Raw genomic sequence first — 56,203 nt, 5'->3', positions numbered from 1 at the left:
CCGAAGTGGCCCGCTGGAAGGCGCGGTTGCCGCGTGCCTTCGGGCCTTCGCCCGCGCAGCGCGCCTGGCGGATCGCGGGCGGGGCGGTGTTCCTCGCCTGGCTGGCCTGGGCGCTCTGGCTCTTCGACATCACGCCGCAGAGGCTGTGGAACGGGCTCTCCGGCCTCTTCACCATTATCCGGCTGATGATCCCGCCCTCCCCGGGCGAATTGTGGGGGGACATCCTGCGCGGCATCGCCGAGAGCGTGGCCATGGCCTTCCTTGGCACGGTGCTGGCCGCGGTCGTCGCCGTCCCGCTCGGATTCCTCGGCGCCCGCAACATCGTCACGTCCACCCTGCTGCGCTTCTCCCTGCGCCGCGTCTTCGATGGGCTTCGCGGCGTGGACCAGCTCATCTGGGCGCTGGCCTTCGTGCGCGCGGTCGGGCTCGGTCCGCTGGCGGGGGTGCTGGCGCTGTTCGTCTCGGACCTCGCCACCCTGTCCAAGCTCTATGCCGAGGCGATCGAGAACGCTGAGCGGCGCCAGGCGGAGGGCGTGGTGGCGGCCGGCGGGTCGCGGCTGATGGCGGTGCGCTTCGGCATCCTGCCCCAGGTGCTGCCGGTGATGCTGGCCCAGGCGCTGTATTTCTTCGAGAGCAACACCCGCTCCGCCTCCATTCTCGGCGTGGTCGGGGCGGGCGGGATCGGCCTGCAGATCGCCGAGCGCATCAAGGTGCGCCACTGGGACGAGGTGGCCTTCATCATCATCCTGATGGTGATCACCGTCGGCATCATCGACTGGATCGGCGGCAAGCTGCGGCGGCGCCTGATCGGCGGGCGGGGAATGGGCTGACTGTGCGTGGGCTGACTGGGCGGACAAGCCGCCTTCGCGAGAGATCAGGCTGGCTAGGGGACCTCGGTGGCAGGAACGCTCTTTAGCGCCCGCTCCACCGGGGCCGGAACGCGCCATCACTGAACGGTTCCGGGCGCGGGAACAGCTGGGCTGGCGGTCGTTGACTCCGCATGTCCGGCCCGCCTATCACCCGCGCCCTGCGCGGCGCCATCCGCCGCGCGAGATGGAGAGATCCATGTCGGAGATTGTGGTCGTCTTCTGACCCGCCGGCCCGTGGAACGGGCCGGGCACATCACCCGCCATCCGTGCGTCACGCTCCCGCATGCCGGCCCGTCATCGGGCCGTAGGATCATCACGTCATGCCGTTCTCCATCCTCGCGGGCCACAAGGCCGCGATCATCTTCATTCTCGTCTCCGCTGTCCTCGACATCATCGCGATGGGGATCGTCATCCCCGTCCTGCCGAAGCTGATCGAGGAATTCGCCGGGTCCAATGCCCGCGCCGGGGTGATCAACGGCGCCTTCGTCGCGCTCTGGGCGGCGATGCAGTTTCTTGCCTCGCCCGTCATCGGCTCCATCTCGGACCGCTACGGGCGGCGCCCGGTGCTGCTGCTCTCCACCGCGGGCCTGGCCATCGACTATGTGCTGATGGCCGTGGCGCCGAACCTGTGGTGGCTGGCCCTGGGGCGCATCCTGGCCGGCGTCACCTCGGCCAGCTTCACCACGATCTATGCCTACATGGCCGACATCACGGCACCGGAGAACCGTGCCAGGGCCTATGGGCTGATCGGCGCCGCCTTTTCCGGTGGCTTCGTCGCCGGGCCGCTGCTGGGCGGGGTGATGGGCGAGATCTCGCCGCGCGCACCCTTCTGGCTCGCCGCGGCGCTCAGCGGGCTGGCCTTCCTCTATGGCTGGCTCGTGCTGCCGGAATCCCTGCCGCCCGAGCGGCGCATGGGCTTTTCCTGGAAGCGCGCCAATCCCTTCGGTGCCTTCCGGATGCTCGCGCGCAGCCGGGATCTGGGGGTGCTGGCCGGGGTGAACTTCCTGCTGCACTTCGCGCACCACGTCTTCTCGGCGGTCTTCGTGCTCTATGCCGGGCAGCGCTATGGCTGGTCACTGTGGGAGGTGGGCATCCTCCTCTCCTTCGTGGGCGCGCTGGATGCAGCCGTGCAGGGGCTGCTCGTCGGGCGCGTGACGAAGCACTATGGCGACCGGCGCACCATGATCATCGGCCTCGTCTTCGGCGCGCTCGGCATCGCCGCGATGGGGCTGGCCCCCAATGGCTGGATCTTCGTGCTGGCGATGCTTCCCAACGCGCTCTGGGGCCTGGCCATGCCCACGCTGCAGGCGCTGATGACGGGGCTCGTCTCGGAGCGCGAACAGGGCCAGCTGCAGGGCGCGAATATGAGCGTCTCGAGCATCGCCGGCGTGGCCTCGCCGATCTTTTTCGGCAGCGTCTACGCGCTTTCGGTGGGTGAGGAGGCCGTCATCCCCTTCATCGGCACGGCCTTCCTGATCGCGGCGGCGGTGCTGATGGCCGGTGCCTTCCTTGGCGCCGCGCCGCTGGGCAGGCCGATACGCCAGGCACAAGTCCCGCCTGGCTGATACGCGATGGCCGGATGGCGGCGTTCCCCCTGAACGTCACCATCCGGCCATCAATCCGCGCGGCGAATGCCGCGCGACGCAAATGGTCAGGCCGCGTCCTCGCGCCGGTCGCGCGCCTTCACATAGGCCACCGAGGCGTGCTCGAGGCAGTAGGGCTTTCCGGCGAAGGCTTCCGCGGAGCAGAAGCGGAAATCCGGCGTGCCGGGCTCGCCGATCGGCCAGCAGCAGCTGCGCGCGGAACTGCGCTGGAAAGGCCGCACCTGCGCGGGCGGTGCCGCGGCGCGTGACGGCGCACGCGGCGGTACCGCGGTGGCCGCTGGCGCGGCTGTCGCCGCCGGGGCGGGTACAACCGCCGGCGCGGCAGGGCGCGGCGCGGGCGTGCTCACCACCGCCGGTGCGGCGGAGGGACGCGACGAGGCGGAGGCGGCCGCCTGCTCGCGCTGGATCGGGCTCGGGCGCGCCGGCAGGTGCAGGCGATGCGCCTTGCCCACCACGGCATTCTTCGAAATGCCCATGCGCCGGCCGATCTCGGCGGTGGAGTGTCCTTCCGCCCAGAGTGCCCTGAGTGTTTCGATCGCTTCCGCTGACCAGTCCATGCCCCTACCCCCGTCAACGTCGATACAAGATACGGTAGGTCAGCGGGTTGCCGTCCCACAAGATGCGGCGCACGAAAACTTGTGGACGGATATGTGGGCATGTCTGTGGACAGGATTCGTGCAGCGCGTCCGATCAGCCCCTTGATGCGCCGACTTCACACGGCGTCAGAAGAGTAATCCTTTCCTCAACATCCCGTGCACGCCCTTCTCGCCGTTCACGGTCTGCGTCACGCGGAAATCTACCGCGAGCGAGCAGAACTGGTAGGCATCCGCGGGCGAGAGATTCGTGCGCGATGCGATGAACGCGATCATCTCGCGCAGCGCCTGCTTCATGGCGAGGTCCAGATCCTCGTTCATCCCCATGGTGATGAAGTGCGTGGGCGTCTCCGCGCGCGGGAAGCGCAGGATCGGGTCGCGCGCCCCGCCGCCCTTCTCAACATGCAGGCCGAAGGTGCCGGTCAGGCTGGTCTCCAGCGCGTTGATGCACACCTCGCCATCGCCCTGGACGCCATGGCCGTCACCGGCCGAGAACATCGCGCCCGGCACATGCACGGGCAGCCATAGCGTGGTGCCTTCCACCAGTTCCTTGTTGTCCAGGTTACCGCCATGCGCCCGCGGCTCCTTGGTGGAGATGCGGCCCCATTCGGGTGGCGGCGCCACGCCCATCACGCCGAAGAAGGGCGCCAGATCCAGCTTGATGCCGCCGCCCATGGGCAGCACGCAGGTCTTGGCCGCCTGATCCACCGGGATATGAAGCATGCGGCGGAAGGGGAAATCCTCCGGCAGCGTGCCCATGAGCGGACGGAAGCCGCAGAAGCCCCAATCCGTGCCCAGCTCGATCCGTTCGATCTCCACCCGCAGCGCATCGCCCGGCTCCGCGCCGCGCACCTCCACCGGGCCGGTGATGATGTGCCCCGTCAGCCCCGCCGTGTTCGCCGCGGCGATGTCGCGCAAGGCCTGCGGCACCGTCATCCCGCTCTCCGGCCCCGGCACAGCATCGCCCATGCCCGAGACGCATTGCAGCACCACCCGCTCCCCGGCGGCGATGCTCGCCACGGGCGGAAAGCCAGCATCGAACTGGCCGATGCGCGTGGTCTGCGGCGTGGCGGGAACGAAATGCGGCTCGGTCATGCGCGAGTCTCCTCTGCCGCCAGTGTCGCGCGGGGAAGAGGGTTTGGCGAGGCGGGCGCTCAGCACCGCTCGAAGGACAGCACCCGCGAGCGATGCGAGACCAGCCGCAGCGTTCCATCCTCCTGCAGCCAGAGCAGCGGCCGCGCGCGCCAGGGCCCATGCCACCGCTCCGCCACGGCGCGGCCATGGGGCAGCGGAAGCAGCCTGCAGGACTCGCGCGGATGAATGCCGGGCAGCAGCGCCGTTCCATCCGCACGCACCTCCAGCGAAACACCGAAGGCCGCGTTCCGCCACCGGCCGTGCAGGGCGGGATCGAGCACCGTGTCGTCCGGCACCGGCAGCAGGTGCCGATGCACGCCGCCGATGCGGCCCTCGATGCCGCCGTCCGCCGCGAGCTGAAGCTCGGCCTCGAGATAGGCAGGCAGGGTGCGCGCGCCGCCCCGGGCGGCGAAGAGGCGGTCGGCGACGCCCATGAAGCTGAAGGTCTCGCCTTCCGCCTCGGCCCAGCCCTCGCCCTGCTCCTCGGCGTAGCGCCCGGGCGGCAGTCGTGCGGGCTGCGGCAGGGCGCGGCCCGTCATCGCTGACATGATCCGCAGGGCGAGCCAGAGCGGATCCGTATCCTCGCGGTTAGAGATCAGCGCGACGCCGCATTCGGACGTGGGCGCGAGCAGGAGATGAGTCTTGATGCCCGGCAGGGAGCCGCCATGCCCGACCAGCGCGAGCCCATCGAGTTCCTGGGTGGAGAGCCCGAGCCGGTAGAAGCTTTCCGCGCCATCGGGGAAGGGGCGTGGGGCAGAGAGCCGGTCGAGCATGCCGTGCATCGGCCCGCGCCCGGCAAGCAGTGCGGCGCCCCAGCGTGCCAGCGCCTCCGCGCTGCCGGCCAGCCCGCCCGAGGGGGAGAAATGCAGGCCGTAGCGACCGCGGCGCCAGCGGCCGCCATCCCGCCAGTAGGGCGTGGCGAGGCCAGGCACGGGCACCGCCTCATCCCCGGGGAAGGCCACCTCCTCCAGCCCCAGCGGCTCCAGCACCAGCCGGCGCAGCGCCTGGCCATATTCCTCGCCCCGCATGGCGGCGAAGGCCGCGGCTACCAGCCGCCAGCCCGTGTTGGAGTAGGCCATCTCGGCGCCCGGCATCCCGCCCGTGCCCGGCAGGCGCCGGCACAGGTCCAGGAGTTCCGTCTCGGACAGGCTGGCGGTGAAGGGCTGGCCCAGAAGCCAGAGCGTTTCCATCAGGTCCGGGATGGCGCCGGTCATGTCCAGCGCCTGCTCCAGCCGCACCGCCGCGATCCCGTCCGGCAGGCCCGGCACCAGCGTGCCGAGGGGCGAGGCGAGGTCGAACCCGGCCAGCACCGCCGTGGCCGCGCAGAAGGACTTGCTGATGGAGGCCCAGCGGCTGGGCGTGGCGGGGGTGAAGGGGATGCCGTGCTCCAGGCTGGCCAGGCCGCCCGCCGCCGCGCCCGCCGGCCCGCCCGGGCCGAACAGCACGATCGCCCCTCCGGGCCCGCCCTCCCTTGTCCATGAATCGGCGATGGCGGCAGCCTCGGCGGTGCCGCGGGCGAGATCGGCAGGGGTCATCCGGCAAGCCTAGGGCGGCACGCCGCGCCGGGGATAGGTGCCCTTTCCCCCATTCCCGCCGGTCATCGAGACCATAGCTGGTCGGCATTGGAGAGTTCGGCGGGCGGGGAGCATCTCTTGGCTACGGAAGCGGCGCGATGCGCCGCCGGACAGAGAGAACGGAGACCCCCCATGCGCAAGACCTTCGCCACGCTGAGCCTCGCCACCGCCCTGGTGCTGGGCCTGGCCGCCCCCTCCTTCGCCGACCAGGACCGCGTGCCGCAGGGCGCCACCGCCTCCGGTGCCTGGAGCCAGGCCGATGGCCGCACCCCCCTGGCCGGCAGCCAGGCCGGGGGTATCAACTTCGACATGACCCGCCAGGGCGCCTGACCAGCGTGCCTGACCAGCGTGCCTGACCAGCGTGCCTGACCGGGGCGGCTGAGGCCCCAAGCCCCCGAAGCCTCACTCCCCCAGCCCTGCCCCGGCAAGCCCGGCCGCCCCTCTCCCCCGGGGGTGGCCGGGTTGCACGCTTTCCGGCGACCATGCTCAGCTGGCGAGAGGCTGCTGAACCGGAACCGCTGTTCATGCGTTCCCCGGCTGAACCCGAGGAATAAATGACGGCCGTGGCCTCCTCTTCACAGTCCTGTTCCGTCTTCGTGCCCGTGCGGCCGGGGGGCGGAACGATGAATCGGGATCGGACGCTGCGTCCCCGCGCCTTCGGCTGCGAGGCCTCCTGACCGCCATGTCCGGAACCGATGAAACCAGGCGCAAGCCAGCGGAAGCCGAGGACGGCAACACCCGCGACAGCTTCCTGCGCCGCTTCTGGCGCCTAGCCCGCGGCTACTACACGGGCCCCGAGCGGCGCTCCGCCTGGATGCTGAGCGCGGGGGTGATCGCCCTGACCCTGGCCCAGATCGCCATCCAGGTGCGCTTCAACCTCTGGAACCGCGATTTCTTCAACGCGCTGGAGGCCCGGGACCGCGCCGCCTTCTTTGGCCAGATGGGCACCTTCCTGCTGCTGACCGCGGCCAGCATGTCGGTCGCGGTCTTCCAGCTCTATGTGCGGCAGCTCCTACAGCTGCGCTGGCGGCAATGGCTGGTCTTCCGCCTGCAGAACCGCTGGCTGGATGGCAGCCGCCACTACCAGATGAACTTCCTGCCCGACATCGCGGACAATCCGGACCAGCGGATCAGCGAGAACACGCGCTGGGCCACGGCCATGGCGGTGGACATGGCCGTCGGCCTCTTCCAGTCCGTGGTGATGCTGATCTCCTTCGTCGGCATCCTCTGGACGCTGTCCGGCCCGCTGATGGTCGCCTTCGGCAGCAACGAGTTCGAGATCCCGGGCTACATGGTCTTCGCGGCCCTGATCTACGCCATCGTCGGCTCCACGCTCACCTATCTGATCGGCCGGCCGATGGTGGACATCAACATCCGCCGCAACCAGGCCGAATCCGACCACCGCTTCGCCCTGATCCGCATCCGCGAGAACAGCGAGGGCGTGGCCCTGATCCGCGGCGAGACGGATGAGGACCGAGGGCTGCGCCGTTCCTTCGGACATGTGGTCAGCGTGATGAAGGACCTGATGCGGACGGAGCGGCGGCTGATGTGGCTCACCTCCGCCTATGGCATGGTCGCCGGCGTCTTCCCCATCCTGGTGGCCAGCCCACGCTACTTCTCCGGCGCCATCACCCTCGGCGTCCTGATGCAGATCGGCTCCGCCTTCGGCGAGGTGACGCGCGCCCTGAACTGGTTCGTGGACAACTTCCCCCGCCTGGCCGACTGGCGTTCCCATGTGGAGCGCGTGGCGGCGCTGGAGGACAGCCTCGACACCGCCGACCTGCTGGACCAGGAGAGCCGCATCAACGTCACCGAGGGCCCGCTGGAGGATGGGCGGGAGGTGCTGGCCTTCCAGAACCTCCAGATCGCCCAGGCCGATGGCAACATCCTGGTCGGCGAGGCGAATGCGGTGATCGAGGCCGGGGAGAAGGTGCTGATCGTGGGCGAGAGCGGCACCGGCAAGTCCACGCTCTTCCGCGCCATTTCCGGCGTCTGGCCCTGGGGTTCGGGAGAGGTGCGCGTGCCCCGGCGCGACCACATGATGTTCATGCCCCAGCGCCCCTACCTGCCGCTGGGATCGCTGCGTGGCGCCATCGCCTATCCCGCCGCGCCCCGGAAGTTCTCGGATTCCGCCATCATCGCCGCGCTGCAGCGCTGCGGCCTCGCGCATCTGACCGGCAGGCTCGACGAGGAGGAGCGCTGGGACCGCATCCTCTCCCTCGGCGAGCAGCAGCGCCTCGCCTTCGCCCGCCTGCTGCTGCACCGGCCGCGCTGGATCTTCATGGACGAGGCGACCGCCGCGCTCGACGAGGCGAACCAGGACGCGATGATGGGCCTGTTCCAGCAGGAACTCTCGGAAAGCGCCCTCATCTCCATCGGCCACCGCCCCGGGCTCGACCTGTTCCACGACCGCACTCTGCACCTCGTCCGCTCCCCGGATGGTGCGAAGCTGACCACGCCGCGGCGGACGGGCACGGTGGGCGTGCGGCGGCGCGGCGCCGGTGGTGCCAATGCCGCCGCCCGGGGGATCGCGCGGGTGTTGCGGGGAGGGCGGAAGGGGCGCTCCTGAGCCCCGCCCTCCGCGCCCCGGCGGCAGCGCCGCAGGCCAGGACACCGGACGGCGAGGGGCAGGGGGCGCCTCCGCCTGCGCGGGTGCCTAGCTCTTGGTCCGCAGCCGGAGGAGGCTGACGCAGGCTCCCAGCGCCGCCATGCCGCAGCCAAGGGTCAGCGCGGTTTTCGGCCCGGCCACGGGCATGCCGGCCATCCAGCCCAGCACCAGCCCCACCAGCGCCGCGCCGGTGGTCTGGCCCAGCAGGCGGGCGGTGCTGAGCAGGCCGCTGGCGCCGCCCGCGCGCTCGGGCGGGGCGGCGCCGACCATGGTGCGGTTGTTGGGCGTCTGGAACAGGCCGAAGCCGAAGCCGCCGAGGGCCATGCGCCACAGGATGTCCGCCACCGCCGGGTTGTCCGGCAGGGCGGCGAGAAGGCCAAGCCCCGCCGTCATCATGGCCAGCCCCACCCCGCCCAGCACCGCCGCCGGGATCCGGTCCATCAGCCGCCCGGAAAGGGGCGCCGCGGTGGCGGTGGCGAGGAACCAGGGCGTGGTCAGCAGCCCGGCGGTAAGGACGGAGAATCCGTATCCGCTCTGCAGCAGGAAGGGGAGCGAGGCGAAGGTGAGGCTCTGCGCCATGAAGGAGCAGAGCGAGGTGCAGATGGACAGGGCGAAGACCGGAATCCGCAGCAGGTCCACCGGCAGCAGGGGGCGCTTCACCCCGGCCTGGCGCCGGACCAGCAGGAAGCCCGCGAGCAGCCCGATGCCCACCTGCGGCAGCGCCGTCCAGGCCGCGCCGCCATGTGCCAGGGAATCCAGCCCCAGGATGAGGAGCCCGAAGGTGGTGGCGGAGAGAAGGGCGCTGACCACGTCGAAGCGGTGCCGGCCGCGCGGCGTCTCGGGCAGGTTCCGCAGCCCGATCGCGAAAGCGGCGATGCCGATGGGCACGTTCACCGCGAAGATCCAGGGCCAGTCCGCCACGCCGAGGATCAGCCCGGCCACGGTGGGGCCCGCCGCGGCGGCGGAGGAGACGACCATGGCGTTGAAGCCCAGCCCCTTCGCCAGGCCGGCGCGCGGCTGGATGAAGCGGATGAGGGCCGAGTTCACGCTCATCAGACCCGCCGCGCCGAAGCCCTGCATGGCGCGCCCGGCCACCAGCCCCTCGAAGCTCGTCGCCATGGCGCAGGCCAGGGAGGCCAGGGTGAAGAGCACCATCCCCGAGAGATAGACGCGCCGGTAGCCCACGATCTCCCCCAGCGCCGCCAGGGGCAGGAGGGAAACGGTGACGGCCAGCTGGTAGGCGTTGGTGGCCCAGATGGAGTTCGCCGGGGTGGTGTTCAGCGCCCGCGCGATGGTGGGCAGGGCCGCGCCACCGATGGTGCTGTCGATCACCGACATCATGATGCCGAGCGCGACGGCGGCGGTGGCCCAGTGGCGGCGGGGGAGGGGAAGGCCGTCCGGCGCGGCGTCGGGCGGGTTGGATGAGGCGGACAGGGGGGTGGCACTCCGCTTGGGCCGCCGGGCGGCTATCGCCCTTTCCTGCTCCCGATGCGCCGGCTTGGCTACACCCCACCCGCGCTTCAGCCCGGCGCCACCACGCCGCGGATGCCTCCGCTCACCCGCAGCAGATCCTGGGCCGTGGAGGCGAAGACATGGCGCGGGCTGCCGGCGGCGGCCCAGACCGCCTGGTGCGCGAAGAGCGCCTCGTCCACCACCACCACAGGCGCGGTGGCGTGGCCCAGCGGCGCCACGCCGCCGATGGCGAAGCCCGTCACCTGCCGCACCCAGGCGCCATCCGCCCGGTGGATGGAAAGGCCGGTCAGCGCCGCCAGCTTCGCCGGATCCACGGGATGGGCCCCGCTGGCCACCACCAGCACCGGGCGCTCCGCCCCGTCCGGCGCCACGCCGCGGAAGACCACGGATTTGGCGATCTGCCCGACTGTGCAGCCCACGGCGGCGGCGGCATCGGCCGCGCTGCGCGTGCCCTCGGGAAATTCCCGGATCTCGTCCGGGTGCCCGGCCTCCCGCAGCGCCGCCCGCACGCGCGCGACCGAACCGCCTTCCGCTTCGGCTTTTCCTGGTGCCCCTGCCATGACCATATCCCCCGCGTGACCGAGACCCAGATCCTGGCCCCGCCCGCCCCGCTGCCGAGCACGCAGGCCCCGGAGCCGCTCGCCCTCTACATCCACTGGCCCTTCTGCGCCGCCAAGTGCCCCTATTGCGACTTCAACTCCCATGTGCGCCCGGGGGTGGATGCCGCGCGCCACGGCCGCGCCCTGCTGGCGGAGCTGGAGCATGAGGCCGCCCGCGCCCGGAGCGGGGATGGCGGCCGCCGCGCGCTGGCCTCCATCTTCTTCGGCGGCGGCACCCCCTCCCTCATGCCGCCCGAGGCCGTGGCGGACCTGATCGGGCGCGCCAGGGCCCTGTTCGAGGCCGGGCCGGAGCTGGAGATCACGCTGGAGGCCAACCCGACCAGCGTGGAGGCCGGGAAGCTGCGGGAATTCCGCGCGGCGGGGGTGAACCGCCTCTCCCTCGGCGTACAGGCGCTGGACGCGGCCTCGCTGGGCTTCCTCGGGCGGAACCATTCGGCGAACGAGGCCGTGGCGGCGCTGGAACACGCCCGCGCCACCTTCCCGCGCCTCTCCTTCGACCTGATCTATGCCCGCCCCGGCCAGTCCGAGGCGGTGTGGCGGGAGGAGCTGCGCCGCGCCCTTTCCCTGGCGGCCGACCATCTCTCCCTCTACCAGCTCACGGTCGAGCCCGGCACGCGCTTCGCGACCGAACATGCCCGCGGCGCCTTCCGCCTGCCCGAGGGCGACGAGGCCGCCGCCCTCTATGCCGCCACGGCCGAGGAGGCCGCCCGCTTCGGCCTGCTGCCCTATGAGGTCAGCAACTATGCCAGGCCGGGGGCGGAGAGCCGCCACAACCTCGCCTACTGGCGCTATGCCGATTACCTCGGCATCGGTGCCGGGGCGCATCAGCGGCTGACCCTGGATGGCAGGATCCTGGCCACCCGCCGCCACCGCGCCCCCGAGATCTGGCTGGAGCGCGTGGAGCGCGACGGCCACGCCAGGGTCGAGGAGGAGCCACTTTCCCCGGTGGAGCGCGGCCGCGAGGCCATGCTGATGGGCCTGCGCCTGTCCGAAGGCGTCGATCCCGGCCGCATCGCCCGGCGCAGCGGGCTGGATTTCGACGCGGTGGTGGATCGCGCGATGCTCGATGCGCTGATGGAGGAGGGCTATCTGCGCTGGCTCCCCGATGGGCGGCTGCAGGCGACCATGGAAGGCCGCCTGCGCCTGGATGCGCTGCTGCCCGTGCTGCTCCGCTGACCGCCGGCGGCCGCAAGGGGCGGCGGAGGGCGGTGCGTAACGGAAGCTTAGGTAAACCGGCGGCATCGTGATGTCGGTCGCCCTCGCCGGCGGCGGATGTGCCGCCGGCGCTGCGACCTCTCGGAAGAGGGCAGACAGCACGATGCGCCGTTGGGCCGAAAATCTGAAAATCGGGGCGAAGATCGCGATCCCGGCGGGGCTGATGGCCGCGGTATCGGTGGGGCTCCTCGCCTATGCGCTGGCCGGCCTGCAGCAGGTCGCGGCCCTGAACACCGAACTGGTCCGGACCTACACGCCGCGTCTGGTGAGCGCGCTCGACATCAACACGGCGGTGAACCGGGCGGCGGTGCAGGAAAAGAACGCCATCCTCGAATCCGACCCCGCGGCCATACCCCAACGGGCCGAGCTGTTCCGCCGCACGACGCGCGAAGCCGCGGAGAGGCTGGACGCGATGCTCGCCATCGCGAAAGCGGAGCGCCGCCCGAGGGTGGAGGAAGCCCGGCGCGAACTGGATGCCTACTCGCAGGCGGCGGGCCAGGTCATCCGCCTGGCGGGGGAGGGCCGGCGGGAGGAGGCCAACGCCATCTCCTCGGGTGCGGCCCGCCAGGCCCGGCAGAAGATCGTCGATATCATGGTCGCCCTGGCCGAGACGAACCGGCGGGAGATGGCGGAGCAGGCGGCGATCTCGGCGGAGCAGCAGGCCGCGCTGAAGCGCGACCTGCTCATTGGCGGCGTGCTCGGCATCGGCCTGGCCGGGCTGATGCTGTTCTGGGCCGCGCGCTTCCAGATCAGCCGCCCGCTCTCCAGCATCACCCAGGACATGGGGCGGCTGGCCGCCGGCGACCTGGATCTGGAGGTGCAGGGCCAGGCGCGCCGTGACGAGGTGGGCGCGCTGGCCCGTGCGCTGGATGTCTTCAAGCGCAACGCCATCGAGGCGCGGCGCCTGGCCGCGGCCCAGGTGGAGGAGCAGGCGGCGAAGGAGCGGCGGGCGCAGCGGCTGGGCGTGCTGGTGCAGGGCTTCGAGGGAACGGTCCAGTCCCTGACCGGCCATCTCGCCTCGGCCTCCACCGAGCTGGAGGCGACCGCCCAGTCCATGTCCCAGATCGCGCGGCAGACCGATTCCCAGGCCGGCACCGTTTCCAGCGCCGCCAGTTCCAGCAGCAGCGGCGTGCAGACCGTGGCCACCGCCACGGAGCAGCTCTCCGCCTCGATCGGCGAGATCAGCCGCCAGGTCGCGCAGGCGACCGAGGTGACCAACCGCGCCGTGCAGAATGCCCGGGACACCGATCACACGGTGCGTGGCCTCGCGGCCTCCGCCACCAAGATCGGAGAGGTGGTGAACCTCATCACCAGCATCGCGGGCCAGACCAATCTGCTGGCGCTGAACGCCACCATCGAGGCCGCGCGGGCCGGTGATGCGGGCAAGGGCTTCGCCGTGGTGGCCAGCGAGGTGAAGAGCCTGGCCCAGGCGACGAGCAAGGCCACGGAGGAGATCAGCGCCCAGATCAACGGCATCCAGGCCTCCACCGCCGAGACGGTTCAGGCGATCCAGGCCATCACCACCATCATCGAGGATGTCAGCGCCATCACGGTCAGCATCGCCGCCGCCGTGGAGGAGCAGAGCGCGGCGACCGGGGAAATCGCCCGCGCCGTGCAGTCCACCGCCCAGGCCACGGAGGAGGTGACGCGCAACATCTCCGATGTCAGCCGCAATGCCGGCGAGACCGGCGCCGCCTCCACCCAGGTGCTGGCGGCCGCGGCGGAGCTTTCCCGGAGCTCGGAAAAGCTCTCGGCGGAGGTCGGCAACTTCCTCACCGAGGTGCGGGCCGCCTGAACGGCCCCTGGTCCAGTCCTGGAGGGGCCGGCCCGGGAAGGGCCGGCCCGGCGAGCCGGGCTCAGCGCCCCGGCTTGTGGACGCGCAGCGGGCCGAAGCTCTGCGCCACCGGCATCACCTGCAGCGTGTTGATGTTCACCCGCGCCGGGCGCGTGGCCACCCAGTGTACCGCATCCGCGATGTCCTCCGGCGTCAGCGGCTCCGCGCCATCATAGACCGAGGCGGCGCGGGACTCGTCGCCGTTGAAGCGCACCTTGCTGAACTCGGTGCCGCCCACCAGCCCGGGCTCGACATCCGTGACCCGCACCGGCGTGCCATAGAGGTCGGCGCGCAGGTTCAGGCTGAAGTGGCGGACGAAGGCCTTGGTCGCGCCATAGACATTGCCGCCCGGATAGGGCCACTCGCCCGCAGTGGAGCCGATATTCACGATATGCCCGCGCCCGCGCGCCACCATGCCCGGCAGCACCGCGCGCGTCAGGTACATCAGCCCCTTCACATTGGTGTCCACCATCGCATCCCAGTCATCCAGCTCCGCGCTCTGGGCCGGTGCCAGGCCGCGGGCGAGGCCGGCATTGTTCACCAGCACATCCACCTCGGCCCATTCGGCCGGCAGGCCTTCCACGGCGCGCGTCACCGCCTCGCGGTCCCGCACATCCAGCACCACGGGCAGCACCTTGTCGGCGCCCAGCTCATCCCGCAGCGCGTCCAGCCGCTCCGCGCGGCGCCCGGCGGCGATGATGCGCGCGCCGTCCTGCGCGAAGCGGCGCGAGATGGCGGCGCCGAAGCCCGCCGTTGCGCCCGTGACGAGAATGATCATGCCGAAGCCCCTTCGTTCAGGATGGACCAGAGACGCTGCGGCGTGGCCGGCATGTCCACATGCCGCACGCCACGATCCGCCAGCGCATCCACCACCGCGTTCATGACGGACGGCAGGGCGCCCGCACAGCCCGCCTCTCCGCAGCCCTTGGCGCCGATCGCGTTGGTGCGCGCCGGCACGGGGTGGCTGTTGAAGGCGAAGAAGGGCGCGTGCCCGGCGCGGGGCAGCCCGTAATCCATGTAGGAGCCGCTGAGGAGCTGACCGTCCTCGCTATAGGCTGTCTGCTCCGTCAGGGCCTGGCCGATGCCCTGCACGATGCCGCCATGGGCCTGGCCCGCGACCAGCATCGGGTTCACCAGCACGCCGAAGTCGTTGACTGTGACGTAGTTCACCACCTGGGCCTCGCCCGTCTCCTCGTCGATCTCCACCTCGGCGATGTGGCAGCCGTTCGGAAAGGCCGAGTCCTCGTACTGGTCGGTGGTGGAGACGCTGAGGGAGCGCAGCTCCTCCGGCAGCCCCGGCAGGGTGCGGGCCTGTGCGGCCAGTTCCAGGATGCCGATGCCGCGATCCGTGCCCGCGATGGCGAAGCGGCCATCGGAGAACTCGATGTCCTCGGCGGAAGCCTCCAGCACATGGCCGGCGATCCGGCGGCCCTTCTCGATCACCTGCGCGCTGGCGGTGGAAAGCGCGGTGCCGGTCGCCATGATCGACCGCGAGCCACCCGTGCCGCCGCCCGCGATCAGCAGGTCGCTGTCGCCCTGCTGCAGGCGGATTGCCTCGAAGGGGATGCCGAGCCGGTCCACCAGCACCTGCGCGAAGGGCGAGGCATGGCCCTGGCCGTAATCCAGCGTGCCCGTGAGGATGGTCACGCCCCCGTCCTCGTCGAAGCGGATGCCGCCCATCTCCTTGTTGGGCGGCGCCGTCACCTCGAGATAGTGGCCGATGCCGATGCCGCGCAGCTTGCCGCGGCGGCGGGCCTCCGCGCGCCGGGCCGGGAAGCCGTCCCAGTCCGCCGCGGCCAGCGCCTCCTCGAGGATCGCGGGGAAGTCGCCGCTGTCGTAATGCATGCCTGAAGGCGCGTCATAGGGGATCTGGTCGGGCTGGATGTGGTTGCGCCGGCGCAGCTCCACGCGGTCGATCCCCATCTCCCGCGCGGCCGTGTCCACCAGCCGCTCCATGTAGTAGTTGCCCTCGGGCCGCCCCGCGCCGCGATAGGCGCCGACGGGCGTGGTGTTGGTGAAGACGCAGCGCGTGCTCACCTCCACCAGCGGCGTGCGATAGACGCCGATCACGTTCTTCACCGTGTTCATGGTGGAGGGCAGCGTCGTCGCATTGCTCAGATAGGCGCCGAGATTGCCGAAGCCGGTGAGCCGGAGGGCGAGGAAACGCCCTTCCACATCCAGCGCCAGCTCCGCCTCGAAGTCGTGGTCGCGCCCATGGCTGTCCGAGAGGAAGCTTTCCGAGCGGCTATCCGTCCACTTCACCGGCCGCCCCAGCATCTTCGCGGCATGCAGCAGCGCCGGATATTCGGGATAGACGCTGGCCTTCATCCCGAAGGAACCGCCGACATTGCCGGTCAGGATGCGCAGCTCCTTCGCCTCCACGCCCATGACCTTGGCGACATTGCCGCGCATGCCGAACACGCCCTGGCTGCCCATGCGCAGGACGTAGCGGCCCTCCTCGAATGTCGCGAGGGCGGAGCGCGGCTCCAGCGGGGAGACGACGACGCGGCTGTTGCGGAGAGCGAGCTTCGTCACATGCGCCGCCCGCGCGAAGGCGGCCGCGACAGCCCCGGCATCGCCGTAGTGGAAATGCACCACCTCGTTGCCGGGGATGTCGTCATAGAGAAGCGGCGCGCCGGGCGCGGCGGCATCCCGCGCCTCGGTCACGGCGGGCAGCGGGTCGATCTCCAGCGCCACCGCTTCGGCGGCATCCCGCGCCTCCTTCGCCGTCCCGGCCACCACCATGGCCACGGGGTCGCCGACGAAGCGCACCTTGTCCGTCGTCAGCACGGGCTGGATGGGCGTGCGGGCCGGGCTGCCATCCCGGTTCTTCTGGCCGACCGAGACGGGCATGGGGCCGATCCCCGCCGCGATCAGGTCATGGCCGGTGATCACGGCCAGCACCCCCGGCATGGCGGCCGCCCCGGCCGTCTCGATCCCGCGGATGATTCCATGCGCATAGGGGCTGCGGACCATCACCGCATGCACCTGGCCGGGCAGGGACAGGTCATCGCTGTAGCGCCCCTCGCCCCGCAGCAGCACCGGGTCCTCCTTGCGGGAGACGGGCTGGCCGATGCCGAACTTCAGCCGCGCGGGATCGATCGGAGCATTCATCGGGGCGTCCTCATCCAGGCCTGCCGTGGGCGGGGCGGAAGCCCGCGAGTCGGCGTCAGGGTGCAAGTTGGGCCGTCACGCCGCCCCGCGTAAGCCCCGGGTCACGGCGTCGGGATCAGCCCGTCTCAGGCGGCATCGGGTTGCGGCCACGGAATTCACGGCTGGTCAGCAGGATCTGCCGGACCTGCCGCACCGAATGACGTCCGGCCAGTGCCTCCACCGCCTCATCCTCCGGCAGGCGGTCCAGCAGATACATATAGAGGGTGATCACATCCTCTCGCGTGGCGGGGCGCTCGCGCTCCAGCCGGGTGCGGAACTGGTCTTCCATCAGCCGGGCCAGCCGCACCTGGCGGTAATGCTCATGCCGCTTGCGGGAGGCGCCGATGATGCCGTCCACCTGGGAATCGACGCTCGCCGCCAGGTGGTGCTGCGGCCCCTCCACCCAGTTCATGCGGTCGAAGCCCATCTCCCGGAACTTCTCGTCCCGGAAGGATGCGCCCTGGGCGCCGATGTAGCGGGCGAAGCAGACATCGGTCATCACCCGCCCGATGCCCAGCGCGTGGCAGCCCAGCGTCTTCACCGCATCCTGGGAGGAGAAGCCGCCCGCCACCTCCAGGCTCTCCATCCAGCGGAAGATGGCAAGGTGGTCCCGGTAGGCGTAGTCCGAGCCTTCGAGGATGCGGTCATAGGGCGCCAGCCAGTCCCGCAGCCGCCGCCAGGGCTCGCGCCTGAGGCCGAAGGCCCAGTGGTGCTGCAGCATGGTCAGCCAGGCCTCGGGCCCCGGCGGCTGCGCCTTGTGGTCGCCATAGGCGGCGAAATAGCCCAGGCGTGCATCGCGGTCGGACAGCGCCCGCAACTCCCCCATGATCCGCAGGTATTCGGGGCCCAGTTCCAGGTCGTCCTCGAAGAAATAGGCGCAGTCGGCGTCCAGCGCCTCGAAGGCCAGCACCTCGCCCCGGCGGATATTGGCCGCGATTCCGATATTGCTGCGCGCCGCCGCCACCTGGCCGCGCGGGAAATGCTTGCGGAAGGCGGCGATGGAGGTTTCCACCTCCGCATCCTCGGCATAGCGAAGGCCGCTTCGGGCCGAGACGGCGCCGTCCTGCAGCAGGAAGACCCGGCGCTGGTCGAGGGTGACGCCGCGCTGCCGCAGCAGGGATTCGCAGACCCGCTCCAGATAGTCCGGCCGGTTGAAGGCGAAGAGGATGACCGGCACGTCCAGCACGGCCGGCGCCGGCCCGGTTCGCACGGCCGGGGATGCCACTGCTTCGCTCAACTCACCCTCGCTCCAGCTCCGGCGGCCTCGCTAGGCCGTGGCGCCGGCCAAGGCAACGGGCCGGCCTCAGCCTTCGTCGCGCCCCATTTCCAGGGCGCGCGCATAGACCTGCCGGCGCGGCAGCCCCGTGGCGGCGGCCACCATGGCCGCGGCGTCGCGCAGGGACTGGCCGCCGGCCAGTGCCTCGCGCAGGCGGCGGTCCACCTCCTCCGCCCCGCTCGGGGCATCCGCCTCGGCCGGGCCCACCACCACCACGATCTCCCCGCGGGCGGCATGGGCGGCGTAATGCGCGGCCAGGGCGGGCAGCGAATCCCGCCGCACCTCCTCGAAGCGCTTGGTCAGCTCCCGCGCCACGGCAGCTGGGCGGCTGCCGAAGCCCTCCGCCAGGGCGGCCAGGCATTCGGCCAGCCGGTGCGGGGCCTCGAAGAAGACCAGGGTGGCGGAAAGCCCGGCCCCCTCCGCGGCCCGCAGCCGGGCGATCGCCTCGCGGCGCGCGCCCTCCTTCGGCGGCAGGAAGCCCATGAACAGGAAGGGAAGGGGCGGCAGGCCGGAAAGCGTCAGCGCCATCACCGCCGCATTCGGACCGGGCACGCCGGAGACATGGATGCCCGCCTCCATCGCCGCCCGCGCCAGGCGGAAGCCGGGGTCGCTCACCAGCGGCGTCCCGGCATCGGAGACCAGCGCCAGCCGCGCGCCGCCGCGCAGCCGCTCCAGCAGGCGCGGCACCTCGCCGGCCTCGTTGTGGTCATGCAGGGGGGAGAGCGGGGCGCTGATCCCGTGCCGCGCGAGAAGCGGGGCCGTCACCCGCGTATCCTCGCAAAGGATCAGATCCGCCGCCCTCAAGGTCACGACCGCGCGGGGTGGAAGGTCCCCCAGGTTGCCGATGGGGGTGGCGACCAGCCATAAACCTGGAGCCAGTCCGGCGGACGCTCCGCCATAGCCAGAAGGGGCCTCGCGTGGATCCTCATCCTGTCCGGTCTCCGGGCCCGAATGCTCCTCGCCCTGCACGGCACGCCTCCCGCCTCGGCGCCGTCCTGGCGCTGGGCGCGCTTGTGGGCCTCGCGGCCTGCGCGCCGCAAGCCCCGCAAGGCTATTACGCCCGGCCCGCCGCTCCGCTCTTCGGGGGTGCGGGCAGCATGGCGGCACCGCAGGCGCCGGTTGCCGCCAGCACCCGGATCGCCCTTCTCCTGCCAATGAGCGGGGCGCAGGGCGCGCTGGGCCCGGCCATGCTGAACGCCGCCACGCTTGCCCTGTTCGAATCGGGTGCGCGGGGCGTGGAACTCGTGCCGCGCGACACCACCAGCTCCGCCGGCGGGGCATCCGAGGCCGTGCGCTCCGCGATCGCGGAGGGCGCTCGGGTGGTGGTCGGCCCGCTGACCGGCCCCGAGACCGCCGCGGCCGCCGGGCAGGCCCGCGCCGCCGGCGTGCCCGTGCTGGCCTTCACCAATGACGTGGACCAGGGCGGCGGCGGCGTGTGGGTGACCGGCATCACCCCCGCCCAACAGGTGCGCCGCCTGCTGGCCGCGGCACAGCGGGCGGGAATCCGCCGCGCCGGGCTGGCCGGGCCGGACGGGCCCTTCACCAGCCGGCTCGCGGCGTCGCTGCGCAACGCCTCACGCGAGGCCGGGATGGCGCCGCCGGTCATCGTCACCTATCCCGCCGGCGCGTCCCGCTCGCAGGCCGCCGGGCAGCTTGCCGCCCAGGCCGGGCCGGACGGGCTCGGCCTGTTGATCCTGGCTGAAAACGGCGCCCAGGCGCGGGAGATGGCCGCGTCCCTGGCTGGCGCCGGGCTTGCCAGCCCGCCCATGCGGATCGCGGGGACGGTGCTCTGGGCGGGCGATCCCTCGCTGACCTCCGAACCCGCCCTGGCCGGCGCCTGGGTTCCCGGCCCCGACCCCGGGGCCCGCAACGGCTTCGAGGCCCGCTACCAGAGCGCCTTCGGCGAGCGCCCGCCGCGCCTGGCCGCCACGGCCTATGACGCCACCACGGCCGCGCTGCGCAGCGTGAGGGGCGGCGATCCCCGCGCCCCGGCCGCCCTGCCGGTCGGGGAGCCGTTGCAGGGCGCCGACGGCACCTTCCGGCTGCTGCCGGATGGCCAGGTCCAGCGCGGGCTGGCCGTCTTCGCCCTGACCCCGGGCGCCGATCTGCAGATGGTGGAGCCGCCGCTGCTGCCCGGCGCCGCCGGGTCCTGAGCCCGCCCTTCTCCCGCTCGGCCCTGCTGCGTGTGGCGGGGCTGATCGGCGGGGTGCCCTGCGCCGCCTTCCTGCTCCTGCTGCTGACCGGCACGGATGCGGGGGCGATCCTGTTCTGCCTGGCGGCCACCGTCACGGCCTCGCTGCTGCTTGCCCGGGCCTGGCTGGTCACCCTGGCCGGGCTGGAGGCCGACTTCCGCGCGGCGGCCGAGGGACAGCCGCCGCCGCCGCGTGAGCCGCTGCTGCCGGCGGCCGCCCGCGTGGCCGATTCCGCCGCGCGCCTCACCCGCAGCCTCGCCATGCGGGAAGCGGAGGTGACGAAGCTCCGCCGCGCCGATGCCGCGATCATCGAGGCGCTGCCGGACCCGCTGCTGGTGCTGGCCGAGGACGGGCGGGTGCTGCGCGCCAATGCAGCCGCTTGCCGCTTCTTCGGCACTGGCCCGGATGGGCGGACCGCCGATACGGCCGCCTTCCTGCGCCATCCCCGGATCGCGGGGGCCGTGGACCGCGCCCTGGCGGAGGGCGCGGCGCAATCGGCCGAGGCCGTGCTGCCCGTGCCGGTGGAGCGCGACCTTTCCACCCAGGTCCTTCCGCTGGACCCGCCGCTGGCCGATGGCGGAAAGCTGCTGGTGGTGCTGGCGGATCGCACCCAGGCCCGGGCGGCGGAGCGGATGCGGGCCGATTTCGTGGCCAATGCCAGCCATGAGCTGCGCACCCCGCTCGCCTCCATCATCGGCTTCGTGGAAACCTTGCGCGGCCCGGCAGCCGGGGATGCGGAGGCGACCACCCGCTTCCTCGGCATCATCGCCGACCAGGCGGACCGGATGCGCCGGCTGATCGAGGACCTGCTCGGCCTCTCCCGAATCGAGATGACGGAGCACCAGGCGCCGAAGGGAACGGCGCGGCTCGATGCGCTGGCGCGGGACGAGGCCGCGGCCATGGCGCCCATCCTGGCCGGCCGGAACGTCACGCTGAAGCTCGACCTCGCTCCCGCCACCGCCGTGCCGGCCGATCCGGGCCAGCTTGCCCAGGTGCTGCGGAACCTGCTGGAGAATGCCGTGCGTCATGGGCGCGAGGGCGGCACGGTGGAGCTGTCCGTCCGTGCGCTCCCGGCGCCGGAGGGCGGGCTGGCGCAGGGCGTGCTGCTGCGCGTGGCGGATGACGGGCCAGGGATCGCGCGGGAGCATATCCCGCGCCTGACGGAGCGCTTCTACCGCGTGGATGCCGGGCGGTCCCGGAGCGCCGGCGGGACCGGGCTGGGCCTGGCCATCGTCAAGCACATCGTCGGCCACCACCGCGGCCAGCTTCTGATCGAGAGCACGGTCGGGCAGGGCACGGTGATGCGCGTTTGGCTGCCCGGGCACTGAGCCGGAAACCGGCGCCGCGCCACCCCCGTTTCATCGTCCCATCCAGGAGCCCCGCGCCATGGTCCGCCCCATCCTCATTCCCGCCCTTCGTGCCAGCGGCGCCCTTCCGGCCCTGCCCGCGAAGCCCGCGCCCGGCCGCTGAAGCCGGAAGCACCACATGCGAAAGGCCGGGGAGGGAACCTCCCCGGCCTTTCATTCTTCGTTGCGGCGCCCTGCTTCAGGCGGCGGCGCGGCCAGCCTGGGGATCGAGGCGGTAGCCGCCCCCTTCCGTCAGCAGCAGCGAGGCCGTGGCCGGATCCGGCTCGATCTTCTGCCGCAGCCTGTAGATATGCGTCTCCAGCGTGTGCGTGGTGACGGCGGCGTTGTACCCCCACACCTCGTTCAGCAGGATCTGGCGCCCCACCGGCCGTCCACCGGCACGGTAGAGGAACTTCAGGATCGCGCATTCCTTCTCGGTCAGCCGGATCCGGCGATTGCGCGCCGGGTCCTGAAGCATCTTCGCCGCGGGGCGGAAGGTATACGGCCCGATGACAAAGACCGCGTCCTCGGAATTGTCGAAGCCGCGGAGCTGGGCACGAAGCCGCGCCAGCAGTTCCATGATCCGGAACGGCTTGGCGATGTAGTCATTCGCACCGGAATCGAGGCCACGCACCACGTCCTGCTCGGCATCCGCGCCGGTCAGCATGATGATGGGCACTTTGATACCCTGGCGGCGAAACTCGGCGCAGAGATCCCGCCCGTCGCCATCCGGCAGCCCGATATCGAGCAGCACGGCATCGAAGCGCGCGCTATCCGCCAGCATGATCTGGCGTGCCTCGACCATGGTGCCGGCCTCGCGCGGGGCGAACTCACCCTCGACCGCGAGTTGCTCGGACAGGGTGGCGCGCAGCGCCGGGTCGTCGTCCACGATCAGGATCGGACGCGGGTCCGACATGCACCCTCCCGTTTGAGGCCTATGCCAGGAACCCGCCTAGACGGGCATCCCGGAGTTGTGAGTTAACGGATATGGGGGAAAATGACCTCAAGCGGCAAGGCTTGGCTCTCATTTTCGTGGGGATTGGTGTCCTGGACGCCACTTTGCCCCCTTTCGGACATGTTACCAGCCCCATATTGGCGCCGCATCCAACAGCGCGCTCCGCCCGTAGAGGCGGAACGCGGAGTGCCACGCCGGCTATAGCGGGGCGGAAGCAAGTGACCGGGGGGACTAAGTGGACGGAATGGCCGAAGCTTCCATCAGCGCCTTTTCGGCGCGCCTCACGGGCTCGCCCGCCGAAAAGGCGGTCGGAGATCCGCGGGCCCTCGCCATGCGGGCGGTGCACCGCGCCGCCTCGGAACTCCGCCGCGGGACCCCCGTGCTCCTGGATGGCGGTGGCGAATCGCTGATCCTCGCGGCCGCCGAAACCGTCGGGGCGCGTGGCCTGGCGGAACTGGCGGAGGCGGCGCTGGCCGCCCCGGTGCTCCTTCTCTCGGCATCCCGGGCCGCGGCTGTGCTGGCCCGCCCCGTCTCCGCCCCCGCCTCGCCGGAGGAGGTGCCCGTCGCGCTGCGCCTCTCCCCCGCGCTGCTGGCGCCGGACAGCCTGCGCAGCCTGGCCGATCCCGTGGCCGAGCAGCTCCTGCCCGAGTCGCCGCAGATCGTTCCCGCGCCGGGCTTCGCGGAAGCCTTGCCGCCGGCGGCCATCGCCCTGGCCAAGATCGGAAGGCTGCTGCCCGCCCTGGTCGCCGCGCCGGCTTCCCCGGCCATCGCGGCGCGACTCGGGCTGCTCTCTGTGCCGGTGGATGCGGTTCTGGCCTATCCCCTCTCGGCCGCTTCCAGCCTGGCCCGCGTGGCCGAGGCGCGTGTGCCGCTGGAGGATGCGCCGGAAGCCCGGATCACCGCCTTCCGCGCCGCCGATGGCGGGATCGAGCATCTCGCCATCCTCGTCGGCAGCCCCGAAACGGCGGAGGCGCCGCTCTGCCGCATCCATTCCGAATGCTTCACCGGCGACCTGCTGGGATCGCTGCGCTGCGATTGCGGCCCGCAGCTGCGCGGCGCCATCGCGCGCATGGCGGCGGAGCCCGGGGGCGGCGTCCTGCTCTACCTGGCGCAGGAAGGGCGTGGCATTGGGCTGGTGAACAAGCTGCGCGCCTACACGCTGCAGGATTCCGGGCTCGACACGCTCGATGCCAACCGCGCCCTGGGCTATGGCGCCGATGAGCGGGATTTCCGCGTGGCGGCCACCATGCTGGAGGCGCTGGGCATCCCGCGCATCCGCCTCCTCACGAACAATCCGGACAAGCTTGCGGGCCTCGCCGCCTGCGGAATCAACGTCGCCGGCCGTGTCTCGCACCTGTTCGCCGCCAATGGGGTGAATGACGGTTATCTCCAGACGAAGAAGGCCCGGTTCGGCCACCTCATGGGTTAAGCGGCACGCGTTTTGCGCCACCCCGGCCACGCAGGCGGCTGGAGTGGCGCATGAACGGCATCGTCCCGAACACCGTATCCCCCGAGGGCTGGGGGATCTTCGCCGGCCGCGTCTATGGCGGCACGCGCCCGGCCCCGGATGGCGGCCCGCCGCTGCTGGGCGATGAGGCCGAGCCCATGCCGGCCAAGATCTCCTTCGGCGAGATGCTGGAGTCCCTCAACCCGCTGCAACACATGCCGGGGGTGGGCATGATCTACCGGGAGGCGACCGGAAGCGCCGCGCCCATCGCCGCCCGCATCCTCGTCGGCACCGCCCTTGGCGGCCCTATGGGATTCCTCGGCGGCGTTGCCTCCGCCATGCTGGAGGTGACCGGATTCGTCGGCTCCCTCCGTGCCGTGGCCGATGGGCGGGACCAGCCGACCGCCTTCATGGCCTGGGGCGAAAAGGCGGATACCGCCACCATCGCCCGGGGGCGGCAGGCCTATCAGGAGCAGATGCTGGGGAACATGGCCTGAGCAGGCGCCGGCGCCGCCCGTGCAACACCCTTGCCCTGCCCCCCGCCGCATGGGCAGGAAGGCGCCATGACCACAGCCCGCCTCGAAGGCCAGCACCTGATCCTGATGTGCGACCGCTGGCGCTGCGCCATCGGCAAGGGGGGAATCCGCACCGACAAGCAGGAGGGGGATGGCGCCACGCCACGGGCGCTCATGTCGCTCCGCCGGGTCCTCTACCGCGCCGATCGCGGGCGCGCCCCGGTCTGCGCCGTGCCGGTGGAGCCGATCGGGCCGAATGACGGCTGGTGCGACGATCCCGCCGACCCCGCCTACAACCGCCCGGTCACGCTGCCCTATGCCGGGCGGCATGAGCTGATGTGGCGGGAGGACGGGCTCTACGACATCGTCGGCGTGCTCGGCTGGAATGACGATCCCGTGGTGCGCGGGCGGGGTAGCGCCATCTTCCTGCATGTGGCGCGCCCGGACTACGCGCCGACCGAGGGCTGCATCGCCCTGGCTCCCACCGATCTTCGTGCCGCCCTGGCCGCCGGTCTGACGGCGATCGAGGTGGCATGAGCAGGTTGATCACTTTTGGGTGATGCGGCCGGGGGAGGCTGGGCCTATCCTGCGCCGCGATGCGCCGAATCGTCCTTCCCGCCCTGCTTCTCCTCGCCGCCTGCGAGATGCCGGACATGGCGGAGCTGGAGCGCGGTGCGGAGAACGCGCTGCGCGCCAGCGTCTTCCTGCCGCCCCGGCAGGACGGGATCGCCCCCCGCCGCCATGACCCGCCCGCCGGTGCACTGGAGGATGAGGACGCGGCCACGACCGGCGGGCCGACCCTGCTCGTCTCCTATGGCAGCCAGCGCAAGGTGATGGCGATGATCCAGGGGAACGGGGAACAGCGCATGTGGCGATCCGCGGATGGAACCGTGGTGGCCACCGATGGTGCGCGGGTGGTTGCCACCGCCGGCACGGCCACCACCCTGGCCGCCACGCGCTTCGACAGCCCGGACCCGCTGGATGACATCCCCGCCCTTGCCGAACGTCCGGCGACGGCACGGCGCGTGGTGGATCTGGCACCCGCCACGCGCGACCCGAACCGGATGCGTTTCGGCGTGGCGCTGGAATGCCGCATGCGCGCGGCGCGGGTGGAGGAAGGGCTCTATGTCGAGGAGCGTTGCGGCGGTGGCGCCCGCTTCGTGAACCGCTACTGGGCCGATCCCGGCACGGGCGCGGTCTGGCGTTCGGAGCAATGGGTGGGGATGGATGGCCGCCCGATGGTGATCGAGGTGCTCAGCTCGCCCGCCAACTGAGCCCCTCGCGCCGGACGCGATGGGCGACATAGGCAAGCCAGGCCAGCTGCACCGCCAGCGGCGGCAGCACGACCAGCGGCTTCGCCCAGGATTCCAGATGCGGGAAGGCCAGGGCGAGCCCGGCCTGGAACAGCACGAAGCCGCCATGGATCGCGGCCACGCGGTGCACCGAAAGCCCGGAGCGCTGGGCGAGCTGGTAGAGATGCGTGCGGTGCGGCGTGCTCGGCCTCTCTCCCATCGCGATGCGGCGGAGCAGGGTGAAGCCCGTGTCAAACAGATGGGCGAAGAGCAGCAGCGGCACGATGAGGAAGGAGAGCTGCGCCGTGTCGAAGCGCGCGCAGGCCACCGCCAGCACGGCGAGGATGAAGCCGAGGAACTGGCTGCCCACATCGCCCATGAAGATGCGGGCGGGATGGAGGTTGAAAGGCAGGTATCCCACCAGCCCCGCCGTGAGGAACAGCGCCGCCGCATAGACGAACCAGGCTTCCTGGCCCGCCGCGATGAAGCAGAGCGAGGCACAGGCGACGAGAAGCGATCCGCCCACCAGCCCGTCCATGCCATCCATGAAGTTCACGGCATTGGTGCAGGCCACGATCCAGAACAGCGTCAGCAGCGGCCCTGCGATGCCGAGATCGACCACGCCGATCCAGGGCAGGGCGAGCCGGGTGACCACCAGCCCGCTCGCCATGGCCACCAGCGCCGCCCCGGCCTGCGCCGCCAGCTTCACCACGAAGCGGAAGTCCTTCAGGTCGTCCAGCAAGGCCACCGCCGCGATCGCGATGGCGGCGAGGATGGTGCCGATGAAGGCCGGATCCGCGATGCGGGCGAATTGCGCCGTGCCATAGAGCACCACCATCCCCGCCACGAAGGCCAGGACGATGCCCAGGCCGCCGCCCTTGGGCGTGGGCACCTTGTGCGCCGTGGCCAGGCGCCGCGCCGGATCGTCCAGCATGGGAAAGGCGATCATCAGCCGCACCACCCCGGCCGAGAGAAGGGCGAGCATCACCGCGAAGCCGAGATGCGGCAGGAACGCGCCCAGCCGCATCAGGGCATGACCCGGGCCGGATCGAGGCTAGCATAGACATCGCCGCTGTTCGCCGCATGGGGCAGGGGGGCGATCCAGTCCGCGATGGCCGTGGCCTCCACCGGGGCGGGCAGGACGAGCCTCATGCTTTCGCCGAGGGATGCGTTGAAGCGATAGGGGCCGAGCGCCGCCAACCGCGCCAGGCATTCCATCGCGACCCCGCGCTGGATGGTGGTGAACTCAAAGGACAGGGCCCGGGGGGCGAAGGAAAGCCCGCCCAGTGCCTCGGCCTCGAAGCCCTCCACGTCCAGCTTGATGAAATCGGGCGTTCCATGGGTGGCGGCCAGCACGTCGAGGGTTGTGACGGGGCGGGTGATCGCCCGGTCCCATTCCTGGCCTTCCCACCCGGCCGCGCCATCCGCGGCGGCCAGGAAGGCCTCCGAAGCGGTGGCGACCGTGGGGTTGCGCGTGTTCAGGCGCAGCACCGCCTCACCCGGCGCGGTGCCGACCAGGGCGGGAACGATGGCCACGGCCTCGTCCTGGCGGAAGATCCGGCGCAGCAGGCGGGCCAGGGCGGGCTGCGGCTCCACGGCCAGCGCGGTGGCGCCGAGGCGGCGGAAGCTCGCGGTGCGGTCCCCGACATGCGCGCCGACATCGAAGCCGAGCTCGCCCGGGGAGAGGAAGCGCGAGAGGAAACGGTCCAGCGCCTCCGCCCGGCCCGGGGCGTAGTAGGTTTCGATGGAGCGCCGCAGGGCGCTGGGCTTCCTCATGCCGCGAAAACCAGGGCGCAGCCGCCGGCCTCCCCCGGGGAAACCATCAGCCCGCCGGGCGTCTCCCGATGCGGCACGCCCAGGAGCGCGGCGCCCGTGGCGCGGAGATCGGCAACGCCGACCACCATGCCGATCACGGCGGGCAGGGCTGGGGGCTCGACGCCGGGGAGGATGCCGGCCGCCACCTCCGGCGACAGCATCCGCACCCGCGCGCCATCCGGCAGGTGCAGGGCGAAGCCGCCCGCGGGATCCGGCTCCAGCGGCAGGCCGGAGAGGCGGGAAAGCCGCGCGGCGCTCTCGGCCGGCTGCGCGGTCGCGATGATGGCGGCGCGCAGTTCGGTGGCGCCGTTCGGGTGCCTCATCCAGCGCTCCTGCCAGATCGCCTCGGGCGTCAGGTGCCGCACAAGCTGCACCCGCCCTTCCGGTGCCTCGGGCAGGGGCAGGCGCTCGAAGCGCGCGACGGGGCCGCCGGGCTCCACCGGGCGGGAGAGGGGCGAGATGCCCGGGATCTCCAGCCCAGCCCGCCGCAGCCGCTCCAGGTTGCCCTGGGAATCATCCATCCCGAGGGCGAGGATGCGCGCACCCTCGAAGCGGTCGAGCATGGCGCCCAGGCCGTTGTCGGGCAGGGCGGGGTCGAGGATGGCCAGCAGCTCGATATAGCCGCGCCGCAGCATGGCGCAGCGATTGCCCGTGCCCAGAGGCTCATCGCCCCGCGATTGCCGGGCGATGGGGGTCAGGGTGAAGCCGAGCCGTTCATAGGCTTCCCACAGCGGCGCCGCGCTGCGCGCGCAGATGCCGATATGGTCGAGGCCGGAGGAGGTCCGCATCCCGCGCGCCCCGCTCAGGCCGCGGGCCCTGCCTCGTAATGCGGAAGCAGCCAGTCCTCCGGCTCGCGCGCTGCCTCGTCATACCAGCGGGCAACGAGGGGATGGGCGCGCACGGCCTGCAGATAGGCCTTGCTGCGCGGCGAGATGGCCGGGGCATAGGTGATGAGCCGCGCCACCACGGGGGCGTACATGGCATCGGCCACGCCCATGGCGGCGCCGTGCAGGAAGGGCCCGCCGCTGGCATCCAGGCACTGGGCCCAGACCGTCTCGATGCGGGCGATATCCGCCATGGCGTCCGGCGTGGCGCCGCGCCCGGAGAAATCGCGGCCGAGATTCATCGGCATGGCCATGCGCAGCCCGCGGAAGCCCGCATGCATCTCGCTCGCCGCGCTGCGCAGGAGGGCGCGCAGCACGCGGTCCTGCGGCCAGAGGGCGGGGGCGAGTTCCGCGCAATACTCGCAGATCGCCAGGCTCTCCCATACGCGGGCGCCCCGGTGTTCCAGATAGGGCACCATCCCGGCGGGGGTGGCGGATTTGATGGCCTTGGTGCCGCCACCGCCGGCCAGCGGGATCAGCACCTCCTCCACATCCAGCCCGGCCAGGTGCACGGCCAGCCAGCCACGGAGGGACCAGGACGAGTAGCGCTTCGTCCCGATGACAAGCTTGCCGTCAGCCATGGGCGGGAACTCCCTTGGAGGTGGAGTACTCGAAATGCAGCGCCTCGCCCGGATGCACGCGGGGATGGATGGCATGGGCCGCCATCGCCGCCTCCGAGAAGCCCTGCAGGATGAGCTTCAGCTTGCCCGGATAGGTCGCGATGTCGCCGACGGCATAGATACCGGGGCGGGAGGTCTCGCAGGTGGCGGGCGTCACGGTCACGTGGCTGCGGTCCATCCCCAGCCCCCATTCGGCGATCGGGCCCAGCTCCATCGAAAGGCCGAAGAAGGCGAGGAGATGGTCCGCCTCCACGTCGCGCGTCTCGCCCTTCAGCGTGGCGAGGGTGACATGGCTGAGGGTGGCGCCATCCCCCTTCAGGCCGTGCAGCTGGTAGGGGATGGCCAGTTCCAGCTCACCCCTGGCCGCGGCGGCATCGAGCTGTGCGGCGCTTTCCGGCGCGGCACGGAATTTCGGGCGGCGATGCACCACCGTCACCTTCGCCGCGATCTCCTTCAGCGAGAGCGCCCAGTCCACGGCGGAATCGCCGCCGCCCGCGATCACCACCCGCTTTCCGCGAAAATCCTCCCGCCGGGAAACCATGTAGCGCACGGCGCCCGAGGCCTCGTAGCGCGTGAGATCCTCCAGCGGCGGGCGGTTCGGTCCGAAGGCGCCGGCCCCGGCGGCCAGGATCACCGCCTTGGCCCGCACGCTGTCCCCCCCGCTGGTGCCGAGGATGAAATCGCCATCCTCCTCCAGCAGCCGGTCAACGCGGCGGCCCAGCAGGTAGATCGGGGCGAAAGGCTGGGCCTGCTTCTCCAGCTGGTCGATCAGGTCGGCGCCGGCGATGCGGGGATGGGCCGGGATGTCGAAGATCGGCTTCTCCGGGTAGAGGGCCGAGCACTGGCCGCCAATGGCCTCCAGCGTGTCGATCACCACGCATTTCATCCGGAGCATGCCGCATTCGAACACGGCGAACAGGCCGGCCGGGCCTGCGCCGATGATGGCGACATCGGTGTCGATATGCGCGGTCATGGGTACGGCGCGTCCCCGTCTTCGGTGAGGGGAGGCGTGATACAGCGCGTTTTCAGGGGGGGGAAGGCATGGGGCCCGCAGGGGCAGCGCTGCTTCCCCTGCGGGCCCCGCCATCCGTCCCGCGGGCCGCGCCCGAAGGCTGCGACCTCAGGCGGGCGCCATGGCAGCCCGCCTGATGAAAATCAGTTCGGCCGCACCCGGTCCACCGCCCGGTCCACCGCGCGCCCGGTGGCTTCCACCGGGCCGCTCGGCGGGTCCACCGTGTCGCGCACGCGCTCCCCGAAGGTGCGGTTTTCGCCCGTGCAGGCGGCCAGTGTGGCGAGGAGGAGCATCGGCATCAGGGCCGCGCGAATCAGCTTCATGATCGTGGTTCCCTCTTGTGCGATTGCTAACCGGAACCGCCGGGGAGGGTTTCCCCCGCTTGCCCCTGGGGCGAGCGGGAGGGCAGATTGGGGCCACCCATGACCGCCCCGCTGACCCTTACCCTGCCTGACGAGGCGGCCACCGGCGCGCTTGCCGCCCGTGCCGCGCGGCTGTCCCGGCCGGGGGACGCCATCCTGCTGGACGGCCCCCTGGGCGCAGGGAAATCCGCCTTCGCCCGTGCCTTCCTGCGGGCGGCGGCGGGCGATCCGGCGCTGGAGGTGCCGTCCCCCACCTTCACCCTGGTGCAGTCCTATGACCTGCCGAAGGGGGCGGCCCATCACCTGGATCTCTACCGGCTGGAAGGGCCCGATGCCCTGCCGGAACTGGGATGGGAGGAGGCGCGGGACGGCATCGTGCTGGTGGAATGGCCGGACCGGCTGGGCCGTCACGCACCCCGCGACGCCTTGCGCATCACCCTGGCCCCGGCGGATGCGCCGGAGGCCCGCATCGTCACCCTGGCGGGCTGGGATGCCGCCCGCCTGAACGCCCTGGCGGCCCTTGCATGAGCCTTGACCACTTCCTCGCCGCCCATGGCTATGCCGGGGCGGAGCGCCTGGCCCTTCCGGGCGATGCGGGGCACCGGCGCTACCTGCGCCTCAAGGGCGGGCCGCGCCCGGCCCTGCTGATGGATGGCTCGGGCGCCGCCGCGGTGGGCCTGCCCTCGGCCGAGGCCGACCTGCGGGCCTTCATGGCCATTGGCGAGCATATCCGGGGAACCGGGCTCTCGGCGCCGGAGGTGCTGGCGGCGGATCCGCCCGCGGGCTTCCTGCTGATCGAGGATCTGGGCGAGCCGACCCATGCCGCGCTGCTGGATGCCGGGGCAGAGGCGCTGCCGCTCTATCTGGCGGCGACGGAGACGCTTGCCGCGCTGCATGCCGCCCCGCCGCCACCCGGCCTTCCGGCCTGGGAGGGCGAGACCATGGCCAAAGCCACCGGCGCCACCTTCCTGGACTGGTGGTGGCCCGCCGTGCTGGGTGCCGAACCCAGCCAGGCCCAGCGCAAGGCTTTCTTCGCGGCCATGCGGGCCATGCTCGCGCCCTTCGAGGGGGCGGGCGCCTTCGTTCACCGGGACTACTTCCCGGCCAATCTCCTGCCCCTGCCGGATCGCCCCGGCCCGGCCTCGGTCGGCATCATCGATTTCCAGGACGCGGGGCATGGGCACCCTGCCTATGACCTGGTGAGCCTGCTGCAGGATGCCCGGCGGGACGTGGCGCCAGAGGTCCGCGCGGCCGCGACCGCCCGCTACCTGGATGCCCGGCCCGGGCTGGACCGCGCGGCCTTCGAGGCCGCCACGGCGGCGATGGCTGCCCAGCGCCATTTGCGGGTCGCCTCGCTATGGGTGCGTCTGGACCGGCGCGACAAGAAGCCGCACTACCTCCGCCATGGCCCGCGCTGCTGGCGCCTGCTGGATGAGGCCCTGCGCCATCCGGCCACGGCGCCGCTTGCGGCCTTCCTCGATGAAAACGTGCCCCGCCAGCTCAGGGCCAATCCCCAGATGGAGCCTGCCGCATGATCCGCCTGACCCATGGCATGGTGCTGGCGGCCGGCTTCGGCACGCGGATGCGCCCGCTGACCGAGGCCGTGCCCAAGCCGCTGCTCGCGCTCCGCGGCCGCTCGCTGCTCGACCATGCGCTGGACCGGCTGGAGGATGCCGGGATCGGGCAGGCCGTGGTGAACGCCCATTACCTCGCCCCGCAGGTCGTCGCAGCCTGCGAGGCGCGGTCCGAGCCGCGCTGCAACGTGCTGGTGGAGGATGAGCTGCTGGAGACGGGCGGGGGAATCCGCAACGCCCTGCCGCATCTCGGCGAGGGGCCCTTCGCCGTGGTGAATGGCGATGCCTATTGGCTCGATGGCCCCACCCCCGCGCTGATCCGCCTCGCCGCCGCCTTCGACGAGTCGCGCATGGACGCGCTGCTGCTGATGGTGCGCGCCGCCAATGTGGAGGGCGAGGTGGGGCTGGGCGACTTCCTGCTCGATCCCCTCGGCCGGCTCCGGCGCCCGAAGGAGCGGGAGGTGGCGCCCTATCTCTATGCCGGGGTTCAGATCCTCCATCCCCGCCTTCTCGATGGTACCCAGCCCGGCCGCTTCGGCCTGATGGGCCCCTGGATGCGCGCGATCGAGCAGGGCCGCCTCTACGGCCTGGTGCATGACGGCGCCTGGTTCCACCTCTCCACCCCGCCGGACCTGCAACGGGCGGAGGATTTGCTGGACAAGGGGCTGGTGAAGCTGTTCTAGCGCTGTTCCCTGCCAGGGGGTGGCGGGACCAGTGACGGAGCGGGGGAGGGGCGTGGCGTGAGGCTGTACGAAATTCCCGCCCATCGCCCCTTCCTGGACGACCTGGCCCAGGGCGTGCTCGCCATGGCTGGGGCGCTGGACGATCCCGCCGCCCTGGCGCGCACCACCATCCTTCTGCCCACCCGCCGTGCCGCACGGTCCCTGCGTGAGGCCTTCCTGCGCGCCTCCGGCAAGCCGGCCCTGCTGCTGCCGCGCCTGCGCGCCCTGGCCGGGCTCTCCACGGAGGATGCGGAGGAGCTTTCCCTCCCGGCCCTGCTGGACGAGCCGCCCGCGGTGGACCCCGCGCGGCGCCTGGCGGTGCTGACCGAGATGGTCATGCGCCTGCCCCCGCATTTCGGCGGGCCGAGCAGCCCGGACCAGGCCTGGCGCCTGGCCGTGGAACTGGTGACGCTGCTGGACGAGATGGCGCTGGAGGGCTGCGACCCCGCCCGCCTGCCCGAGCTGGTCACGGGTGAGCTGGCGAAGCACTGGGAGATCACCCACACCTTCCTGGGCGGCGTGATCCGGGCCTGGCATGGCTGGCTGGCCGAACAGGGCCTTTCCGATATCGGCGCCCGCCGCGTGGCGGCGCTGCGTGCCCAGGCCGCGGCCTGGCGCGACAATCCGCCGAAGGACCCCGTCATCGCCGCGGGCATCGGCATCGGCGGCACCATTCCCGCCGCGACCGAGCTGCTGCGCCAGATCGCGCGCATGGAGAAGGGCGCGGTGGTGCTGCACGGCGCCGGGGAGGAGATGGAGGCCGCGTTGTGGGAGGTGCTGCGCGACGCGCATAGCCACCCGCTGAACGGCACGGCCCGCCTGCTGCGCGGCATGGATGCCACGGCGAATGACATGCGCCCCTGGCCCTATCGCGCGCCCGACGCCCCCGCGCCCAATGAGGCGCGCGCCGCGCTGCTGGCGCGCGCCCTGCGGCCCGAGCAGGGCATCGCCTGCTGGCAGGATCGCGAGCCCGAGCTCTGGCGGCCCGCGCTGGGCGGGCTGGACGTGCTCATCGCGCCCGACGAGGCCGGCGAGGCCGCCGCCATCGCCCTGCTGCTGCGCGAGGCGCTGGAAACCCCCGGCGCCCGCGCCGCGCTGGTGACGCCGGACCGGGACCTCGCCCGCCGCGTTTCGGTGGAGCTGCTGCGCCACGGCATCCTGGCCGATGATTCCGCCGGCCAGCCGCTGGGCATGACGCCGGCGGGCGCCTTCCTGCGCATGATCGGGCGCATGGTGGAGGAGGGTTTCGCGCCCGTCCCGCTGCTGGCCTGCCTCAAGCACCCGCTCTGCGCGGGCGGGATGGCGCGATCCGCATGGCTGCTGGCGGTGCGCGAGCTGGAGCGCCACGCCCTGCGCGGCCCACGCCCCGCCGCCGGGCTGGAAGGGCTGCGCCGCGCCGCCGCGTCCATCCGCCACGAGGCGCCGCGCGAGCGCGTGCGGGCGATGCTGGATGCGCTGGAAGCCGCGCTGGGCAACTTCCGCGCGCTGGAGCGGGAGGTGCGCCCGCCCGCCGACCTGCTGGCCGACCACCTCTCCGCCGCCGAGGCGCTGGCTTCCACCGACGAGGATCCGGGCGGGCTGCGCCTCTATCGCGGGGAGGAAGGCGAGCCGCTGGCCGTGCATCTCGCGGGGCTGGAGCCGGCCATGCGCGCCCTGCCGCCGCTCGAAGCCGCCGCCTGGCCCAGCCTGTTCGACGCGCTGCTGGAAGGCCCGCTGGCGCCGGGCGTGCGGACCATGCGCGGGCGCAAGGGCGCATCGCATCCGCGCGTGCAGATCCTCGGCCTGCTGGAAGCGCGGCTGCAGAGCTTCGACCGCGTTGTGCTCGGCGCGCTGGAGGAAAGCGTCTGGCCGCTGGCCACCGATCCCGGCGCCTGGATGAGCCGCCCGATGCGCACGCAATTCGGCCTGCCCGCGCCCGAGGCGCGCATCGGCCGGGTCTGCGCGGATTTCCTCCTTTCCGCGCTTTCGGCACCGCGCGCCACGCTGTCGCGCGCGCGCAAGCGCGGCGGTTCGCCGACGGTGGCCGCGCGCTGGCTGACGCGCATCGATACCTTCCTCAAGGGGCAGGATCTCGGCGGGCTGGAAACATCACCCGCCACGGGCTGGGCGGGGCTGCTCGACATGCCCGAGCGTCCCCAGCCCTGCGCGCGCCCCGCGCCTTCACCACCCGCCGCGCTGCGCCCGCGCCGGATCAGCGTGACCGATGTGTGGCTGCTGAAATCCGATCCCTATGCCTGGTATGCCAAGCGCATCCTGAAGCTGCGCCCGCTGGACGAGCTGGACGCCGAGGCGGATGCGGCGGAATACGGCAACATCGTCCACCACATGGTCTCGCGCTGGCTGACTCTCTGCGATGGCGATCCGCATTGCATCGACGCCGTGGAGCATTTCGCGGCGGCGACGGAGGAGGCGCTGGCCGAGTTCGCGCCGCGCCCGGGGCTGGTGGCCTATTGGCGCCCGCGCCTCGTGCGTATCGCCGAATTCGTGCTGGAGCAGGAGCGGCAGCGCGTGCACGTGGCGCGGCGCCATGCCGAGATCAGCGGCATGATCGAGCTGCCCTGCGGCGTGCGGCTGGAAGGCCGCGCGGACCGGGTGGATGTGATGAAGGATGGCCGCCTCGTCCTCATCGACCTCAAGACCGGCGCGCCGCCCAGCAATGCCGAGATGGCCGATGGCCGCGCGCCGCAGATGCCGCTGGAAGCCGCCATGGCCGCGCGCGGGGGCTTCAAGGACATCCCGGCGGCCGAGGTTTCGGGGCTGGAGCACTGGCATGTCTCCGGCGGCTATGAGGCGGGCAATGCCGTGCCCTTCCGCCCCAAGGATTCCACCCTGCCGGATGTCAGCGAACAGGCCTTCGAGGCGCTGAACGGGCTGGTGCAGGAATTCCTGCTTGGTGACCGTCCCTTCCTGGCCCGCCCGCATCCGGCGCGCGCGCCGAAGGGCGATGAGTACGACCATCTCTCGCGCCTGGCCGAATGGGGCGGCGCCGGCGGGGGTGACGGCGCGTGAACGAAGCCCTTTCCGCGCGCACCCGCGCCCGATACGCGCAGCAGGCGGCCTCCGACCCGCGCATCTCCGCCTGGGTGGGCGCCTCGGCCGGCTCGGGCAAGACAAAGGTGCTCACCGACCGCGTGCTGCGCCTGCTGCTGCGCGAGGACACCCAGCCCGGCCGCATCCTCTGCCTCACCTTCACCAAGGCGGCGGCGGCGGAAATGGCCACGCGCCTTGCCCTGCGCCTGGGCCAGTGGTCCGTGCTGCCCGAGCCGCAGCTGCGCGTGGCGCTGGAGGAACTGACGGGCATGCCGCCCACGCGGGCGGAGCTGGAGACCGCGCGCCGCCTCTTCTGCCGCGTGCTGGAGCAGCCGGGCGGGATGCGGATCGCGACCATCCACGCCTTCTGCCAGTCCCTGCTGCGCAGCTTCCCGCTGGAAGCCCGCCTGCCGCCCGCCTTCACCCTGCTGGAGGAGGCGGACAGCGCCACCCTGCTGGCCGAGGCGCGCGAGGCCGCGCTGGCCGGCCGCGCGATTCCGGAGGAAGCGCTGGCCGGCCTCGCCCGCCTCGTCTCCGCCGACAGCCTGGCCAAGGCGCTGCGCGAGCTCGTGGGCAAGCGCGAGCGCCTGCGCCCGCTTTTCGAGCGGGCCGATGGCCATGTCCTCGCCCTGCGCGAATGCCTGGAGATCCCGGATGGCGAGACGGAGGACACGCTTCCCTCCGGCATCGTCTGCCCGCCGGATGCCTTCCGCGAGGCGCTGGCCACCCTGGCGCAGCACAAGAACAAGACCCCGCGCGAGGCCGCGCTGGCGCTGCTCAACATCCTCTCCGAACCGGAGGAGGCGCGCGCCACGCGCTGGCTCTCCTGGCACACGCTGCTCTTCACCGGAGAGGGCAAGCCGCGCGCCGCGCTGGTGAAGGAGGATGCCTTCGCGCGGGAGATCGCGCGGGTGGAAGACATCCTCTCCCGCTGGGCCTCGCACCGCCTGCTCAGCGCCACGGGCTCGCTGCTCTCCGCCGCGCGCCCGGTGCTGGATGACTATCGGGCCCGCAAGCAGCGCCGCGGCGCCCTGGATTTCGATGACCTGATCCACCGCGCGCAGGAGCTGCTGCGCGACCCCGGTTCCGCCTGGGTTCTGTTCAAGCTCGATGGCGGGTTGGATCACCTCCTGCTCGACGAGGCGCAGGACACGAATCCCGCGCAATGGGGCATCGCCCAGGCGCTGGCCGAGGAGTTCTTCTCCGGCAACGGCACGCAGGAGGCGGGGCAGCGCACGCTCTTCGTCGTGGGTGACGAGAAGCAGAGCATCTTCGGCTTCCAGGGCGCGGATGCGCGCGGCTTCGCCGAATGGGAAACGCGCTTCGACAACCAGGTGACGCGCGGCGGCGCGGTGTTCGAGCGCGTGCCGCTGAACGTCTCCTTCCGCTCCTGCGCGCCCGTTCTCTCGCTGGTGGACCAGGTCTTCGCGGATGGCGACGCGCGCCGTGGCGTGGTGCGCGATGGCGTGGTGCTGGAACATTCCGCCGACCGTGCCGGTCATGCAGGCAAGGTGGAGATCTGGCCGCTGCTGGAACAGGCCGGCGCGGATGCGGCCGAGCCCTGGGTGGTGCCGCGCGAACCCGTGGCGGCGCAGGATTCCGAGGCGCTGCTGGCCGAGGCCATCGCCGCCCGCATCGATGGCATGATCCGGAACGAGACGCTGCCCGCGCGCGGCGACCGCCCGGTGCGCCCCGGCGATGTCATGGTGCTCGTCCGCCGCCGCACGCGGCTGATCGAGCTGCTGGTGCGCCAGCTCAAGCAGCGCGGCATTCCCGTGGGCGGCGTGGACCGCATGATGCTGGTGGAGCAGATCGCCGTGCGCGACATGCTCGCCCTCTGCGACGTGCTGCTGCTGCCCGAGGATGACCTGGCGCTGGCCGCGCTGCTGAAATCGCCGCTCATCGGGATGTCGGAGGAGGATCTCTTCGCCCTCGCGCAGGGCCGTGAGGGCCCGCTCTGGCATGTGCTGGTCAAGCAACGGGACGAGAGGACGCGCATCGGCGAGGCCGCCTCCTGGATCGCCGGCCTGGCCGACCGCGCCGACCTCGTCACGCCGCACGCCCTGCTCTCCGAGGTGCTGGGCGAGCATGGCGGCCGCGCGAAGCTGCTCGCGCGACTGGGTGCGGAGGCGGCGGAGGCGCTGGACGAGTTCCTCTCCGCCGCGCTGCGCCATGAGAACCGGCACGCGCCCTCCCTCCAGGCCTTCGTCCAGTGGCTCCGCCGCGGCGGGGCCGAGGTGAAGCGCGAGATGGAGAATGCTGCCGACGCCGTTCGCATCATGACCGCGCATGGCTCGAAGGGCCTGCAGGCCCCGGTGGTCATCATCCCCGATATCGGCCGCGGCGGCATGCGGGACGCGCTGCTCTGGAGCGGTGCCGCGCGGCGCGGCGCCAATGCGCCCGACATTCCGCTCTGGGCGCCGCGGAAGGAGTTCCAGGCCCTGCCCTGGACCCGCGCGCAACAGGCGCGCGCGAGCGCGGATGCGGAGGAGGAGAACCGCCTCCTCTACGTGGCCCTGACCCGCGCGGAGGACCGGCTGCTCGTCTGCGGCCTTGCCCCGCGCCGCGCCCCCTCTCATCCCAGCTGGCACGCGCTGGTGAAGGCAGGCTTCGAGCGCGGGATCGGGCAGGGGCTGGAGGGCTTCGCCCGCGTGCCCTTCGATCCCACGCGGCTCGGCCTGCCAGAGGGCTGCGGCTTCGGTGACGAGGCCTGGGAGATCACATCCCCCCAGCTTGCCGCGCCGAAGGCGGATCCTGAGGTGCTGCGCGCCGAGGCCGCCATCCTCCCGCACTGGGCCACCATCGCCGCCCCCCCCGAGGCAAGCGAGGACCCGATAGCCCCCTCACGCCTCGAAGGCGAGGCCGAGCAGCCCGCCGCCGCCCCGCATGGCGCCGGCGACCCCGGCGGCCGCCGCTTCCGGCGCGGGCTGCTGATCCATGGCCTGCTGCAATACCTGCCGGAGCATGAGGAAGCGCGCTGGGAAGGCCTCGCCCGCCTTCACCTCGCGCGCCCCGGCCACGGCCTCGATCCCTCCGAGCAGGAGGCGACCCTGGCCGAGACCCTCGCCGTGCTGCGCCACCCGGCGCTGGCCGGCGCCTTCGGCCCGGATAGCCTCGCGGAGGCGCCACTGGCCGGGGTGGTAAAGGGCATCTCCATCGCGGGCCAGGTGGACCGGCTGCTCATCACGCCCGATCGCATCCTGGTGCTGGACTACAAGACCAACCGCCCGCCGCCCTCGGACGTGTCGAAGGTGCCGCCCGCCTATCTGCGCCAGATGGCGGCCTACCGCGCCGTGCTGCGGGCGGCCTGGCCTGGGCGGCGGGTGGAATGCGCCCTCGTCTGGACCTGGTCGGGGCATGTCATGCCCTTGCCGGATGCGGCGCTGGATCCGCACGCGCCGGGCTGAAGGGTAATCCCATCCGAAGCTGCCGGCGGGCTCCGGGGGAGGGGAGAAAACCCCTCCCAGGGCACCGGCAGCGGCGGACAGGGGCTTCACCCGCCGGAGATGCGGTCCCGCAGCCGGTCCTCCTGCTCGGCCAGCTCAGGCGTCATGGCCGCGCCGAAATCCTCCATCTCGAAGATGGGGCGGATCTCGATCTCGCTTGGGCCAGGCATGGGATTGGGGCAGCGCTTCGCCCAGGCCACCGCTTCCTCCATGTCCTTCACCCGCCAGATCCAGAAGCCGGCGACCAGCTCGCCCGTCGCGGCGAAAGGGCCATCGATGACCTCGCGGCCCGGCCCGTCGAAGGCCACGCGCTTCCCCTGGGAGGAGGGATGCAGACCCTCGCCGGACAGCAGGATGCCGGCCTTCATCAGCTCCTCGTTGTAGCGGCCCATCGCGCCGAGCAGCTCGGTGGAGGGCATGGTGCCCGCCTCGCTGTCGGCCGTGGCCTTCACCAGCACCATCACGCGCATCCGTTCGTCCTCCCCTCCGTCCGGCATCATGCCGGGTGCATCGGAGCCTGGGGCATAAGCCGGCCCGGCCCAAGCCGTGCCTGCGTCGCTGCCTCGCCCATGCTGAGGCGCGCGGGGCGGCCGTGGCGCCCCGGCCACGGCTTGCCGATCCCGGCCGCGCCGTGAGATGCAGGGGCGTAACGGCCCGCCCCAGCGGGCCCTGGGGAACGCCAAGATGATCACACGCCGCAATCTCGGCCTGGCCGCGCTCGGCCTCTCGCTGCCCGCAGCCACCGCCGCGCGCCCGGCTGCCGCGCAATCGGCCGCCTCCTATCCGGATCGCCCGGTGAGCCTCGTCGTTCCCTGGGCCGCGGGCGGTTCCACCGATGCGGTGGCGCGCATCCTCGCCGCGCGCCTTTCGCAGGATACGGGCCGCTCCTTCGTGGTGGACAACCGGGCCGGCGCGAACGGCACCATCGGCTTCGCCTCCGTCGCCCGCGCGCGGCCGGATGGCTACACGCTGCTCGTCGGCACCATCAGCACCTATGCGATGGCGCCGCATCTCTATCAGCTGCCCTACGACAATGACCGCGCCTTCACCGGCGTGGGGCTGATCGCGGCCCAGCCCATGATCATGGTCGTGCCGAAGAACTCCCCCGTGCGGAGCCTGGCGGAATTCGTGGAGCGGGCGAAGCGGCCGGACAGCGGCCTGACCTATGCCAATTCCGGCACCGGCAGCTCCACCCACCTGGCCACGGAGCTGTTCCTCCAGGCCGCCGGCATCCGCCTCAACGACGTGGGCTACCGTTCCGGCGCCCAGGCGGTGCAGGGCACCATGCAGGGGGAGGTTTCCATGGTGATCCAGGCCGCCTCCGGCCTGCTGCCGCTGATCCAGTCCGGCGAACTGCGCCCGCTGGCCATCTCCTCGCGCGGGCGGAGCTCCGTGGCGCCCGAGATCCCCACCTTCCGCGAGCAGGGCTACCCCGAATACGAGGCGGTGGAGCACATCGCCATCCTCGCCCCGGCCGGCACGCCCGAGCCGATCATCCAGCGCATCAACGAGCTCGCCCGCGCCGCCATGACCGCCCCCGACACGCGGGAGCGCCTCGCCGCCCTGGCGGTGACGCCGGAGACGCAGCGGCCGGAGGAATGGGCGGCCTACAACGCGGCGGAGAACGCCAAGTGGCGGGATGTGATCCGCTCGCGCGACATCAAGGTGCAGTAGCGCGGGGCCCCCGGCCGGGGTGGGAGCCTCAGCCCACCCCGGTCGGCCCGTCCAGCACGATCCGCACGCGGCGGGCCAGCTCCGCCCGGCCATAGGGCTTGGCGATCAGGTCGAACTCCGTGCCGCCGACCTCGTCCGGGTTGATCGAATCATCGGCATAGCCCGTCGTGAGCAGCACCTTGATCCGCGGGCGGTGGCGGCGGGCCTCCCGCGCCAGCATCACGCCGTTCATGCCGCCCGGCATGATGAGATCGGTGAAGAGCATGTCCAGCGGGCGGTTCCCCTTGATGATCTCCATCGCCTGCTGCCCGTCATGGGCGAGGTGCACGACATAGCCGAAATCCTCCAGGATGGCCCTGGCAAGCTCGGCCACCTCGGCGCGGTCATCGACCACCAGGATGGTTTCCGTCCCCGGGCGCTCCACGATCCGGGGCACCGCCGGGCGGGGCGCCACATCCTCGTCGGCCCTTGGGAAATAGAGGTGCAGCGTGGTGCCCTCGCCCGGCGTGCTCTCGATTCGCACGGCACCTCCGGACTGGCGCGCGAAGCCATAGACCATGGAGAGGCCGAGCCCGGTGCCACGCCCCTCGTCCTTGGTGGTGAAGAAGGGCTCCATCACCCGCTTCAGGATCTCCGGCGGCATGCCGCTGCCATTGTCCGTCACGCTGATCCGGACATAGGGGCCCGGCTCCAGCCGGGTGGAGAAGCCGGGGGCGTCCGGCGGCACCTGCACGCCGCGGGTGGCGATCCGCACCTCCCCGTCCTGGCGGCCGGCCAGCGCATCCCGCGCATTGATCAGGATGTTGAGCAGCGCCACCTCGGCATGGGTCGGGTCCAGCCGGCAATTGCCGAGATGGGGGTCCAGGTCCAGGCGCAGGGCGACCGCCTCGCCCAGGCTGCGGGCCGCCATGTCGCGCATGCCCTCGGCGAGCGTGTTCAGGCTGACGGTCCGCCCCTCCAGCCTCTGCTTGCGGGAGAAGGCAAGAAGCTGCTGCGTGAGCGTCGCCGCGCGTTCCGCGGCGGCGCGGGCGGCCCCCAGGCTGCGTTGCAGCCTGGCCCGGTCCGGCTCGGGGCGGGAGAGGCCGTTGTCGATCATCTCCAGGTAGCCGCGCATCACCTGCAGAAGGTTGTTGAAGTCATGCGCGATGCCGCCGGTGAGCTGGCCCAGGGCCTCCATCTTCTGCGCCTGGCGGAGCGACTCCTCGGCATCCCGCCTCCGGCTGACATCGAGCTGGGAGGCGAAGAAGTAGATCACTTCCCCCTCATGGTTCAGCATCGGGGAGATGAACAGCGCGTTCCAGAAGCTGGATCCGTTCTTGCGGTAGTTCAGGATCTCGGTCGCGATCTCGCGCCGGGTCTCCACCGCGTGGCGCAGCTCCGCGACCGTGGCCCGGTCCGTTTCCGGGCCCTGCAGGAAGCGGCAGTTCCGGCCGATGATCTCCTCCGGCTCATAGCCGGTCATGTTGAGGAAAGCCTGGTTCGCGAAGACGATCGGGTTGTCCGGCTGGTGCGGGTCCGTCACGATCATCGGCATCCGCGTCATCTCGACCGCGGCGAAGAAGACGTCCGAATGCGTGTCGGACACGCCGCTTGCCTTGCCGCCCTCCACCTTGGGGCGGGCCCGCGGGTCCCTCAGTTCCTGCACGGGATCGACCGGCCGGCCGGGCCTGTTCTCGGCATCGTCCATCATGATGCGGTCCGGCCGCGGAAAAAGGTCAGCACCCCTTGCAAATCAGCCTGCCCTGCCGGCGCGCAAGCGCAGCGGCGCGGATGACCGGGCGCGTAGCGGGATGCCGGGCTCACAAGACCGTCAGAGATCATCCACGACCACATGCGGAGCGCCATTCGCGGCTCCTGCGATCAGGCCGCCAATGCCTGGATCGCCTGGGAATTCCGCACCTGCACCAGGGTGAACAGGCCCGCCGGCGGGCAGGACTCGAGGGATTCCACCTCGGCATCGGCGTCCAGCAGGTCCGACAGCGCGAAATCCGGGTGCCAGCCCAGCACGCGCGAGAGGGGGGCCATGGTCCGCTCCACCCACCAGCGCGGCCCGTCCTGGGCGGCGAAGTGGTTCACGAAGAGCAGCTGCCCGCCCGGCCGCACCACGCGCGACATCTCGGCGAAGAGGCGGCGCGCATCGGGCACCACGCTGGCCGTGAACATGGCCACTGCCATGTCGAAGGAGCCATCGGCGAAGGCCATGTGCTCCGCATCCATCTCGATCAGGCCTTCCACATGGGTCAGGCCTTCCGCCGCCACGCGCTCCTGGGCCTTCTCCAGCATCTCGCGGGAGAGGTCGATGCCGACCACGCGCTTGTCGCGGCGGTAGCGCGGCAGCGCCAGGCCGGTGCCCACCCCCACCTCCAGCACGCGGGTGCCGGGCAGGCGGTTCACCGCCGCCACCGCACGCTTGCGGCCGAAGGAGGAGACGCCGCCGAACACCGCGTCATACACGCCGGCCCAGCGGCGATAGGCATCACGGACCGCCCCCGCATCCAGCACCGCGCGCTTGTGGTCACGGGCCGGGTCGGCGGTCAGGTCGGGCAGGGTCCGCGACATGTTTCGTTCAGGATCCAGGTAAGGAGCGGAGATGGGGCGCTAAAGCAGGGGGAGGCAGCGTGCAAGCGCAGGCTTCGGCCCGAGGCTTCAATCCACGGGGAGGGCCCGGGTTGCAACCCCTGTTTCAGCCGGCTTCCGCGCGGGCTTCCAGGCGCGGGCGAATGAGGCGCACGCGGCGCCCCTCCACCCCCAGGGCCAGGTCGCCGTCGCGCAGGGCCAGGGCATCGGCCCCGAACACCTTCCGCCGCCAGCCCTGCAGGGCCGGCAGGTCGGCGGGGGCATCGGAGGCCAGCCGGTCGATCTCCTCGGAGCTGGCCAGCAGCCGCGGCGCCACCTGGTGCTCCTCCGCCTTGGCGGCCAGCAGCACCTTCAGCAACGCGACCAGCGCCGGGGAGGGGGAGGGGCCCGCCCGCTCGCGCGGGGCCTCGGGCAGCTCGGCCTCGGGCAGCGCCTTCACGGCCTCGATGGCGGCCAGGAGGGAGGCGCCGGACTTGCCGCGGGCAAAGCCCTCCGTCACGCCACGCGCCCGGGCCAGCGAACCGGCATCGGTGGGGGCGGTGGCCGCCACCTCCAGCAGGGATTCGTCGCGCAGCAGGCGCTGGCGCGGAATGTTCACCCGCTGCGCCTCCCTCTCGCGCCAGGCGGCGATCGCGCGCAGCGTGCCCAGGAAGCGGCGGTTGTTCGTGCGGGGCCGCAGCTTCTCCCAGACTGTCTCGGGGTCGGTGCGGTAGGCGGCGGGGTCGGTCAGCGCGCCCATTTCCTCCGCCACCCACTCCATCCGGCCCTCGCGCTCCAGCCGGCTCTGCAGTGCCTGGTAGATGCGGCGCAGATGGGTCACATCCGCCGCCGCATAGGCGATCTGGGCGGCGGAAAGGGGGCGGGCCGACCAGTCGCTGAAGCGATGGGCCTTGTCGATCTGCGCATTGGCCAGGGCGCGGGCCAGGCTGTCATAGCTCGCCTGGTCGCCGAATCCGGCCACCATGGCCGCGATCTGGGTATCGAAAAGCGGCTGCGGGGTCTGGCCGAAGCGCAGCAGGAAGATTTCCACGTCCTGCCGGCAGGCATGGAACACCTTCACCACATGCTCGTCCGCCAGCAGGGCGCCGAGCGGCGAGAGGTCCAGCCCCGGGGCCAGCGCATCCACCACCGCCGTGTCCTGGCTGCCGCCGAGCTGGACCACGCAGAGCTCGGGCCAGTAGGTCCGCTCCCGCATGAACTCGGTGTCCACGGTCACGAAGGGTTCCTGGCGCAACCGCTCGCAGAGCGGGACCAGCTCCTCGGTGGTGGTGATCAGGACGGGCTCGGGATCGGCAACGGCCGGGCGGCGGGACATGGGGCGGGGGTTTAGCGCCGCTGCGCCCAGGTCACAAATTCGGGTTCCGCCTCACAGCAATGCCCGCAGCACAACCGGCGCCAGGATGGCGCTCAGCAGCGCGTTCAACGCCATGGCGATGCCGGCGAAGGTGCCGGCCACGGGGTCCACATGGAAGGCGCGGGCCGTGCCCAGCCCATGGGCCGCCAGCCCCGCCGCGAAGCCGCGGGCCCGCATGTCCCTCATGCCCATCCCGTTCATCAGCGGCGTCACGGTCACGGCCCCGATCGCCCCGGTGAGGATGACCAGCACGGCGGCCAGGGCAGGGTCGCCCCCCAGCCCCTCGGCGATGCCCATGGCGATGCCGGCCGTGACGGATTTCGGCGCCAGGGAGGCCAGCACCGGCCCCGGCACGCCCAGCGCGTCGGCGATCAGCAGGGCCGATCCCATGGCCGCCAGCGACCCGGCCAGCAGCGCCGCCCCCATGGGCAGGATGGCCCGCAGCACCGTGCGCCGGTTGCGGTAGAGGGGCACGGCCAGGGCCACGGTGGCCGGGCCGATCAGGAAGTGGACGAACTGCGCCCCCTCGAAATAGGTGCGGTAGGGCGTGCCGGTGGCGAAGAGCACCCCGGCCGCGATCACCACGGCGATGAGCATGGGATTGGCCAGCGGGTGCCGGCCGAGCGCGGCCGAGATGCGGTCCGCCGCCAGATAGGCGAGCAGCGTCACCGTCAGCCAGAGCAGCGGCGTGCGGGAGAGATAGACCCAGAGGCTGAAATCCGCGTCTGTCATGCCGCCTGTCCCCGGGTGGTGAGGCGGGAGACGCCCACGAAGACCAGCACCGTGACCACCAGCCCGATGAGGGTGGAGGCGATGAGGGCCATGGCCAGGCCGAACCAATGGGCCGCCAGCACGTCCAGCCGGTTCACCACCCCCACCCCGGCCGGGACGAAGAGAAAGGCCAGGTTCGCCAGCAGCGCATCCGCCGGGCCGGTCACGAAGCCCGTATCCAGCGGCCGCGCCAGCAGATCGTTCCCGAGCAGCAGCAGGAGCAGGGCGATCATGCCCAGCACGGGGCCGGGCAGGGGCCAGCCGGTGGCATGGACCAGGGCCTCCCCGAAAAGCTGGCATGAGAGGATGAGGGCGGCGCCGGGTATCATGGCGAGGCTGTTTAGCGAGGATCGTGCCGCCCTGGGGAGCCATTACGCCGGGCCGCGACGCTCCGGGCGCAGGCCGGGCGCAGGAATGATCGGCGCAGAGGTGATCGGCGCCCCCGCTTCCGCCCCCCGCGCCGCGCCCTTAACCTCCCGGCGATTCTGGAAGGGGTTCGGCATGGCGCATTCGGCGGAGGCGGCCTGGGACCGGGTGATCGGGCTGGCGCGGGAAGCCGGCGCCGCCTCCATCCGCCCGCTGATGGCCGACCCGTCGCGCGCCGCCCGCTTCACCCGCCGCGCCGGGGACATCCTGGCGGACCTCTCCAAGACCTCCGTTTCCGACACGGTGCTGGAGGCCCTGCTGGAACTGGCCCGCGCGCGGGGCGTGCTGGCGGCGCGCGATGCCATGGCGCGGGGCGAGGCGATCAACACCACCGAGGGGCGAGCGGTGCTCCACATGGCGCTCCGCGGCCCGCGCGGCGCCTTCCGCGCAGGGGGGGAGGACGCCTCGGCCGAGGTGCATGGCACGCTGGAGGCCATGCGCGCCTTCTGCGGGCGCATCCATTCCGAGGGCCGCTTCACCGATGTGGTGAATATCGGCATCGGCGGCTCCGACCTCGGCCCGCAGATGGCGGCGCGCGCCCTGTGGCGGCACGGCATGCCGATGCGCGCGCATTACCTCTCCAACGTCGATGGCCATGCCTGGGAGGCGATGCGCCACGGGCTGGACCCGGCCCGCACCCTGGTGCTGGTGGCCAGCAAGACCTTCACCACCGCCGAGACCATGGCGAATGCCCATCTCGTGCGCGATTGGCTGCGGGGCGCGCTGGGGGAGGCATCCGATGCCCATCTCGTCGCCCTTTCCACCAACCTGAAGGCGACCCGCGAATTCGGCGTGCCGGAGGAGCAGGTCTTCGGCTTCCGGGACTGGGTGGGCGGCCGCTTCTCCATGTGGTCCGCCATCGGCCTCTCCGTGGCGCTGGCCTGCGGATGGGATGTCTTCGCGGCGCTGCTCGCCGGCGCGCGCAGGATGGACGAGCATTTCCTCTCGGCGCCCGAGGCGGAGAACCTGCCCCTGCTGATGGCGCTGGCGGAGCTGTGGCATGTGGACGGGCTCGGCTATCCCAGCCGCGCCGTGCTGCCCTATGACGAGCGCCTGGCCCGCTTCCCCGCGCATCTCCAGCAGGTGGAGATGGAATCCCTGGGCAAGCGGGTGACGCTGGGCGGGCTGCCCGTGGCGCGCCCGACCGGCCCAGTGGTGTTCGGGGAGCCCGGCACGAATTCCCAGCACTCCTTCATGCAGCTGCTGCACCAGGGCACCACCCCCGTGCCGGCCGATATCGTGCTGATCGCCAACCCCGACCACGGCTTCGAGGAGAACCACCGCCAGCTCCTCGCCAACGGGCTTGCCCAGGCCGAGGCGCTGCTGCGCGGGCGCGACGCCAGCGAGGTGCGGGCGGAGATGGAGGCCAAGGGCATGTCGCCCGAGGCGATCGAGGCGCTGCTGCCGCACCGCCTCTTCCCCGGCGACCGGCCCAGCACCACGCTGCTGCTGCCGCGGCTGGATGCGGGCACGCTCGGCCAGCTCGTCGCGCTGTACGAGCACAAGGTCTTCTGCCTCGGCGCTCTGTGGAACGTGAACGCCTTCGACCAGTGGGGCGTGGAGCTGGGCAAGCAGCTGGCCGGCGCGCTGCTGCCGGAACTCGCCCCGGGCGCGAGGCCCGGGCCGCATGATCCTTCCACCACCGCGCTGATCGCGGAGATCCACCGGCTGCGCGGCGGCTGATCCCGCCCCGCAGCCGCATCCCTCAGAACCGGAACTGCAGCCCCGCATAGACGCTGCGCCCGAAGCCCGGCTCGAAGAGGGCCGAGCTGGCATTGGCGGAAGGCGCGACCGAGGCGCTGGAGATGTACCGCCGGTCCGTCAGGTTGCGCCCCTCGGCGAACACCGAGAGACCGTTCTCGAAATCCCACCCCGCGCGAAGCCCGATCAGCGCATAGGCATTCGTCTTCAGCGTGTTCGCATTGTCCGCGTAGAAGCCCTGCGGCACCCATTCGATGTTCGGTGCCACCGAGAGGCCGGAGGGATGCCGGTAGCGCAGCTCCGCGCGGTAGAGGTGGCGCGGCGCGCCGGGAAGCTGGTTGTCGCCGTAGCGCGGGGCGCCGTCGAAGCGGAAGTCGTTGAAGCTATAGGCCTGCCGCAGGGTAAGGCTGTCCGCGCGACCCGCCGAGAGGAGCCCGCGCAGCACGGTCCAGGAGAGCGCGGCCTCGATGCCCTGGTGGATGCTGCGGTCCAGGTTCAGCGCCTGGCTCGCCCCTGTGCCGGTGGGATCGAGAAGCTGGATCTCGTCGCGGATCACGGCGCGATAGGCCGCGAGCTCCCATTCCAGCGCATCCCGCCGGCCGCGCGTGCCGATCTCCAGCGTGCGCGCCCGCTGCGCCTTCAACGAGGAGAAGCCGCGCGCGGCGAGCGGCGTCAGGTCGCTGATGGTGGGTGGTTCCGTGGCCCAGGTCAGGTTCGCGAAGCTCTGGATATCGGGCGCGATGTCCCAGAGCAGCCCGATCTGCGGATTGGCGTAGCGATAGGTGGTGGAGCCGGACCCGTCCCCATCCGAGAGGAATCGGTCCCGGCTGGCGCGATAGGCCTCGCCAAGTTGCAGCCCCGCGACGATGCCGAGATTGGGCAGGATGTAGAGCGTGTCCTGCAGGGTGGCGGTGTTGGTGCGCGCGCGGTCGCTGCTGGAATAGGTCAGGCGCCCGGGATGGCCACCATTGTTCACGTAGCGCCGGTTATCATAGGTGCCGAAGCCGAGCGTGCCCGCCATCAGCAGCCGGTTCCGCAGGCCGCCGATCCGGCCATCCAGGGTCAGCCGCGCGAAGCCGTTCACGTCATCCGTGCGCTGGTCGATGTACTGGAAGATCGGGTGGTCCAGTTCCCGATGGGCATAGGAGAGGCCCGCCTCCAGCACCGCGCCGGGCGCGATGCGCCAGGTGGTGCGGTTGCCCAGGCGGTTGCTCTCAATGTTGCGCTGGTAGTCGAGGAGGAGATTGCCCGGCGCCGCGCGCCGGGGATCGGAAAGCGCCTGGCCGCGCGTCAGCGTGCCGGGGATGCGCTGCTCGATGTGGTTGTAGCCGTAGTAGAAGCGTGTCTCGACATCGTCGGTGATGCGCCAGCCGAGATTGCCGTTGAAACGGCGGGAATCACCCTGGCCGTGCCGGCGGAACCCGTCCTGGCCGAGGGTGGAGAGGCTCGCCCAGCCATCCCAGGCACCGGAGGCCGCGCCATAGGCCGCCTGCGCGCGCCGGTAGCCATAGCTCCCGGCCTCCCCGCGCAGCACCGCGCCTGGATCGCTGCGCCCGGTGGGGGTGACGAAGTTCAGCACCCCGCCCAGCGTTGCCCCGCCCAGGCCGAAGGCATTGGCGCCGCGCAGCACCTCCACATGCCCGAAGGTGAGGGGGTCCAGCTCCTGGAAATCGCCGGAGCCATCCGCCTGGTTCAGCGGGATCCCGTCCTGCGTCAGCAGCACGCCGCGCAGGTGGTTGTTCCGCGCGAGGCCGGAGCCGCGGATGGAGAGGCGCGAATCCTCCCCCCATTTCGGCTGGGCGAAGACGCCGGGCGCGTATTCCAGCACGTCCCGCAGCGTGGTGACGCCCGCGCGGGCGCGGATCTCCGCCGCCGGCACCACGGTGACATTGCCGGGCACCGCGCGCAGCCGGGCCGCGGCCTCGGCGGCATCGGGGGCGGTGAGGGACGGGGTGCTGCCGGTCACCGCCACCTCAGGCACCGCGACGGGCACGGCGGATTCCTGGGCGAGGGCGGGCAGGGAAAGGCAACTGGCCGCGAGCAGCGCGGCGCGAAGCGGGGAAGGCATCTCGGGCTCCTGACAGGCATGGATGGACCGGCCCGGCGATCGGGCTGGCCGTGGATGGCTGTCAGGCGGCGGGTGGGGCCCTGGGCTGTTGCGGAGGCGCGCGGGGCGGGAAGGGCGGCAGCCCCGCGCGGCCGGCCGGATGGGCCGGCGCGGCATGGGCGATGCGGATGGCGGGCGCGCCGGGCGCATCGGCCTCGATGGCGGCCGGGCCCTGGCAGAGATCGCAGCAGGAGGGATCCTGCGCCTTCTCCACGGGCTGGCCATTCTGATCCACCAGGATGGTCCGCATGCCCGAGGGGCTGCAGAGCTCCACCGCCATGGCGCTGCCCATCGCCGCCATGGCACGCGCATGGGGCAGCGCCGCACCGGCCCACTGCATCAGCAGCAGGACAGCGAGAAGGCGCGCGAGAAGGCTGCGGGTCGGGCGCATCAGGGCCAGGCTAGCAAAGGACGGGGTGGTTGGTGAGGCGGTTTGTTCCTCCGCTAATACGAAAGTCAAGGGGCACGGCGGTCGCGCCATTCTAATGTCAGGTTCTCGTGGCCAGTGTGCCCGGCCGCCTGCTCGATTGGACTTGCCTTGCCGCATGATCTTCCGCCGGGTGCCCGCTCCGATCCTGCCCTGCCCCGGGCCCGGGAGGTGGGGCTGGCGCCCGCCGCCCCGACCGAACTCGTCCTTCAGCGCATCCTGCTGGACCGGCCGGTCGGGCTGCGGGCGCTCTACTGGACCCTGCGGGAGGATGTGGCGGCGGAGCCGCCGGCGGGTGGCTCGGTGCATGTGCCGCCCGGTGGCCTGCTGGGCTTCGACACCTATTTCGGCGTCTTCCAGGAGCAGAGCTGGCGCCTGCACACGGAACTCGGCGAGCTGTTCCTGCGCCTGGACCTGCGAGGGGCCTGCACCCTCCGCGTGACCCGCCGCACCGCTCATACGCGGCAGGTGGTGGTGGAGCAGCCGCTGGACGGGGATGGGCCCGTGCTGGTGCCGATCCCGGCCGAGCGCGTGAACTTCCGGCAGCACGGCTTGCTCGCCTTCCAGATCCTGGCGCGGGATGCGGTGGAGTTCCGGGGCGGAGCCTGGGTGACGCGGAGCGCGGCTCGGCCCGCGGGGCTGGCCGCCCTGTTCTGCACCTTCAACCGCGAGACCGACATCGCTGCCGTGCTGGAGGCAATCAGCGGCGATGACGCGGTGATCTCGTCCCTGGCACGCGTCCATGTGGTGAACCAGGGGCGGCCGGGCCTGGCCGCGCATCCGGCCATCGCGCCGCTCCTCGCGCGGCATCCCGGCCGGATCCGCATCACAGAACAGGCGAATTTCGGGGGCGCGGGCGGCTTCGGGCGCGGGCTGCTGGAGGCGCTGGACGACCCTGCCTGCACGCATGCGGTGATGCTGGACGACGACATCCGCATCGAGCCGGACAGCCTGTTGCGGCTGGCCTCCTTCTTCACCCTGGCGCGGGGTGAGTTCCCCGTCGGTGGGCAGATGCTCGATATGGTGCAGCCCACGCGGGTCTATGAGGCCGGGGCGATCATCCGGCCGGAGAACTGGTCCTTCTTCCCGCAGCATCACCTGCTGGATGCGGCGGACCCGGAGAACCTGATCTCGATGATCGGCCCGGACCCCGTGCATTACGGCGGCTGGTGGTGCCTGGGGCTGCCGCTTTCGCTGATCCGGCGTGAGGGGATGCCGCTGCCCTGCTTCCTTCGCGGGGACGATGTGGAACTGGGGCTGCGCCATAGCTTCGCGGGCATCCACACCGTCATCATGCCCGGCATCGCCGTGTGGCATGAGCCCTTCTATCTCCGCCTGGGCGGGTGGCAGCTCTATTACGAAACGCGGAACATGCTGATCGCCGCGGCGCTGCACATGGATCCGGGCGGGCGCGGCATGGCGCTGCGCATGATGCACCACCTGCTCTTTCACCTGCTGATGTTCCGCTACTACAGCTCGGCGCTGATCATCCGCGCGATCCTCGACTTCCTGCACGGGCCCGCGATCCTCGAGACGTCGCCGCTGCCGCTGCACGGGGAGATCGGCGCGATCCACGGGCGCTACCCGGCCGAGACGGTGCCGCGCGGGGTGGTGCTGGCGGAGCAGGAGACGCGGCGGGAGCCACGGACCGGCCCTGGCTGGTTCCTCCGCCGCCTCTCGCACCTGGCCGACAACGCGCTACGGCCCAGCCGCCCCGGTGCGGCGCCGCGGCGGTTGCCGGCGAAGCTCTTCCACTGGGGCGCGCTAGGGCGCGGGGCGGATGCCATCGCGGTGGAAACCTGGTGGGACCGGGAACTGCCGGTCTTCCGGCGCTCGCGCAGGGAATACTTCGCCACCTTGCGCGAGGGGGTTCCCGCCCTGTGGCGCCTGTACCGGGAGGGACCGATAGCGGGCGCGGCCTGGCGCGCGGCCTTTCCGCGCCATCGCTCCATCGCCTTCTGGCGGAGTTACCTCGGGCTGGCCAAGGGCGGGGCCATGGGTGGGGAGAGGGGGTGAGCCGGGGCTCATCTTTCCTTCACCGGCACAGGGCATCCTTGCTCCCGGGGCCTGAAGGCCCCATCCCCTGCCATGTGATTCCAGACCAGGTCATTCGCCGCCTTCCCCCCACCACCGCAGACCGCATCGCCGCCGGCGAGGTGGTGGAGCGCCCCGCCGCCGCCGTGAAGGAGTTGGTGGAGAATGCGCTGGACGCCGGCGCGCGGCGCATCGCCGTTACCCTGGATGGCGGCGGCATCGACCGCATCCTGGTGGAGGATGACGGGCGCGGCATGGTGCCCGCCGACCTGGCCCTTTGCATCGAGCGCCACGCCACCTCCAAGCTGCCGGACGAGGAGACGCTCTTCCGCATCGCCACCCTCGGCTTCCGCGGAGAGGCGCTGCCCTCGATCGGCGCCGTGGCGCGGCTCTCCATCACCACCCGCCCGCGGGACGGGGACGCCCATGCCATCTCGGTGGAAGCCGGCCGGGTGGACGAGGTGGTGCCCGCCGCCGCGCCCCCCGGCACGCGGGTGGAGGTGCGGGACCTGTTCTTCGCCACGCCGGCCCGCCGGAAATTCCTGAAGACCCCGGGGACCGAGGCCTCCCACGCCGTGGAATCCGTGCGGCGCCTGGCCCTGGCCTGGCCGGAGGTCGGGTTCCGCATGGTGGTGGACGGCCGCACCCTGCTGGATGTCGCGCCCGCCGACCGCGCGGGCCGCGCCGCCGCGCTGCTGGGACCGGACTTCGCCGCCGCCTCCGTGGCCGTGCGGGGTGAATGGCCCGATCTGCGGCTGGAAGGGCTGGCGGCGCTGCCCACCCATCACCGCGCCACCGCCGCGGAGCAGCATCTGGTGGTGAATCGCCGCCCCGTGCGGGACCCGCTGCTGCGGGCCGCGCTGCGCGTGGCCTATCGGGACGTGCTGGCTGCCGGGCGGCACCCTGTGGCCGCGCTCTTCCTCGAAATCCCGCCCGAGGCGGTGGATGTGAATGTCCACCCGATGAAAACCGAGCTGCGCTTCCGCGATGCCTCCGGCGTGCGCGGGGCACTGATCGCCTCGCTTCGCCGGGCCCTGGGCACGGGGGCCGGGGTGGGCATGGGGCGCAGCGGCTGGGATTCCGGCGGTGCGCCCGACCCTGCCTGGCCCAGCCGCGCCGGCCAGCCACTCCCCCCCGGCCCGCCGGAGGGCGCCGGATCGCCTTCCGTGAGCTGGTCCGACGGCACGGCCACCCCGATCCGGCCATCGGGCTTCGCCGAGGCGGGCTTCGGCTTCACGGCCGCCCCGCCGCCCCGCCCGGTGCAGCCGCGCTTCGCCCTGCCACCGGGCGCCCTGTCCGTGCCGGCCGAGGCGCCGCCCCTGCCACCCGGCACGCCGGAGGAGGGGCCGCTTGGCCGCCCGCTGGCGCAGCTGCTGGACACCTACATCCTGGCTGAGGCGCCGGATGGCGCCCTGGTCCTGGTGGACCAGCACGCGGCGCATGAGCGGCTGACGCATGAGCGGCTTTCGGCCCAGCTCGTCTCCGGCGGGGTGCGGTCCCAGCCCCTGCTCCTGCCCGCCATCGTGGACATGCCCCCGGCCGATGCGGCGCGCCTGGCCGAAAGGGCCGAGGATCTGGCGAGGCTTGGGCTGGAGATCGAGGCCTTCGGCCCCGGCGCGATCCTCGTGCGCGCCCTGCCCGCGCTGCTGGGCAACCCCGAGCCCGGGCCGATCCTGGCCGATATCGCCGCGGAGCTGGCCGACTGGGAGGAGAGCACAGTGCTGGAGCGGCGGCTGGACGCGGCGGTGGCGCGGCTGGCCTGCCATGGCAGCGTCCGCGCCGGGCGCCGCCTGAACCCGGCGGAGATGGCCGCCCTGCTGCGGGAGATGGAGGCGACGCCGCGCGCCGCCACCTGTTCCCATGGCCGCCCCACCTTCCTGCGCCTGGGCGCCGGCGACCTCGCCCGGATGTTCGGCCGGACCTGAACCGCCCTCAGGCGGTCTCCACCGCCGGGGCGGAGCGGCGGCCCGGAAGCAGCCAGCGCAGGGAGCGGCGCAGATGCTCCGCCCCGTCCCTCTCGAACCAGCGGCCATGGGCGAAGATCACACGCTCCGGCCTCCAGTCGAGAAGGCGCTTGGCGGCCTCGGCCGCCTCCGCATGGCGCCACTTCACCACGGCGCGCAGATAGGGCGGCGGCATGCCGTCCGGCGCCATCATGCCGAAAAGCCAGACCAGCGGCCGCATGGGCAGCGGCACCTTGGGCGGCTCCAGGTTCATGATGAGGTCGGTGAGCATCAGCGTGCGGCTGGGCTCGTGGAACATGGCCATCTCGTGGAACCCGGCGGCCCCGGGCACGGCGACGATGCCGATCGCGCCGCCCCATTCCGGGGGTGGGGTCTCGGAGAGGTCATGGTCCAGCCGGACACCGCTGCGGCGCACCTGCCCGCGGTCCCGCAGGCCGGGGGCGGCCCAGCTCACGGCATCCGGCACCTGGTCCTGCCATTCCTTCAGGAAGGTCCAGTGCGCGATGTTGGGGGCGACGAGATGCTTGATGGGGCCCAGCCGCTCCAGTTCCCGCCGCAGGGCGAAGGTGAAGCGGGTGGGGGAATGCAGGAGCAGCCCGCCATCGGGCAGGCGCACCACCGTCATCCGCACGCCCACCACCGAGCCGGCGAGGTTCGGCAGGATGCTGTCCACCACCCAGAGGCCATCGGCCACGGGCTTCGGCGTGTCCAGCGGCGGATAGGACGCCTGGTGGCCATGATGGGAATGCCCTTGCCCCATCAGCCGGCCAAGCATGCCGGAACCCTGGCCGGGGCCGCGGGGTGCCCGGCTGCTGGACAGGGCGACCACCGCCAGCTCCACTAGACCCAGGCCGACGAGAAGGGCGCGATCCGCATCGGAGACCCGGCGGAGGGAGAGCCCCGCGCCGATCAGCGCCGCGCCGCCCATGGCGTCGAGCGCGAGGTGCTGGCGCATGGAGATGGCCGGATAGGTGCCGCCCTCATAATCCGTCAGCACGGAATAGGCGGTGTGATAGGCGGCGGCCGAGCCCAGGGCACGCCGCACGGGCCGCGGGAGGCCCGGCGAAAGAGCGAGGCCGCCAAGCAGGGCGGCCACGCCGTAATCGATCATCCCGTGGATACGGGTGGGGATCTTCATCGCGCGCTTCCATGCGGGTGGGAACCCGATGGAAACGGCAGGGGCGCGGGAAGGATGCGGCGCGCGCCCAAAACCCCTAGGTGCCGGAGGAGGTCCGGCCCATCAGGGCTGGAAGGGGCTCAGGCGCCCTCTTCCTCGTCATCCGCGCCGCGCAGGTCGCAGGCGATGACATAGGCCGGAGAACCGTCCTCGGCCTCCATCTCCTCGATCAGGTCGATGCCGTAGATATCGATCTCGCCCTCTTCCTCATCCTCGCCGCCGAGCATGATGCCCAGCGCCACGGGGCGGGAGGGGTCGAGCTTCTGCAACTCGGCGATCAGGGCGCCGACCGTCATGGTCTCGGTGGCCTGGGTTTTGTCGGACATCGGAAACGCTCCTGAGAACCGCGCCGATGTGGCAGGCCCCAGGGGCCGCGGCAAGGGCCGGTTCGGTTATTCCTTCTTTGCCCAGCCATTCGGGCCCTGCTGCCAATAGGTCAGCGCATGGCCGGCGGTTCGGGCGCGGCGCCAGCGGTCCCGCGCGGCGTCCAGCGCGGCGGGGTCGTTGCCGTCGAACAGGTCGAAGATGCGGTCATAGGATTCCGGGCGGGCCGTTTCCGCGCCATCGGCCAGGAACAGGAAGCGGGCGCCGTTCGGGGCCTCGTCCTCGGTGGTCAGCCAGATCGGCTGCAGGTCGGGGTCGCCCGTGGCGGGGGTGCCATGCGGCAGCCAGTCCGGATCGGGGCAGAGCCAGAGGGCCGTGTCCAGCGCCGCCAGCCGCTCCGGCCCGCCCACTCGCACCACGGCCCGGCCGCCCGTTGCCAGCACGCGCCCCAGCAGCCTGGGCAGCGCCAGCTCCAGCGCCGTGCGGGTCAGGTGGTAGAAGC

48 protein-coding genes (2 of these 48 running past the window's edge) are annotated in these 56,203 nt (G+C 72.0%); 21 read left to right on the top strand and 27 right to left on the bottom strand.

What is annotated here, in order from left to right; all coding sequences use genetic code 11:
• Together phnE and J8J14_RS00745 are read left to right on the top strand one after the other, a co-directional pair.
• Positions 1-830: the 3' portion of a phosphonate ABC transporter, permease protein PhnE gene (phnE, locus tag J8J14_RS00750; RefSeq protein WP_245215218.1), read on the top strand. The gene continues 64 nt to the left of window position 1, outside the view; only the last 830 of its 894 coding nucleotides appear in the window; its start codon lies off the left edge, out of view; the stop codon is at positions 828-830.
• A 359-nt stretch (positions 831-1,189) separates the two neighbouring features.
• Positions 1,190-2,434 carry a TCR/Tet family MFS transporter gene (locus tag J8J14_RS00745; RefSeq protein ID WP_209377503.1) on the top strand — a complete coding sequence of 415 codons (1,245 nt, stop codon included), beginning with the start codon at positions 1,190-1,192 and terminating at the stop codon, positions 2,432-2,434.
• Between the two features lie 86 nt (positions 2,435-2,520).
• Here the strand turns inward: J8J14_RS00745 and J8J14_RS00740 are convergent, their stop codons facing one another.
• The 3 genes from J8J14_RS00740 to J8J14_RS00730 form a co-directional block, all read right to left on the bottom strand.
• Positions 2,521-3,030, bottom strand: coding sequence for a GcrA family cell cycle regulator (locus J8J14_RS00740; RefSeq protein WP_209377502.1), 510 nt, complete (start codon positions 3,028-3,030; stop codon positions 2,521-2,523).
• A 165-nt stretch (positions 3,031-3,195) separates the two neighbouring features.
• Positions 3,196-4,161, bottom strand: coding sequence for an acetamidase/formamidase family protein (locus J8J14_RS00735; protein ID WP_209377501.1), 966 nt, complete (start codon positions 4,159-4,161; stop codon positions 3,196-3,198).
• Positions 4,162-4,220: 59 nt separating this feature from the next.
• Positions 4,221-5,735 (bottom strand): serine hydrolase domain-containing protein, encoded by a 1,515-nt coding sequence (locus tag J8J14_RS00730; RefSeq protein ID WP_209377500.1) that lies wholly within the window; start codon positions 5,733-5,735, stop codon positions 4,221-4,223.
• Positions 5,736-5,906: 171 nt separating this feature from the next.
• Here J8J14_RS00730 and J8J14_RS00725 point away from each other — a divergent pair, with 171 nt between their 5' ends.
• Together J8J14_RS00725 and J8J14_RS00720 are read left to right on the top strand one after the other, a co-directional pair.
• Positions 5,907-6,104, top strand: a complete 198-nt coding sequence (locus J8J14_RS00725; protein ID WP_209377499.1) for a hypothetical protein — start codon at positions 5,907-5,909, stop codon at positions 6,102-6,104.
• 352 nt (positions 6,105-6,456) lie between these two features.
• Positions 6,457-8,343 (top strand): ABC transporter ATP-binding protein/permease, encoded by a 1,887-nt coding sequence (locus tag J8J14_RS00720; protein ID WP_209377498.1) that lies wholly within the window; start codon positions 6,457-6,459, stop codon positions 8,341-8,343.
• Positions 8,344-8,430: 87 nt separating this feature from the next.
• Here the strand turns inward: J8J14_RS00720 and J8J14_RS00715 are convergent, their stop codons facing one another.
• Both J8J14_RS00715 and J8J14_RS00710 read right to left on the bottom strand, forming a co-directional pair.
• Entirely contained in the window at positions 8,431-9,723 is a 1,293-nt protein-coding gene (locus J8J14_RS00715; RefSeq protein ID WP_408895396.1) for an MFS transporter, read from the bottom strand.
• A 179-nt stretch (positions 9,724-9,902) separates the two neighbouring features.
• Positions 9,903-10,415: a YbaK/EbsC family protein gene (locus J8J14_RS00710; RefSeq protein WP_209377497.1), complete on the bottom strand. Its 513-nt coding sequence runs from the start codon at positions 10,413-10,415 to the stop codon at positions 9,903-9,905.
• Between the two features lie 15 nt (positions 10,416-10,430).
• On the opposite strand from J8J14_RS00710, the gene hemW reads away from it, so the two are divergent.
• Entirely contained in the window at positions 10,431-11,651 is a 1,221-nt protein-coding gene (hemW, locus tag J8J14_RS00705) for a radical SAM family heme chaperone HemW (RefSeq protein ID WP_342452359.1), read from the top strand.
• Positions 11,652-11,793: 142 nt separating this feature from the next.
• Complete coding sequence (locus J8J14_RS00700) at positions 11,794-13,485, top strand: methyl-accepting chemotaxis protein (RefSeq protein WP_209377496.1); 1,692 nt, start codon at positions 11,794-11,796, stop codon at positions 13,483-13,485.
• A gap of 61 nt (positions 13,486-13,546) precedes the next feature.
• Here J8J14_RS00700 and J8J14_RS00695 read toward each other — a convergent pair whose 3' ends face one another.
• The 4 genes from J8J14_RS00695 to rsmI form a co-directional block, all read right to left on the bottom strand.
• The gene (locus J8J14_RS00695) at positions 13,547-14,302 is read right to left on the bottom strand and encodes an SDR family oxidoreductase (protein ID WP_209377495.1); all 756 of its coding nucleotides are present in this window, start codon (positions 14,300-14,302) and stop codon (positions 13,547-13,549) included.
• Positions 14,299-16,638, bottom strand: coding sequence for a xanthine dehydrogenase family protein molybdopterin-binding subunit (locus J8J14_RS00690; protein ID WP_209377494.1), 2,340 nt, complete (start codon positions 16,636-16,638; stop codon positions 14,299-14,301). Before J8J14_RS00690 ends, J8J14_RS00695 begins: the two co-directional genes overlap by 4 nt.
• Positions 16,639-16,753: 115 nt before the next feature.
• The gene (locus tag J8J14_RS00685; RefSeq protein ID WP_245215217.1) at positions 16,754-17,914 is read right to left on the bottom strand and encodes a glycosyltransferase family protein; all 1,161 of its coding nucleotides are present in this window, start codon (positions 17,912-17,914) and stop codon (positions 16,754-16,756) included.
• A 66-nt stretch (positions 17,915-17,980) separates the two neighbouring features.
• Positions 17,981-18,922: a 16S rRNA (cytidine(1402)-2'-O)-methyltransferase gene (rsmI, locus tag J8J14_RS00680; RefSeq protein ID WP_209377493.1), complete on the bottom strand. Its 942-nt coding sequence runs from the start codon at positions 18,920-18,922 to the stop codon at positions 17,981-17,983.
• Between rsmI and J8J14_RS00675 the strand changes: the two genes are divergently transcribed.
• Positions 18,871-20,106, top strand: coding sequence for a penicillin-binding protein activator (locus J8J14_RS00675; RefSeq protein WP_342452358.1), 1,236 nt, complete (start codon positions 18,871-18,873; stop codon positions 20,104-20,106). The two genes, rsmI and J8J14_RS00675, sit on opposite strands and share 52 nt — an antisense overlap.
• Positions 20,107-20,138: 32 nt before the next feature.
• Entirely contained in the window at positions 20,139-21,473 is a 1,335-nt protein-coding gene (locus J8J14_RS00670; RefSeq protein ID WP_342452357.1) for an ATP-binding protein, read from the top strand.
• A gap of 217 nt (positions 21,474-21,690) precedes the next feature.
• On the opposite strand, the gene J8J14_RS00665 is transcribed toward J8J14_RS00670, so the two are convergent.
• Positions 21,691-22,407 carry a response regulator transcription factor gene (locus J8J14_RS00665; RefSeq protein ID WP_209377491.1) on the bottom strand — a complete coding sequence of 239 codons (717 nt, stop codon included), beginning with the start codon at positions 22,405-22,407 and terminating at the stop codon, positions 21,691-21,693.
• A gap of 283 nt (positions 22,408-22,690) precedes the next feature.
• On the opposite strand from J8J14_RS00665, the gene J8J14_RS00660 reads away from it, so the two are divergent.
• From J8J14_RS00660 to J8J14_RS00645, 4 genes are all read left to right on the top strand, one after another.
• Positions 22,691-23,875, top strand: a complete 1,185-nt coding sequence (locus tag J8J14_RS00660; protein ID WP_209377490.1) for a GTP cyclohydrolase II — start codon at positions 22,691-22,693, stop codon at positions 23,873-23,875.
• 50 nt (positions 23,876-23,925) lie between these two features.
• Entirely contained in the window at positions 23,926-24,390 is a 465-nt protein-coding gene (locus J8J14_RS00655; RefSeq protein WP_209377489.1) for a hypothetical protein, read from the top strand.
• Between the two features lie 66 nt (positions 24,391-24,456).
• Complete coding sequence (locus J8J14_RS00650) at positions 24,457-24,945, top strand: L,D-transpeptidase family protein (RefSeq protein WP_209377488.1); 489 nt, start codon at positions 24,457-24,459, stop codon at positions 24,943-24,945.
• Positions 24,946-25,004: 59 nt separating this feature from the next.
• Complete coding sequence (locus J8J14_RS00645) at positions 25,005-25,682, top strand: YjbF family lipoprotein (RefSeq protein ID WP_209377487.1); 678 nt, start codon at positions 25,005-25,007, stop codon at positions 25,680-25,682.
• Here J8J14_RS00645 and J8J14_RS00640 read toward each other — a convergent pair.
• The 6 genes from J8J14_RS00640 to J8J14_RS00615 form a co-directional block, all read right to left on the bottom strand.
• Positions 25,663-26,727, bottom strand: coding sequence for a glycosyltransferase family 4 protein (locus J8J14_RS00640; RefSeq protein WP_209377486.1), 1,065 nt, complete (start codon positions 26,725-26,727; stop codon positions 25,663-25,665). The two genes, J8J14_RS00645 and J8J14_RS00640, sit on opposite strands and share 20 nt — an antisense overlap.
• Positions 26,727-27,476, bottom strand: coding sequence for an FkbM family methyltransferase (locus J8J14_RS00635; protein ID WP_209377485.1), 750 nt, complete (start codon positions 27,474-27,476; stop codon positions 26,727-26,729). Before J8J14_RS00635 ends, J8J14_RS00640 begins: the two co-directional genes overlap by 1 nt.
• Positions 27,473-28,303 carry a VOC family protein gene (locus tag J8J14_RS00630; protein ID WP_209377484.1) on the bottom strand — a complete coding sequence of 277 codons (831 nt, stop codon included), beginning with the start codon at positions 28,301-28,303 and terminating at the stop codon, positions 27,473-27,475. The genes J8J14_RS00635 and J8J14_RS00630 overlap by 4 nt, the downstream gene beginning before the upstream one ends.
• A gap of 14 nt (positions 28,304-28,317) precedes the next feature.
• The gene (locus J8J14_RS00625; RefSeq protein ID WP_209377483.1) at positions 28,318-28,980 is read right to left on the bottom strand and encodes a glutathione S-transferase family protein; all 663 of its coding nucleotides are present in this window, start codon (positions 28,978-28,980) and stop codon (positions 28,318-28,320) included.
• The gene (locus tag J8J14_RS00620) at positions 28,973-29,992 is read right to left on the bottom strand and encodes an NAD(P)/FAD-dependent oxidoreductase (RefSeq protein WP_209377482.1); all 1,020 of its coding nucleotides are present in this window, start codon (positions 29,990-29,992) and stop codon (positions 28,973-28,975) included. Before J8J14_RS00620 ends, J8J14_RS00625 begins: the two co-directional genes overlap by 8 nt.
• A gap of 182 nt (positions 29,993-30,174) precedes the next feature.
• Positions 30,175-30,354: a hypothetical protein gene (locus J8J14_RS00615; RefSeq protein WP_209377786.1), complete on the bottom strand. Its 180-nt coding sequence runs from the start codon at positions 30,352-30,354 to the stop codon at positions 30,175-30,177.
• A gap of 99 nt (positions 30,355-30,453) precedes the next feature.
• Here J8J14_RS00615 and tsaE point away from each other — a divergent pair, with 99 nt between their 5' ends.
• The 5 genes from tsaE to addA are packed head-to-tail and all read left to right on the top strand — an operon-like array spanning position 30,454 to position 39,126.
• A complete protein-coding gene (tsaE, locus tag J8J14_RS00610; RefSeq protein WP_209377481.1) occupies positions 30,454-30,921 on the top strand; it encodes a tRNA (adenosine(37)-N6)-threonylcarbamoyltransferase complex ATPase subunit type 1 TsaE in 468 nt (155 codons plus the stop codon).
• Positions 30,918-31,928: an aminoglycoside phosphotransferase family protein gene (locus tag J8J14_RS00605; protein WP_209377480.1), complete on the top strand. Its 1,011-nt coding sequence runs from the start codon at positions 30,918-30,920 to the stop codon at positions 31,926-31,928. The genes tsaE and J8J14_RS00605 overlap by 4 nt, the downstream gene beginning before the upstream one ends.
• Positions 31,925-32,650, top strand: a complete 726-nt coding sequence (locus J8J14_RS00600) for a nucleotidyltransferase family protein (RefSeq protein ID WP_209377479.1) — start codon at positions 31,925-31,927, stop codon at positions 32,648-32,650. The genes J8J14_RS00605 and J8J14_RS00600 overlap by 4 nt, the downstream gene beginning before the upstream one ends.
• Before the next feature lie 57 nt (positions 32,651-32,707).
• Positions 32,708-35,698 carry a double-strand break repair protein AddB gene (addB, locus tag J8J14_RS00595; RefSeq protein WP_209377478.1) on the top strand — a complete coding sequence of 997 codons (2,991 nt, stop codon included), beginning with the start codon at positions 32,708-32,710 and terminating at the stop codon, positions 35,696-35,698.
• Positions 35,695-39,126: a double-strand break repair helicase AddA gene (gene addA / locus J8J14_RS00590; protein WP_209377477.1), complete on the top strand. Its 3,432-nt coding sequence runs from the start codon at positions 35,695-35,697 to the stop codon at positions 39,124-39,126. The genes addB and addA overlap by 4 nt, the downstream gene beginning before the upstream one ends.
• Positions 39,127-39,212: 86 nt before the next feature.
• On the opposite strand, the gene J8J14_RS00585 is transcribed toward addA, so the two are convergent.
• Positions 39,213-39,665, bottom strand: coding sequence for a YciI family protein (locus tag J8J14_RS00585; protein WP_245215216.1), 453 nt, complete (start codon positions 39,663-39,665; stop codon positions 39,213-39,215).
• A gap of 184 nt (positions 39,666-39,849) precedes the next feature.
• On the opposite strand from J8J14_RS00585, the gene J8J14_RS00580 reads away from it, so the two are divergent.
• Positions 39,850-40,839, top strand: coding sequence for a Bug family tripartite tricarboxylate transporter substrate binding protein (locus J8J14_RS00580; protein WP_209377476.1), 990 nt, complete (start codon positions 39,850-39,852; stop codon positions 40,837-40,839).
• A gap of 28 nt (positions 40,840-40,867) precedes the next feature.
• Here the strand turns inward: J8J14_RS00580 and J8J14_RS00575 are convergent, their stop codons facing one another.
• From J8J14_RS00575 to J8J14_RS00555, 5 genes are all read right to left on the bottom strand, one after another.
• Positions 40,868-42,529 (bottom strand): histidine kinase famiy protein, encoded by a 1,662-nt coding sequence (locus J8J14_RS00575; RefSeq protein ID WP_280842794.1) that lies wholly within the window; start codon positions 42,527-42,529, stop codon positions 40,868-40,870.
• Between the two features lie 170 nt (positions 42,530-42,699).
• Positions 42,700-43,398 carry a class I SAM-dependent methyltransferase gene (locus tag J8J14_RS00570; protein WP_209377475.1) on the bottom strand — a complete coding sequence of 233 codons (699 nt, stop codon included), beginning with the start codon at positions 43,396-43,398 and terminating at the stop codon, positions 42,700-42,702.
• A gap of 124 nt (positions 43,399-43,522) precedes the next feature.
• Complete coding sequence (rnd, locus tag J8J14_RS00565; protein ID WP_209377474.1) at positions 43,523-44,731, bottom strand: ribonuclease D; 1,209 nt, start codon at positions 44,729-44,731, stop codon at positions 43,523-43,525.
• Between the two features lie 51 nt (positions 44,732-44,782).
• Positions 44,783-45,502, bottom strand: coding sequence for an LrgB family protein (locus J8J14_RS00560; RefSeq protein ID WP_209377473.1), 720 nt, complete (start codon positions 45,500-45,502; stop codon positions 44,783-44,785).
• Entirely contained in the window at positions 45,499-45,870 is a 372-nt protein-coding gene (locus tag J8J14_RS00555; RefSeq protein WP_209377472.1) for a CidA/LrgA family protein, read from the bottom strand. The genes J8J14_RS00560 and J8J14_RS00555 overlap by 4 nt, the downstream gene beginning before the upstream one ends.
• Before the next feature lie 172 nt (positions 45,871-46,042).
• Between J8J14_RS00555 and pgi the strand changes: the two genes are divergently transcribed.
• Positions 46,043-47,650, top strand: coding sequence for a glucose-6-phosphate isomerase (gene pgi, locus J8J14_RS00550; RefSeq protein WP_209377471.1), 1,608 nt, complete (start codon positions 46,043-46,045; stop codon positions 47,648-47,650).
• Between the two features lie 22 nt (positions 47,651-47,672).
• Here pgi and J8J14_RS00545 read toward each other — a convergent pair whose 3' ends face one another.
• Together J8J14_RS00545 and J8J14_RS00540 are read right to left on the bottom strand one after the other, a co-directional pair.
• Positions 47,673-49,736 (bottom strand): TonB-dependent receptor family protein, encoded by a 2,064-nt coding sequence (locus tag J8J14_RS00545; RefSeq protein ID WP_209377470.1) that lies wholly within the window; start codon positions 49,734-49,736, stop codon positions 47,673-47,675.
• Positions 49,737-49,797: 61 nt separating this feature from the next.
• A complete protein-coding gene (locus J8J14_RS00540) occupies positions 49,798-50,166 on the bottom strand; it encodes a DUF2946 family protein (RefSeq protein ID WP_209377469.1) in 369 nt (122 codons plus the stop codon).
• A 147-nt stretch (positions 50,167-50,313) separates the two neighbouring features.
• On the opposite strand from J8J14_RS00540, the gene J8J14_RS00535 reads away from it, so the two are divergent.
• Together J8J14_RS00535 and mutL are read left to right on the top strand one after the other, a co-directional pair.
• On the top strand, positions 50,314-52,218 hold the full coding sequence (locus tag J8J14_RS00535) for a glycosyltransferase (protein WP_209377468.1): 1,905 nt from the start codon (positions 50,314-50,316) through the stop codon (positions 52,216-52,218).
• A 74-nt stretch (positions 52,219-52,292) separates the two neighbouring features.
• Entirely contained in the window at positions 52,293-54,161 is a 1,869-nt protein-coding gene (gene mutL / locus J8J14_RS00530; RefSeq protein WP_342452356.1) for a DNA mismatch repair endonuclease MutL, read from the top strand.
• A 7-nt stretch (positions 54,162-54,168) separates the two neighbouring features.
• Here mutL and J8J14_RS00525 read toward each other — a convergent pair whose 3' ends face one another.
• The 3 genes from J8J14_RS00525 to J8J14_RS00515 all read right to left on the bottom strand — a co-directional run.
• On the bottom strand, positions 54,169-55,338 hold the full coding sequence (locus J8J14_RS00525; RefSeq protein WP_209377467.1) for a DUF4336 domain-containing protein: 1,170 nt from the start codon (positions 55,336-55,338) through the stop codon (positions 54,169-54,171).
• A 119-nt stretch (positions 55,339-55,457) separates the two neighbouring features.
• Positions 55,458-55,703, bottom strand: coding sequence for a hypothetical protein (locus tag J8J14_RS00520; protein ID WP_209377466.1), 246 nt, complete (start codon positions 55,701-55,703; stop codon positions 55,458-55,460).
• 66 nt (positions 55,704-55,769) lie between these two features.
• On the bottom strand, positions 55,770-56,203 hold the 3' portion of the coding sequence (locus J8J14_RS00515) for a DNA polymerase III subunit chi (protein ID WP_209377465.1). Its footprint extends 13 nt past the window's final position; 434 of the gene's 447 nt are visible here — the last part of the coding sequence; its start codon lies beyond the right edge, outside the window; the stop codon is at positions 55,770-55,772.

Source organism: Pararoseomonas baculiformis, assembly GCF_017813395.1.
Lineage (GTDB): Bacteria > Pseudomonadota > Alphaproteobacteria > Acetobacterales > Acetobacteraceae > Roseomonas > Roseomonas baculiformis.
This window is presented reverse-complemented; position numbering and strand designations above follow the sequence as displayed.

What these genes read in the sequence shown, in the direction of transcription:
- J8J14_RS00735 (WP_209377501.1), bottom strand. Translation starts at nt 4,161, where the DNA reads ATGACCGAGCCGCATTTCGTTCCCGCCACGCCGCAGACCACGCGCATC.
- J8J14_RS00655 (WP_209377489.1), top strand. Translation starts at nt 23,926, where the DNA reads ATGAACGGCATCGTCCCGAACACCGTATCCCCCGAGGGCTGGGGGATC.
- pgi (WP_209377471.1), top strand. Translation starts at nt 46,043, where the DNA reads ATGGCGCATTCGGCGGAGGCGGCCTGGGACCGGGTGATCGGGCTGGCG.
- J8J14_RS00605 (WP_209377480.1), top strand. Translation starts at nt 30,918, where the DNA reads ATGAGCCTTGACCACTTCCTCGCCGCCCATGGCTATGCCGGGGCGGAG.
- J8J14_RS00625 (WP_209377483.1), bottom strand. Translation starts at nt 28,980, where the DNA reads ATGGCTGACGGCAAGCTTGTCATCGGGACGAAGCGCTACTCGTCCTGG.
- J8J14_RS00645 (WP_209377487.1), top strand. Translation starts at nt 25,005, where the DNA reads ATGCGCCGAATCGTCCTTCCCGCCCTGCTTCTCCTCGCCGCCTGCGAG.
- J8J14_RS00695 (WP_209377495.1), bottom strand. Translation starts at nt 14,302, where the DNA reads ATGATCATTCTCGTCACGGGCGCAACGGCGGGCTTCGGCGCCGCCATC.
- J8J14_RS00640 (WP_209377486.1), bottom strand. Translation starts at nt 26,727, where the DNA reads ATGCGGCTGGGCGCGTTCCTGCCGCATCTCGGCTTCGCGGTGATGCTC.
- J8J14_RS00660 (WP_209377490.1), top strand. Translation starts at nt 22,691, where the DNA reads ATGGCCGAAGCTTCCATCAGCGCCTTTTCGGCGCGCCTCACGGGCTCG.
- J8J14_RS00520 (WP_209377466.1), bottom strand. Translation starts at nt 55,703, where the DNA reads ATGTCCGACAAAACCCAGGCCACCGAGACCATGACGGTCGGCGCCCTG.
- J8J14_RS00615 (WP_209377786.1), bottom strand. Translation starts at nt 30,354, where the DNA reads ATGAAGCTGATTCGCGCGGCCCTGATGCCGATGCTCCTCCTCGCCACA.
- J8J14_RS00700 (WP_209377496.1), top strand. Translation starts at nt 11,794, where the DNA reads ATGCGCCGTTGGGCCGAAAATCTGAAAATCGGGGCGAAGATCGCGATC.
- J8J14_RS00630 (WP_209377484.1), bottom strand. Translation starts at nt 28,303, where the DNA reads ATGCGGACCTCCTCCGGCCTCGACCATATCGGCATCTGCGCGCGCAGC.
- J8J14_RS00560 (WP_209377473.1), bottom strand. Translation starts at nt 45,502, where the DNA reads ATGACAGACGCGGATTTCAGCCTCTGGGTCTATCTCTCCCGCACGCCG.
- J8J14_RS00665 (WP_209377491.1), bottom strand. Translation starts at nt 22,407, where the DNA reads ATGTCGGACCCGCGTCCGATCCTGATCGTGGACGACGACCCGGCGCTG.
- J8J14_RS00600 (WP_209377479.1), top strand. Translation starts at nt 31,925, where the DNA reads ATGATCCGCCTGACCCATGGCATGGTGCTGGCGGCCGGCTTCGGCACG.
- J8J14_RS00580 (WP_209377476.1), top strand. Translation starts at nt 39,850, where the DNA reads ATGATCACACGCCGCAATCTCGGCCTGGCCGCGCTCGGCCTCTCGCTG.
- J8J14_RS00555 (WP_209377472.1), bottom strand. Translation starts at nt 45,870, where the DNA reads ATGATACCCGGCGCCGCCCTCATCCTCTCATGCCAGCTTTTCGGGGAG.
- J8J14_RS00710 (WP_209377497.1), bottom strand. Translation starts at nt 10,415, where the DNA reads ATGGCAGGGGCACCAGGAAAAGCCGAAGCGGAAGGCGGTTCGGTCGCG.
- J8J14_RS00730 (WP_209377500.1), bottom strand. Translation starts at nt 5,735, where the DNA reads ATGACCCCTGCCGATCTCGCCCGCGGCACCGCCGAGGCTGCCGCCATC.
- J8J14_RS00690 (WP_209377494.1), bottom strand. Translation starts at nt 16,638, where the DNA reads ATGAATGCTCCGATCGATCCCGCGCGGCTGAAGTTCGGCATCGGCCAG.
- J8J14_RS00745 (WP_209377503.1), top strand. Translation starts at nt 1,190, where the DNA reads ATGCCGTTCTCCATCCTCGCGGGCCACAAGGCCGCGATCATCTTCATT.
- rnd (WP_209377474.1), bottom strand. Translation starts at nt 44,731, where the DNA reads ATGTCCCGCCGCCCGGCCGTTGCCGATCCCGAGCCCGTCCTGATCACC.
- J8J14_RS00525 (WP_209377467.1), bottom strand. Translation starts at nt 55,338, where the DNA reads ATGAAGATCCCCACCCGTATCCACGGGATGATCGATTACGGCGTGGCC.
- J8J14_RS00585 (WP_245215216.1), bottom strand. Translation starts at nt 39,665, where the DNA reads ATGATGCCGGACGGAGGGGAGGACGAACGGATGCGCGTGATGGTGCTG.
- J8J14_RS00575 (WP_280842794.1), bottom strand. Translation starts at nt 42,529, where the DNA reads ATGATGGACGATGCCGAGAACAGGCCCGGCCGGCCGGTCGATCCCGTG.
- J8J14_RS00635 (WP_209377485.1), bottom strand. Translation starts at nt 27,476, where the DNA reads ATGAGGAAGCCCAGCGCCCTGCGGCGCTCCATCGAAACCTACTACGCC.
- J8J14_RS00650 (WP_209377488.1), top strand. Translation starts at nt 24,457, where the DNA reads ATGACCACAGCCCGCCTCGAAGGCCAGCACCTGATCCTGATGTGCGAC.
- J8J14_RS00545 (WP_209377470.1), bottom strand. Translation starts at nt 49,736, where the DNA reads ATGCCTTCCCCGCTTCGCGCCGCGCTGCTCGCGGCCAGTTGCCTTTCC.
- J8J14_RS00720 (WP_209377498.1), top strand. Translation starts at nt 6,457, where the DNA reads ATGTCCGGAACCGATGAAACCAGGCGCAAGCCAGCGGAAGCCGAGGAC.
- tsaE (WP_209377481.1), top strand. Translation starts at nt 30,454, where the DNA reads ATGACCGCCCCGCTGACCCTTACCCTGCCTGACGAGGCGGCCACCGGC.
- J8J14_RS00740 (WP_209377502.1), bottom strand. Translation starts at nt 3,030, where the DNA reads ATGGACTGGTCAGCGGAAGCGATCGAAACACTCAGGGCACTCTGGGCG.
- J8J14_RS00715 (WP_408895396.1), bottom strand. Translation starts at nt 9,723, where the DNA reads ATGATGTCGGTGATCGACAGCACCATCGGTGGCGCGGCCCTGCCCACC.
- J8J14_RS00570 (WP_209377475.1), bottom strand. Translation starts at nt 43,398, where the DNA reads ATGTCGCGGACCCTGCCCGACCTGACCGCCGACCCGGCCCGTGACCAC.
- J8J14_RS00725 (WP_209377499.1), top strand. Translation starts at nt 5,907, where the DNA reads ATGCGCAAGACCTTCGCCACGCTGAGCCTCGCCACCGCCCTGGTGCTG.
- J8J14_RS00540 (WP_209377469.1), bottom strand. Translation starts at nt 50,166, where the DNA reads ATGCGCCCGACCCGCAGCCTTCTCGCGCGCCTTCTCGCTGTCCTGCTG.
- J8J14_RS00620 (WP_209377482.1), bottom strand. Translation starts at nt 29,992, where the DNA reads ATGACCGCGCATATCGACACCGATGTCGCCATCATCGGCGCAGGCCCG.